The 57,671-nt window shown below is 54.4% G+C and carries 49 protein-coding genes (2 of these 49 cut by a window edge); 20 read left to right on the forward strand and 29 right to left on the reverse strand.

Translation table 11 applies throughout. The annotated features are described in order from the left end of the window. The 4 genes from G491_RS0119195 to G491_RS34225 form a co-directional block, all read right to left on the reverse strand. A protein-coding gene (locus G491_RS0119195) for a BON domain-containing protein (RefSeq protein WP_028315726.1) crosses the window boundary here: on the reverse strand, positions 1 to 423 show its 5' portion. Its footprint begins 135 nt before the window's first position; only the first 423 of its 558 coding nucleotides appear in the window; it begins with the start codon at positions 421 to 423; the stop codon falls past the left edge of the window. 45 nt (positions 424 to 468) lie between these two features. Next, positions 469 to 3,006, reverse strand: a complete 2,538-nt coding sequence (locus G491_RS31565; protein ID WP_084511598.1) for a PAS domain S-box protein — start codon at positions 3,004 to 3,006, stop codon at positions 469 to 471. A gap of 99 nt (positions 3,007 to 3,105) precedes the next feature. Further along, positions 3,106 to 5,076, reverse strand: a complete 1,971-nt coding sequence (locus G491_RS34220) for a PAS domain-containing sensor histidine kinase (protein ID WP_015946920.1) — start codon at positions 5,074 to 5,076, stop codon at positions 3,106 to 3,108. Positions 5,077 to 5,226: 150 nt separating this feature from the next. After that, a complete protein-coding gene (locus G491_RS34225; RefSeq protein WP_168161176.1) occupies positions 5,227 to 5,865 on the reverse strand; it encodes a TetR/AcrR family transcriptional regulator in 639 nt (212 codons plus the stop codon). Between the two features lie 450 nt (positions 5,866 to 6,315). Between G491_RS34225 and G491_RS0119220 the strand changes: the two genes are divergently transcribed. Continuing rightward, positions 6,316 to 7,176 (forward strand): crotonase/enoyl-CoA hydratase family protein, encoded by an 861-nt coding sequence (locus G491_RS0119220; RefSeq protein WP_028315727.1) that lies wholly within the window; start codon positions 6,316 to 6,318, stop codon positions 7,174 to 7,176. 105 nt (positions 7,177 to 7,281) lie between these two features. On the opposite strand, the gene G491_RS0119225 is transcribed toward G491_RS0119220, so the two are convergent. The 4 genes from G491_RS0119225 to G491_RS0119245 form a co-directional block, all read right to left on the reverse strand. Then, the gene (locus G491_RS0119225) at positions 7,282 to 7,857 is read right to left on the reverse strand and encodes a TetR/AcrR family transcriptional regulator (RefSeq protein WP_028315728.1); all 576 of its coding nucleotides are present in this window, start codon (positions 7,855 to 7,857) and stop codon (positions 7,282 to 7,284) included. Between the two features lie 233 nt (positions 7,858 to 8,090). Beyond that, a complete protein-coding gene (locus G491_RS34230) occupies positions 8,091 to 8,924 on the reverse strand; it encodes an N-acyl homoserine lactonase family protein (RefSeq protein ID WP_084511599.1) in 834 nt (277 codons plus the stop codon). Positions 8,925 to 8,967: 43 nt separating this feature from the next. Further along, on the reverse strand, positions 8,968 to 9,405 hold the full coding sequence (locus G491_RS34235; protein WP_051327386.1) for a cupin domain-containing protein: 438 nt from the start codon (positions 9,403 to 9,405) through the stop codon (positions 8,968 to 8,970). A 264-nt stretch (positions 9,406 to 9,669) separates the two neighbouring features. Continuing rightward, the gene (locus tag G491_RS0119245; RefSeq protein ID WP_028315730.1) at positions 9,670 to 10,434 is read right to left on the reverse strand and encodes a PDC sensor domain-containing protein; all 765 of its coding nucleotides are present in this window, start codon (positions 10,432 to 10,434) and stop codon (positions 9,670 to 9,672) included. A gap of 355 nt (positions 10,435 to 10,789) precedes the next feature. On the opposite strand from G491_RS0119245, the gene G491_RS0119255 reads away from it, so the two are divergent. From G491_RS0119255 to G491_RS0119280, 6 genes are all read left to right on the forward strand, one after another. After that, positions 10,790 to 12,472, forward strand: coding sequence for a choice-of-anchor U domain-containing protein (locus G491_RS0119255; protein WP_028315731.1), 1,683 nt, complete (start codon positions 10,790 to 10,792; stop codon positions 12,470 to 12,472). A gap of 200 nt (positions 12,473 to 12,672) precedes the next feature. Beyond that, positions 12,673 to 14,154 (forward strand): B12-binding domain-containing radical SAM protein, encoded by a 1,482-nt coding sequence (locus tag G491_RS0119260; RefSeq protein ID WP_028315732.1) that lies wholly within the window; start codon positions 12,673 to 12,675, stop codon positions 14,152 to 14,154. A gap of 9 nt (positions 14,155 to 14,163) precedes the next feature. After that, on the forward strand, positions 14,164 to 15,669 hold the full coding sequence (locus G491_RS0119265; protein WP_028315733.1) for a B12-binding domain-containing radical SAM protein: 1,506 nt from the start codon (positions 14,164 to 14,166) through the stop codon (positions 15,667 to 15,669). Further along, positions 15,666 to 16,649, forward strand: a complete 984-nt coding sequence (locus G491_RS0119270; RefSeq protein WP_028315734.1) for a lysylphosphatidylglycerol synthase domain-containing protein — start codon at positions 15,666 to 15,668, stop codon at positions 16,647 to 16,649. Before G491_RS0119265 ends, G491_RS0119270 begins: the two co-directional genes overlap by 4 nt. Next, complete coding sequence (locus G491_RS0119275; protein ID WP_028315735.1) at positions 16,646 to 18,052, forward strand: B12-binding domain-containing radical SAM protein; 1,407 nt, start codon at positions 16,646 to 16,648, stop codon at positions 18,050 to 18,052. Before G491_RS0119270 ends, G491_RS0119275 begins: the two co-directional genes overlap by 4 nt. Positions 18,053 to 18,075: 23 nt before the next feature. After that, complete coding sequence (locus tag G491_RS0119280) at positions 18,076 to 18,336, forward strand: type II toxin-antitoxin system Phd/YefM family antitoxin (protein WP_028315736.1); 261 nt, start codon at positions 18,076 to 18,078, stop codon at positions 18,334 to 18,336. On the opposite strand, the gene G491_RS0119285 is transcribed toward G491_RS0119280, so the two are convergent. The 3 genes from G491_RS0119285 to G491_RS0119295 all read right to left on the reverse strand — a co-directional run bounded on the left by G491_RS0119285 (position 18,331) and on the right by G491_RS0119295 (position 22,137). Next, entirely contained in the window at positions 18,331 to 18,945 is a 615-nt protein-coding gene (locus tag G491_RS0119285; RefSeq protein ID WP_028315737.1) for a hypothetical protein, read from the reverse strand. The two genes, G491_RS0119280 and G491_RS0119285, sit on opposite strands and share 6 nt — an antisense overlap. Positions 18,946 to 19,201: 256 nt before the next feature. Further along, positions 19,202 to 20,206, reverse strand: a complete 1,005-nt coding sequence (locus G491_RS0119290) for an SGNH/GDSL hydrolase family protein (RefSeq protein WP_028315738.1) — start codon at positions 20,204 to 20,206, stop codon at positions 19,202 to 19,204. Next, a complete protein-coding gene (locus tag G491_RS0119295) occupies positions 20,206 to 22,137 on the reverse strand; it encodes a tetratricopeptide repeat protein (protein ID WP_028315739.1) in 1,932 nt (643 codons plus the stop codon). The genes G491_RS0119290 and G491_RS0119295 overlap by 1 nt, the downstream gene beginning before the upstream one ends. A 424-nt stretch (positions 22,138 to 22,561) precedes the next feature. On the opposite strand from G491_RS0119295, the gene G491_RS0119300 reads away from it, so the two are divergent. Genes G491_RS0119300 through G491_RS0119310 form a run of 3 tightly spaced genes read left to right on the forward strand, consistent with a single transcriptional unit; the run spans position 22,562 to position 26,172 of the window. Then, the gene (locus G491_RS0119300; RefSeq protein WP_035219526.1) at positions 22,562 to 24,508 is read left to right on the forward strand and encodes a sensor histidine kinase; all 1,947 of its coding nucleotides are present in this window, start codon (positions 22,562 to 22,564) and stop codon (positions 24,506 to 24,508) included. 15 nt (positions 24,509 to 24,523) lie between these two features. Next, positions 24,524 to 24,871 (forward strand): response regulator, encoded by a 348-nt coding sequence (locus tag G491_RS0119305; protein ID WP_028315741.1) that lies wholly within the window; start codon positions 24,524 to 24,526, stop codon positions 24,869 to 24,871. A 47-nt stretch (positions 24,872 to 24,918) separates the two neighbouring features. Beyond that, positions 24,919 to 26,172, forward strand: a complete 1,254-nt coding sequence (locus G491_RS0119310) for a formate/nitrite family transporter (protein WP_051327387.1) — start codon at positions 24,919 to 24,921, stop codon at positions 26,170 to 26,172. A gap of 7 nt (positions 26,173 to 26,179) precedes the next feature. On the opposite strand, the gene G491_RS0119315 is transcribed toward G491_RS0119310, so the two are convergent. From G491_RS0119315 to G491_RS0119325, 3 genes are read right to left on the reverse strand one after another with little or no spacing between them, the layout of a single operon-like run. Beyond that, positions 26,180 to 28,099 (reverse strand): tetratricopeptide repeat protein, encoded by a 1,920-nt coding sequence (locus G491_RS0119315; RefSeq protein WP_028315743.1) that lies wholly within the window; start codon positions 28,097 to 28,099, stop codon positions 26,180 to 26,182. Continuing rightward, positions 28,099 to 30,495, reverse strand: coding sequence for a tetratricopeptide repeat protein (locus G491_RS0119320; protein WP_028315744.1), 2,397 nt, complete (start codon positions 30,493 to 30,495; stop codon positions 28,099 to 28,101). Before G491_RS0119320 ends, G491_RS0119315 begins: the two co-directional genes overlap by 1 nt. Further along, positions 30,492 to 32,393 (reverse strand): tetratricopeptide repeat protein, encoded by a 1,902-nt coding sequence (locus tag G491_RS0119325; RefSeq protein WP_028315745.1) that lies wholly within the window; start codon positions 32,391 to 32,393, stop codon positions 30,492 to 30,494. The genes G491_RS0119320 and G491_RS0119325 overlap by 4 nt, the downstream gene beginning before the upstream one ends. Before the next feature lie 912 nt (positions 32,394 to 33,305). Between G491_RS0119325 and G491_RS0119330 the strand changes: the two genes are divergently transcribed. The 9 genes from G491_RS0119330 (at position 33,306) to G491_RS0119370 (ending at position 41,213) form a co-directional block, all read left to right on the forward strand. Then, the gene (locus G491_RS0119330; RefSeq protein ID WP_028315746.1) at positions 33,306 to 33,764 is read left to right on the forward strand and encodes a DUF6160 family protein; all 459 of its coding nucleotides are present in this window, start codon (positions 33,306 to 33,308) and stop codon (positions 33,762 to 33,764) included. A gap of 30 nt (positions 33,765 to 33,794) precedes the next feature. Beyond that, positions 33,795 to 34,256, forward strand: a complete 462-nt coding sequence (locus G491_RS0119335) for a DUF6160 family protein (protein ID WP_028315747.1) — start codon at positions 33,795 to 33,797, stop codon at positions 34,254 to 34,256. A gap of 47 nt (positions 34,257 to 34,303) precedes the next feature. Then, entirely contained in the window at positions 34,304 to 34,762 is a 459-nt protein-coding gene (locus tag G491_RS0119340; protein WP_157468406.1) for a DUF6160 family protein, read from the forward strand. Between the two features lie 125 nt (positions 34,763 to 34,887). Then, on the forward strand, positions 34,888 to 35,373 hold the full coding sequence (locus tag G491_RS0119345) for a hypothetical protein (RefSeq protein ID WP_028315749.1): 486 nt from the start codon (positions 34,888 to 34,890) through the stop codon (positions 35,371 to 35,373). Positions 35,374 to 35,469: 96 nt separating this feature from the next. Then, the gene (locus tag G491_RS0119350) at positions 35,470 to 35,964 is read left to right on the forward strand and encodes a DUF6160 family protein (protein WP_028315750.1); all 495 of its coding nucleotides are present in this window, start codon (positions 35,470 to 35,472) and stop codon (positions 35,962 to 35,964) included. A gap of 27 nt (positions 35,965 to 35,991) precedes the next feature. Then, positions 35,992 to 36,558, forward strand: a complete 567-nt coding sequence (locus tag G491_RS31590; RefSeq protein ID WP_035219530.1) for a hypothetical protein — start codon at positions 35,992 to 35,994, stop codon at positions 36,556 to 36,558. Positions 36,559 to 36,748: 190 nt separating this feature from the next. Next, positions 36,749 to 38,278, forward strand: a complete 1,530-nt coding sequence (locus tag G491_RS34240) for a C39 family peptidase (RefSeq protein ID WP_051327388.1) — start codon at positions 36,749 to 36,751, stop codon at positions 38,276 to 38,278. A gap of 86 nt (positions 38,279 to 38,364) precedes the next feature. After that, positions 38,365 to 39,501 carry a transporter family protein gene (locus G491_RS0119365; RefSeq protein WP_015946946.1) on the forward strand — a complete coding sequence of 379 codons (1,137 nt, stop codon included), beginning with the start codon at positions 38,365 to 38,367 and terminating at the stop codon, positions 39,499 to 39,501. Positions 39,502 to 39,638: 137 nt separating this feature from the next. Further along, positions 39,639 to 41,213: an OmpP1/FadL family transporter gene (locus G491_RS0119370; protein WP_169829479.1), complete on the forward strand. Its 1,575-nt coding sequence runs from the start codon at positions 39,639 to 39,641 to the stop codon at positions 41,211 to 41,213. Positions 41,214 to 41,634: 421 nt separating this feature from the next. Here the strand turns inward: G491_RS0119370 and G491_RS0119375 are convergent, their stop codons facing one another. From G491_RS0119375 to G491_RS34245, 9 genes are all read right to left on the reverse strand, one after another. Further along, positions 41,635 to 42,807 carry a hypothetical protein gene (locus G491_RS0119375; RefSeq protein ID WP_028315752.1) on the reverse strand — a complete coding sequence of 391 codons (1,173 nt, stop codon included), beginning with the start codon at positions 42,805 to 42,807 and terminating at the stop codon, positions 41,635 to 41,637. 41 nt (positions 42,808 to 42,848) lie between these two features. Further along, complete coding sequence (locus tag G491_RS0119380; protein ID WP_028315753.1) at positions 42,849 to 43,796, reverse strand: hypothetical protein; 948 nt, start codon at positions 43,794 to 43,796, stop codon at positions 42,849 to 42,851. Positions 43,797 to 44,090: 294 nt separating this feature from the next. Continuing rightward, positions 44,091 to 45,152: a hypothetical protein gene (locus G491_RS0119385; RefSeq protein ID WP_028315754.1), complete on the reverse strand. Its 1,062-nt coding sequence runs from the start codon at positions 45,150 to 45,152 to the stop codon at positions 44,091 to 44,093. Next, positions 45,149 to 46,018: a UbiA family prenyltransferase gene (locus G491_RS0119390; RefSeq protein ID WP_028315755.1), complete on the reverse strand. Its 870-nt coding sequence runs from the start codon at positions 46,016 to 46,018 to the stop codon at positions 45,149 to 45,151. The genes G491_RS0119385 and G491_RS0119390 overlap by 4 nt, the downstream gene beginning before the upstream one ends. Positions 46,019 to 46,035: 17 nt before the next feature. Next, positions 46,036 to 47,049 (reverse strand): hypothetical protein, encoded by a 1,014-nt coding sequence (locus tag G491_RS0119395; RefSeq protein ID WP_028315756.1) that lies wholly within the window; start codon positions 47,047 to 47,049, stop codon positions 46,036 to 46,038. Positions 47,050 to 47,336: 287 nt separating this feature from the next. Beyond that, on the reverse strand, positions 47,337 to 47,906 hold the full coding sequence (locus G491_RS31600; RefSeq protein ID WP_051327389.1) for a DUF4125 family protein: 570 nt from the start codon (positions 47,904 to 47,906) through the stop codon (positions 47,337 to 47,339). A 182-nt stretch (positions 47,907 to 48,088) separates the two neighbouring features. Then, positions 48,089 to 48,988 (reverse strand): TRAP transporter TatT component family protein, encoded by a 900-nt coding sequence (locus G491_RS0119405; protein WP_015946955.1) that lies wholly within the window; start codon positions 48,986 to 48,988, stop codon positions 48,089 to 48,091. A gap of 47 nt (positions 48,989 to 49,035) precedes the next feature. Next, positions 49,036 to 50,343 carry a TRAP transporter large permease gene (locus G491_RS0119410; protein WP_015946956.1) on the reverse strand — a complete coding sequence of 436 codons (1,308 nt, stop codon included), beginning with the start codon at positions 50,341 to 50,343 and terminating at the stop codon, positions 49,036 to 49,038. Positions 50,344 to 50,432: 89 nt separating this feature from the next. Continuing rightward, positions 50,433 to 51,917: a TRAP transporter small permease subunit gene (locus G491_RS34245; protein WP_051327390.1), complete on the reverse strand. Its 1,485-nt coding sequence runs from the start codon at positions 51,915 to 51,917 to the stop codon at positions 50,433 to 50,435. On the opposite strand from G491_RS34245, the gene G491_RS0119420 reads away from it, so the two are divergent. Next, complete coding sequence (locus G491_RS0119420) at positions 51,916 to 52,389, forward strand: hypothetical protein (protein ID WP_028315757.1); 474 nt, start codon at positions 51,916 to 51,918, stop codon at positions 52,387 to 52,389. The two genes, G491_RS34245 and G491_RS0119420, sit on opposite strands and share 2 nt — an antisense overlap. Positions 52,390 to 52,701: 312 nt before the next feature. Here the strand turns inward: G491_RS0119420 and G491_RS0119425 are convergent, their stop codons facing one another. The 6 genes in view from G491_RS0119425 to G491_RS0119450 are tightly spaced (at most 32 nt apart) and all read right to left on the reverse strand, a layout consistent with a single transcriptional unit that may run on beyond the window. After that, positions 52,702 to 53,655, reverse strand: a complete 954-nt coding sequence (locus G491_RS0119425) for an NAD(P)H-dependent flavin oxidoreductase (protein WP_015946958.1) — start codon at positions 53,653 to 53,655, stop codon at positions 52,702 to 52,704. Positions 53,656 to 53,672: 17 nt separating this feature from the next. Then, positions 53,673 to 54,470, reverse strand: coding sequence for an enoyl-CoA hydratase/isomerase family protein (locus tag G491_RS0119430; protein ID WP_028315759.1), 798 nt, complete (start codon positions 54,468 to 54,470; stop codon positions 53,673 to 53,675). 32 nt (positions 54,471 to 54,502) lie between these two features. Further along, positions 54,503 to 54,976 carry an FKBP-type peptidyl-prolyl cis-trans isomerase gene (locus tag G491_RS0119435; RefSeq protein WP_028315760.1) on the reverse strand — a complete coding sequence of 158 codons (474 nt, stop codon included), beginning with the start codon at positions 54,974 to 54,976 and terminating at the stop codon, positions 54,503 to 54,505. Between the two features lie 3 nt (positions 54,977 to 54,979). Then, entirely contained in the window at positions 54,980 to 55,390 is a 411-nt protein-coding gene (locus G491_RS0119440; protein ID WP_015946961.1) for a hypothetical protein, read from the reverse strand. A gap of 27 nt (positions 55,391 to 55,417) precedes the next feature. Continuing rightward, the gene (locus tag G491_RS0119445; RefSeq protein ID WP_028315762.1) at positions 55,418 to 57,145 is read right to left on the reverse strand and encodes a vWA domain-containing protein; all 1,728 of its coding nucleotides are present in this window, start codon (positions 57,143 to 57,145) and stop codon (positions 55,418 to 55,420) included. After that, positions 57,120 to 57,671, reverse strand: partial view of an AAA family ATPase gene (locus G491_RS0119450; RefSeq protein WP_028315763.1) — the 3' portion only. The gene runs 297 nt beyond the window's last position; 552 of the gene's 849 nt are visible here — the last part of the coding sequence; its start codon lies beyond the right edge, outside the window; it ends in the stop codon at positions 57,120 to 57,122. Before G491_RS0119450 ends, G491_RS0119445 begins: the two co-directional genes overlap by 26 nt.

The raw sequence follows: 57,671 nt of genomic DNA on the forward strand, positions 1-57,671 counted from the left end.
GACCTGGGTGGATTCAAAATCTTTGGCCTTGATCAGCTGGGTGCGGATTTTGGCGGCAAGGGCCGTGTCGTCCACGGATTCGCCCAAGGTTTTGTCATTAACGTTCAGCAGATAGGTTTTGACGGACCTAACGCCCTCTTCCGCCTTGGCATGGGCTACGGCGACATCCTTTTGCAGGTCTTTTTCTACAATGCCGATGAGGTAGGCCGTGCCGTTATATACGGACACGGAGATGTCCAGGCCTTTGACGGAATCGTCGGCCAGGAGCGCGTATTTGATGTTCGTCGCCCGTTTGGCGTCGTCCATTTGGGTTCCCAGGCTGCGTTCGTCCCTGGCGGCCCTGTAGGCGGAATAACAGCCGGACAGCATGACTGCGCAAAGCAAGAGCGCCGCAAGGGCAAGCCAACGTGATTTCTTCTGCATGACATCCTCCTTGAAATACGCAAAAGCGGCTTGCCGGGCCTCGCCCTATTCCGAGCAATCGTTTTTACCCAGAACCTCCCTGATTTTATGGGAAAGCTGTTCCAGGTTAAAGGGCTTCTGAATGAACCCGTTGCACCCCTTTTGCATGATCTCCACAGCCTGTCCGTTCAGGCTGTAGCCGCTGGATAAAAGAACTCTGACCGCGGGATCGATGAGCTTCAACTGATCGTAAACCTCCTCGCCCGTCATATCAGGCATTATCATATCCAGGATGACCATGTCGATTTCCCGGTGGCTTTCCTTGAAGATTTCCAGGGCGGTTCTGGCGTTGCCGGCCAGGTGGACCTGATAGCCCAGGGCCTTGAGAATTTCTCCGCCCGTCTTGATGATAACGTCCTCGTCGTCCACCAACAGCAGGGTTTCGCTGCCGTACAGGATTCCCAGGGAGGCTTTTTCCTCCATCGCAACCTCGGTTTTGGCTGCGGCGGGCAGGTAGATATTGAAGGTGGCGCCCTTGCCCGGGGCGCTGTATACGGTGAGCATGCCCTGGTGATTCTTGATGATTCCGTAGGCTGAGGAAAGCCCCAGGCCTGTGCCCCGGCTTACGTCCTTGGTGGTGAAAAAGGGATCGAAAACCTTTTGCTGGGTGGCTTCGTCCATGCCGTGGCCCGTATCGGTGACGGATACCTTGATGTATTTTCCCGGCTCCAGGGAGTAGGGCTTCACGAATATTTCGTCCAACTGGATGTTTTGAGTCTGGATATACAGGTCGCCCCCGTCCGGCATGGCCTGCCCGGCGTTGACGAATAAATTCAAGAGCACCTGCTCCAACTGTCCGGAGTCGGCGTCCACGGCCCAGGAGCCCTGGAAGTCCCGGTGAATGGTGACCTCCTTGGCGGCCCGGCCGAACATATGGAGGGTTTTGTCCACCAGCTTGTTCATGTCCAGGGTCCTGACCTCGTATTTCCCCCCCCGGGCGAAGCCCAGGAGCTGGCGGGTCAGGCCGGTGGCGGCGGCGATGTACGCCTCCATGTCCTGGATGCGGCCGTAATGGGGATGGACGGGCTCCAGATCCTGCAGCATGAGGCTGACGTTTCCCTGCAGCCCGGTGAGGAGGTTGTTGAAGTCATGAGCCACGCCGCCGGCCAGAGTGCCGATGGCCTCCAGCTTTTGAGCCTGCGTGAGCTTCTTTTCCAGCCTGTCCTTTTCCTTTTGGGCTTCCAGAATGTGGGAGATGTCCCGGCAGATGCACCGGAACCCGGCCGGCTTGCCGTCCACGGTCTTTAAGGAGGCGGACATCTGGATCTGCACCGGAGTTCCGTCCAGCTTGACCACCTGATACTGAACCACCCGGGCGGGCTCGCCTGTCCGGTAGATGCGGTTAAACATCTCAAACAGCTGGCTTGCGGTTTCGGAGCGGGTGTACTGGCGGTAGCCCAGGCCCAGCATTTCCTCCCGGGACAGGCCGTAGATGCGGCATAAGGCGTCGTTGACGAAAATCAGATTGCCTTCAAGGTCCAGCTCAAAAAAGCCTTCCTGCAGGCTGTCCAGCATGGTCTGGTATTTCAGCTCGGACTCCACCAGAGCTTTGAGAGCGGCCTTCCTCCGGGTTATGTCCGTGGCGATCATGGTCAGGTCGGGAGGCTTTCCCTCCATTTCAATGGGTGTGATCCTGACTTCATACCACGACTTGATGGACTGGTTGGGTCCCGCGGCCTTGACTTCCAGGTCTCCCGCCCGGCCCGTCTCCAGCACCTGGCGTATGGCTTTGTCCAGGTTGGTTCTGAATTTGGAGGAGATATAAGTCAAAACGCTGGAGCCCAGGACCATTTCCACAGGAGTTCCGTCCAGGGTGCGGTTGAGAGCCAGGATACGCCCTTCGGAGTCCAGGCGCATCACGATTTCAGGCAGGCTGCGCACCAGGGAGCGATAGCTTTCCTTGGCCGCCGCCAGCTTTTCAAGGGCGCCGTTTTTTTCTTTCAGGGATGCATCCCGGCTGTACAGACTGGCCACGGTTTGGGCCAGAAATCGAAGGTGGTCCAACAGTTTGTGCATGCTCATGCGGGGAATCCGGGTCAAAGCGTCCAGATAGCTTTCCTGGTTGTAGCCGTATTCCCGGCAGATTTCCGCGAACTTCTTGGGATCAGGATCCTCTTGGGTGAGTGCCTGGCCCGCAATGAGGGTGAACACCTGTTTGCCGTCATGAAAAATGGGAAGGGCTGCATCGGTGAGCCCAAAGCCGCAAATCCTGGCTGCTGGGTTGTCCCCTCCATCCATGGATGCCAGAAGGCTGAGGCAGTTGTCGCGGCAAACTCGCCCGGACCGGGCGTCGGAAAGGTGAAAGCCCTTGCACAAAGACTGCCAACCGGCCTGGGCCGCCGTCCGGCCTTCAGGATAGGTCAGAAGGCTGACGCTGACGCCCGTGGCCCGAAAAAACCCCGCCAAAACGGAATCCATCTCCTCCAAGGCCGGAGGCGTTCCGTGGGCGTTGTCAGCCAGGTTGTGTATGGGATGCCGCCCTGCTTTGTTCGACGTGTTTTCAGATAGTTGCGACTCTACGGAACTACGTTTAGAATCCTCCATGGCTCCCCCCAGGTGAAGTTAATCAGCCTGCCCATAGCATTCTTAAGTATGTTTACTTTAGTTTATTACACATAAAGTGCGAGATATTCAAGAGATTTGTTATTGGCCGTCGTCTAATAGCGTCCGAATGCTTCGCGCTATCTTTTTAATGTCAAGGGGTTTTACAATGATGTCGATTTTCTTCCCGTCCCCCGGAATGCCCTGAAGCCGTCCTTCAGTCTGGTTTGCAACCAGAGAAGCGGGCATGCCTGGTTTGGTCCGGCGAACGGCGTTGATCAGGTTTTGACCGGTCATGTCATCCAAGGCCTCGTCGGTCAAAAGCAGATCAAATCCGGACGGATTCGCATTAAGGATTTCCAAGGCTTCTTTGCCCGAACCGGCCGAGGCTGCAGTGTAGCCCAATTGAGCGAGCATTTTTGCGGATATGTCCCGGACCTGTTTTTCTCCGCCTACAAGGAGCAGGCTTTCGCATCCTTTTGGCAGCGGGATGGAAGCGCTTTCCGGGGCGCTTCCGGGATTCTTTGCGGCCACCGGCAACAGGATGGTAAAAACGCTGCCTTTGCCAAGTTCGCTTTCCACGGTAATGGCGCCGTTGTATTTGGCCACAATGCCGTGGACCACGGCAAGGCCCATGCCGGAGCCTTTTTCCGGCCCCTTGGTGGTGAAATACGGCTCAAAAATCCGGTCCTTGACGGCGTCGTCCATGCCCCCGCCGCTATCGCTGATGCACAGGCGCACATAGTCTCCGGGCTTCAATCGGGTATGGAGGTTCAGATCCTCCCAGCCGATGGAGCACTGTTTCAGGGATACGCCCAGCACGCCGCCGCGGCCTCGCATGGACTGGTAGGCGTTGGTGCAAAGGTTCATCACAACCTGATGAATCTGGGTTTGGTCCGCCAAAACCACGCCGCCGTCTTCGTTGATATCCGTATGAAGCTGCACATTGTGCGGCAGGGAGGACCGGATCAGGCTCAGGGCGTCCTTCACCACCGGCTGGATGCGCATGGGCAATAGCTTCTCCTTTTTGCGGCGGCTGAAGGCCAGGATTTGATCCACCAGTTTTTGAGCCCGTTCCGCCGCCGACAGCACTTCCTTGAGGTTGCCCTGGGCGAACGGGTTGTCGCCCACCTCGGACAGGGTCATCTCCACATAGCCGATGATGGGATACAAAATATTGTTAAAATCGTGAGCCACGCCGCCGGCCAAGGCGCCCAGGGCCTCCATTTTATGCGTCTGGCTGAGTTGCTGCTCCAGCCGGATTTTTTCCTCCCGGGCGATTTTACTGGCTGTGACGTCTTCGATGAAATTTTGAAAATACGCCACGGATTTGTTTCCGTATTCATCGGATTCATACATGGAATGGGGAATAAGGCGCAGCCAGACAACTTCTTTTGCGGCGTTGAATATGCGGATTTCATAAGGGTCCACAGGCTCCAGGGTGGCGATGGCCCGGGTGCGGTTTTCCAGGATTACGCCGTAATCATCAGGGTGAACCATATCTATGTAGCTGCGCCCTTGCCATGCGCTTCGCTCATACCCGGTTATTTCCGCCATCTTTTCATTGGCGTAAATAATGCAACCGTTGGTGTCGGAGATCATCATGCCGATGGGCGCGGACTCGATGAAATTTCTGTACCGCTCCTCGCTTTTTCGCAAAGCCTGCTCGGCCCAATGCTGGTGGGTCAGATTCCTGGAAACTCCCCTGACGCCGGTTATACGGCCGTCTTCGTCCAGGATGGGCAGGCCGCTGACCGCCAGGATCACTTCTCCGCCGTCCTTGCGAAGGACGGGAATCTCAACGTCCCTGAATGGCTCGCCCGAGTCCAGAACCCGCCGGATGCAAGGCTCCAGCAGGGCCTCCCCGTCTTGGGGGGTTATGATTCGGGACAAATTTTCGCCGATCAGTGCTTCAGGAGGGCGTCCAATCATAAAACGGACGGACGGGCTGCTGAATATACAGTTTCCTTCGGGACAGACTTCCCACATCCAATCGCCGGTAATATCCAGCAGGGAATCAAACCGATCCTTGGCCAGGGCCGATTCCCCGCATTGGGAAGTCGCTTTTTCCATGAATGCTCCGGATTCAAGATAATAGCGGCTATCTTCCACCAAGCCATTTACAAAAACAGCCTTCCTGGCCGTCAAACTCCTCCGCGATGCATGATGCAGGACGCGGGGGAAATGTACTGACAATGAATTGCACGACGCCGGATCAGCGGGCTACTTGGCCGCTTCCCTTCCGGCCCGGTATATGCTTCTTAGCATTGGGCTGAAGATCATGACCATGCTCTTCTTGACCCAGTCCTTGTACTCACTGCTTTTGGGGGGCAACCCCAATACCATGGCCTGGCAATAGCTGGCGCCCAGATAATGCATCACCAACGCATTGAACGCGTCCTGGAAGCGCAACGTCAGGTCCGGAGGGGTCGTGGGGGGGAAATTCTTTTTAACGTTCTCAAGGGTTCCCTGCAGCATGCCTATAATATACTCATACCCGGGAATGGGCTCCTCGCCGCTGTCCTGGGGGAGATTCAGGGCGATAATCTTCAGGGATTCGGGCCTTTCATCATAAAAAACGAATAGCTCTTCCAGATAAAACTCCAGGCCGGCCTCAGCCCGCATGTCCGCGGTTTGGGAAAGCCAGGCCGCACTGGCATCTTCAATATCCTGGCAAATTTCCTTAAGGATGGTCTCAAACAGGATGGCTTTGCTGGGAAAATGATAACGAATTATGCCGTGTTCAAACTCTCCCTCCGACGCTATCATCCGGATGCTGGCGGAATGGTACGGCTGCCTGGAAAACACGGTCCTTGCCGCTTCGACAATTCTTTCCCGGGTGGCCTGCCCTCGGCTTAACACGGCCCTATTCTCCTGCGTTGTTTTTGTTTTGGCGCTCATAGGTTAGCCTTGTGGATGGATTGGGATCTGACAGTGGTATCCATAACCAATAGCAGAAGTGTAGACCGGGAATATGGGTCTGTCAACTTGCGTCATGACGATAATCGGCTTGACACAGGGCGTGTTTTTGGGCCACATTAGTTTTACGACCGTGAAACACCTTGTTATTCGGGACCCTACGGCTTTCAGGCCCCACTAGTCAAACCATTGGATAGATGAATTTTTTTTGGAATTTTCAGCGGTTTTTCCGGGATTTTTCCCTTTTCATCGAATTTTTTCGGCCGCAGGTCCTTTTGGGGCCTTGGCCTGGATAAGTTATTTGAGAAGTCATCCGGCAAACGTTTTAACCCTCACGTCTGACAAAATGCGGGAAAAAATCGAGCCTGCACGCCAGTTCCTTAAGGAGGAAAAATGAGTTACCAGGACATTCTGTATGATGTGGAAGACGGCATATTGACCATCACTCTCAATCGGCCGGACCGGTTGAACGCCTTTACCATCACCATGAAAAGCGAAATCATTGACGCCCTGGATCGGGCCGACAATGACGATGACGTCCGGGCCATCATATTTACGGGAGCTGGCCGGGCTTTTTGCGCTGGCATGGAGCTGGGCGCAGAAGGCAACATTTTCGGGTACGAAATCCCCCAAAAGGAGCCCTATAACATAGAGGAAATCAGGGATTCGGGCGGCGAGGTGAGCCTGCGGATTTACGACTGCAAAAAGCCGGTCATCGCGGCCATCAACGGGCCGGCCGTGGGCGTGGGCATTACCATGACGCTTGGCATGGACTTCCGGCTGGCGTCTGAAAAAGCCAAGCTGGGTTTTGTGTTCTCCCAAAGGGGGCTTTGCATCGAGGCCTGCTCCAGCTGGTTTTTGCCCCGGATCGTGGGCGTTTCCCAGGCTTTGGAATGGGCCTATTCCGGGGAGGTCTTCCCGGCCCAGGAAGGCAAGGACGGCGGCCTGATCCGCTCGCTCCACGCGCCCGAGGATCTCTTGCCCGCAGCCAAAGCCCTGGCCAAGAAATTTACGGAAAAAACCGCGCCCATTTCCATCGCGCTCAACCGCCAGCTTATGTACAAAATGATGGGCGCTTCCCATCCCATGGACGCCCACAACATGGACTCCCGGTCGATTTACTATGCCAGCGAAACGGACGGCAAGGAAGGCGTCATGTCCTTCCTGGAAAAACGGGCGCCGGAATTTAAGGTCAAGGTGTCCGACGGCATGCCCTATTTCTACCCCTGGTGGACTCCCCGCAAGCCGGAGTAAAAGAACGATCCCACAAAGCATTGATTCACAAATGCCGGAGCGCGGCGAAAGCGCTCCGGCCTTTTCCAATTCCGGCAATTATTTCGGCGGACATTTATGAATCCGTTATGGGCGAATGAGCAGGCCATTGGTCAGGAATTCGAATAACAGAGCCAGCTCGCGCTCTCTGTCTTGATCCGGATCAATGGTGCGCGCATAGGTGAAAGCCTGAGAAATCTTGAAAAGGGCGTATCCAATAAGCCGTTCATCCGTGTCGCGGAAAAGGCCCTTTTCACCCCCGTCCCGGAGGATGTCGGCGATGATGTCCACCATGCCTTGTTCCACCACGGCCTGAAACCGCTTGTTTAAAAATGGAGAGTAAAGCCCCTCGTTGTTTTGCAGCACACGCACCATAAAATTGTCCTGGGAAAAATAGTCAAAGGCGATTTCCAGGATGCGCCTCAGCTTGACCAGCGGGTCTTCTACGGAGCCTAATTTTCTAAAGATTTCCTTTCTTGCAGCCAGGGCCTCGCTGATAAACAGCCCGACAAACAGATCCTCTTTGCTTTTAAAATGCTGGTACAAAGTTTTTTTAGACATCTGCACATCCTTGCAGATTTCGTCCATGGTGGTTTTTTTAAAGCCGAATCTGTCAAACCGCCGCCGGGCCGCATCAAATATTTTCCGTTCCGTCTCGTTCATTAGTCTTTTCCCTGGCAGGCTCTCTCGCCCGCAAGGCCCTGTCCACAATTATAAAAATAGAAAACTGATTCGTTCTCTTTGTAACCGTGCAATGGATATCTATGCAAGAATATTTTCGAGGCCGGAGGACAGAGCGGCCGGAGCACAGCAAATCCGGGCAACATGCAATAAGCCGGGAGGCGTCCTTTGGAATGCGCGCCCGTCCCGGCTTATTGATGGATAAATATTGTGCGTTAAACTCCGTTCACAAGCAAAGACGGTTCGTGTCCCGGAATCAGATATCCTGGTTCGTCCTTGGGAACCATGGCTCGAATTTGGGACATGGCGTCGTAAAAGCCGAAAGAATCGTAAATGACCGTGTGGGGAATAGCGGGGCCGTATATCGAAGAGCCCTGGGGAATGGCGTGCTTGGCGCCGTGCATGTCCGTCACCTCAGTGGATTGGGGAAAGGCCAGAAAGTTGAACAAGGCGATATCCCCAAGCAATACCACGTTTCCCTTGGCTGTGTTTACGCACACAACCTGGCTGCCCTGACTGTGCCCGCCGGGCATTTTGTACAGGCGCACCCCTTCATCCACGTCCAGGATTCCGTCCGCAAACGAAATCTTGAAATTTCTTAACTCCTCGATAATTCCTTCATCGTAATCGTTCCGGATTTTCTGATGGGGGTAAGGGCTTAATAGATTATGCCACTCATCCTTTTGAAAAATAAAACGGGCTTTTGGGAACAACCCGCAATTACCCGCATGGTCGTTGTGGAGATGGGTCAGGATGACCGTCTCGATATCCTCCCTGGAAAGCCCGTTCTCCTTCAAAGCCGCTTCCACGAAAGGGGCGCCGCCTTCGGCCGGCAGCATTCCCCACGCCTTGCCGTCCACAATGAACTTTTCATTGATGCCCGTGTCCACCAGAATGACCCTATCCCTGCTCTTTAAAAGAAATCCCAGATAGGGGGCGGCCATGGAAAAGTCCTCTTCCAGGGGAGGACTCATGGGCGGCCAGACCAATGATAAAGACGCCTCGATTTTCCCGAAATACAATACCTTGATTTCCCACTCTTTCATCATTTTTCTCCTTTGCCGGGGGTTCCCGCCGGCGGGTCTGAGAGTATCAACCGCAGGCGGATTTTTTCATCTCAATGCCTTGGGGAAGCTCAGGGACGCAGTCCACGCCGTCGCCGGGACAGTCGATAATGCAAAGCAGCTCCACGGGCTCGTCGCCCTTGACCACGCCCTTGTGCGGCTCGTTTTCGTAAAAGTAAACCGTGTCTCCGGGGCCAGCCTCCACCACTTCTCCGTCGCCGTTTTCAAACACCATGGTTCCGGAAAGAATATGGGGCGACTGGATGTACTTGTGCTCGTGCAGGGGCATGGCCTCCAAGGGAAGCCCGGGCTGCAAGGTGTATTTTCTCACCGCGTAACTATGCCGGTATTTGTCGTCCCCGACCTGATTACTGATAATCCATTGGATTTGATAAAATTTTTCAGGCAATCCAAAAGCCTTGCCCACGTCGATAAAATCCACGTCTTCCAGTTTGCGTAAAATCATTGGTTTTCTCCTTTGTTTGGGTTTGGGGTTTTGCTCAAGGTCCGCCGATTATTGATGAGGCGGGCGGCGGGGCTTGCGTTGCCATGAGAACTTGGGGCCGCGATAACAAATAAACTATTTTGGTTTTTCAGTTTCCACAAGATCAAAAAACAGGCCGCGCCGCCAGCCGGACACATAAAACTAAATTAGTTTTATAGTTTCCTACAGGAACAACAATCCCTTGTCAATAAAAATCCATAGCTGCTTATTGAGCCGACGCCCTCATCAAGGCTGGACGATCACCATGCAGCATATCCAGCCGGTTATTGGGGACCGTTGAAAAATCAGGGTCCTGGGAACGCCTTTCCAGGAGTATTCCACCTGGCCTTTCGCCTCTTTGCGGACGGTTTTCATGGCCGCGGCCATGGTGGGTTCATTTTGCTTTTCCGGGTTTGCAAAAATTTTCTGGGGCATATAGTGAATCACGGTGTTCAATTCCGGGGTCATGGCGAAAAAATGCATGCCTTTAGGCAGGTCAAAGCTCTTTTTGATAATCTCGGAAAGATCCTCCAGAAAGATGGAAACTCCCACCGCGCCCACGACGCGGTCTTCATCCAAGACAGGCGCGCCGCAAAAGACGGCCTTTTTTCCGGTGCTTCTGCTCACCAGGGGATGGGCGAATATTTTTTCCCCATTCATGAGCGGCTGAAAGTAATCCCGATCCTTGAGGTTTTTATCCACGAGGCCCTTTTCAGGGGTCCAATACTCGCCGTCCGGTTTGATAAACACAACCACCAGATGGGGGTGGGCTTCCTGATAGGCAGTAATGAGCGGACGCATGGACTCCCACTCGCCGGACCGCACCTGATTGGTTTGCGCCAGCATGTCCAGGTCAGCCGTAATGCTGGAAATATGCAGGTCCAGCAGGTTGGTAAAGGCGTTCAACAGGCTGTTTTCCAGGGGACGGGTTTGGGCGCTGTCCTCGGAAGCCCAGGCAAAGGGGCAGGCCAGGAGTCCAAAAAGCAATACGGCGATCACGACTTTTTTCATGGGTAACCTCCTGGGCGAGAGTTGCGTTAGTGGGTTGTTTGCTGCACGGCGGTGGTATAGCTTGAAATTGTATCAAAAAGGGATGGTTGGAATCAAAATAGTTTTTTTCATAGGGCGCCAACTGCAAGAAGGAATTCTGCCATTCCATCTATATCGAGCTATGGGCAGATGAAAATATGATAAAATCGGACCAAGTGTGATGTATTTCATTGACAAAGGATGAGCACTCTCTCAAATTGACCGCGGGTTGGTAATCCTTATTATAATTTTCTTAATAGAAATAACTTATAACACTGCTGGAAGAGGGCGACTTTTCCGCTGAAAAGGCGGTGAAGAGCGCCGGACAGGAGGAGTCATGGCCGCTATTAGAAAATCCTTGATACAACACAATTACTTGATATTAATAACCTTTTTATTGTTTATCGTCATTTTTTCGGGATGCCCTTTTGACGATGATGACGATTATCCTTTGCCGCAGGATCAAAAAAACGCGGCCGGCGTCAACAAAATTCCCGTTATTGTGGAATTAGATGGAACCGGGCAAGTGGCCACAGTCACCCAGGGGGACAAGGTGTACATCATAGACATCACCGGCGCCACGGGAACCCTGGACCCGGATTCCATAGACATCCTCAGCATTGAGGAGGTGAACGTCAGCTCCTACCCGCCCGGCGTGGCCTTCCCGGACGGATTCATCAAGTTCAAGGTCATTGGGCTGACCCTGGGCGAGACCATTACCGCGACCATCACGTTTCCCACGGCCTTTCCCGCCGGGTCTGAATATTACAAGGTGACCGAAGACGGATTTGTGAAATACAATAACGCGGTCGTCAACGGCGCCGTGACCACTCTTACCCTCACCGACGGCCTGGACGGAGACCTGGACAAGCTGAAAAACGGGGAAATTCTGGATCCCGGAGCGCCCAGTTGGGATTGGATATCAGAGGGTGAAGGCAAACTAGCCAAACTTGTTGCGAGAGGCCCCAATTTGATTGGCGCTATGGTTCGCATATTCGTCCCGTGCGCAGGCAACAATAATTCCAGGCTGATAAAAGGGAGCAACCCGGAAGCTAACACTCAGGTCTTTTTCATAAACACCTACGCTGCCGACACGGCCTGGACCGTTCTCACGGACAGCCTGCCTAATTGGGTGACCGTCACTCCCACAAGCGGGACGGGCTCCGGAAAGATTACGGTGAAATTCTATTACTATCTGATGCCGGACGGGACCAGCACTGTGAGCGTATTCTTACAGGATGACGCCGGTGAGGCCCAGGAGATAAGATACACGGTGGAAAAGGCCGATGCATCCGTCATGAAGGCGCCGGCGGGGTCCGTGGAGGAGCCAACGAATAACTCCACGGTGTCCGGCGTGGTTCCCATTTTCGGCTGGGCTGTGGACGACGGCGGCATTGAAAGCGTTTGGATCAGGAATGCGGACGACGATACTTTTTACGGCTACGGATTTTTGCTGGAATCGCCCACGCCGGACATTGAAAAGCAATACCCCGATTATCCCGGGTCGGGCTATGCCAAATGGTATTTTGACTGGTCCACGCTGAATCTTGCGGACGGCGCCTATAATCTTGAAGTGATAGCCTGGGACTGGAATTACAATCAAACAACCATAGGAACCCTGGCCCTGACCGTGGACAACGCCAATGCAACCGCGCCCTTTGGGAGGATTGAAACGCCCATTCCCATGATGGCGTCCATGCCCGACCCTAACACGGGCGCTTCGTTCGATCATGAGGGGTGGGCGCTCACGCCCCTGCCCAATACCATCCCCACGGACGGCTCCACCATCAACGTGTATCTGGACGGGCTGTACATCGGGCATTTGGATGAATACAATCAATACAATTCCACTCCAGCCATAGCCTTTCCCGCGCTGAACAACCGCAATGGCGCAGGAGGCGGATGCACTTTGGACTTGACCGGGCTGCGCAACGGCGTCCATTCCCTGGAATGGATCATTTACGACGATGCCGGAAACGCAGGAAGCACGGGCAAACGCTATTTTGTGGTGGAAAATTAGGAATGATTTCATAATCGCAACTGAAGGGCGCCTGTTACCTTGGGCGCCCTTTCTTTTTCCTGCAATTCCAAACGCAACCTTGATTGCATACCCGGCAAGGCTGTGCTAATGTCCGGGCATCAGGTTGGAGTGCAACCGGAATTCTGGCCTTTCCGTGGGGGACGGAGGGCCGTTGAACCTTCAAGCCACGACGGACGTCCATGCGCCTTGCATTTGTCTTCAATCCCTTTTCCTACAAGTTGCACGAAGAAAATCTTCGCATAGTGCAGCGTTATTTCGGACTGTTTCCGCCCTTGTCCATGGCGTGGGTTGCGGGCATCGCGGAGCGCGCAGGCCATGAGGTGACCTTTATCGACGCCCGGACCCTGCGGCTGACGCCCGACGAAGTGGTCGCCCGGCTAAAGGCGTTCCGCCCGGACATGGTGGGGTTTATGATGACCACCTACATGTTCCGGGAGACCCTCCAGTGGATTCGGCACGTCAAGGAAAACCTGCCCAGGGTGCGGGTCATTGTGGGCGGCTACAATCTGCGGGTGTATCCTGAGGAATCGGTCATGCCCCCGGAAATCGATTACGGGTGCTTTAACTCCGCCTACTATACGGTCCCCGGCCTTTTGGAAGCCCTGGAAAATAACCATGACCTGTCCGACGTCCCCGGCCTGATTTACAAGCAGGGAACCAAGGTGATCCAAACCGAATACGGCCCGGAGCCCCATTTTAACGATTATCCCAACCCGGCCAGGCACTTGCTGCCCAACGAGTTGTACGCGGAATTTCCCACGGAGCGGAAAAATTTTACGGTCATGGTCACCAGCAAGGGCTGCCCCATGAACTGCCTGTTCTGCGAGGCCAGAAGCACGCCGTACAATCCCCGGAGCATCCAGACCGTGGTGGACGAAATCCAGGAATGCTATGACGTTCACGGCGTGCGCGAGATCGACATTTTCGACTACGAATTTTTGGTGGACCGCAAACGGGCCATGGGCATTTGCGAGGAGATCATCCGCCGGGACTTGGATATATTGTGGGCCTGCCGGGCGCGCATCGACTCTTTGGACGAGGATTTGCTGGCCCGTATGAAGGAATCCGGCTGCGGCCGGGTGTATTTGGGCATCGAGTCGGGCCTGCAGGAAATGCTGGACCGGGTGAACAAGGGCATCACCATCGAACAGGTTCGCCGGTCCGTGGACATGACCAAGGCCCACGGCATCAAGACCCTGGGATTTTTCATGACCGGCCTGCCCGGCGAGACCAGGCAGACCGTCAAGGAAACGCTCAAATTCGCCACCAGCCTGGGCCTGGATTACGTCCAGTTTTCCAAAACCACGGCCAAGCCTTTAACCAGCATGTGGCACGACATGGTCAAGGAATCGGGCTACGATTACTGGAAGGAATACATTTTGGGAAACGCCGAGGAGGCCCCTTTGCCAAGGCCCTGGACCGAGCTTTCCAACGACGAGATAGACCGGCTGACCAAAAAGGCGTACCAAAAGTTTCATTCACGGCCTTTTTTCCTGCTCAAGCACGCCCTGGCCGTGCGCTCCTTTGACGAGTTCAAGCGCAAGTTCCTGGCATGGCTGGAAATGCAGTTTCGGCAGGAGGCGGTTTCTCGGCCGGACGAGCATTTTGTCGCATACGAGGAAAACCGGCGAAAACGGAAAAAACTTCGAAAACAATCCTGACGGACGGCCATGAACATTGTCTTGGTTTATAAGGGAAGGTACGTGATCCGCCAGGCCCTGGACCTGGAAACCCTGGCCGCCGTCCTGAAGGCGGGCGGGCGCCGGGTAAGTCTGGTTCACGACCCGGATCCTTTCGGCGTCACCGACAACGTGTTTCAAATCCCCGCCCTGGCCAAGCGTTTTTCATCTTCCGAGAAAATCGCCCAAAAAATCCTGAAAGCCAAACCGGACGCAGCGGTCTTTTCCGCCCTGCCGAACACCCTGGACTTCTGCCTGAAAACCGCCGGATTGGTAAAGCAGAGGTCAACGGCGCCTGTAATTTTCTTAGGCCTGCACCCGACCTTGTCGCCTGAGTACGTCCTCGGGCGGGACGTCGTGGACTATGTGATTGAGGGGGAGGCGGAAGAATCGCTGCCAGCCCTGCTGGACGCCCTGGAAAAGGGAGAAAGCCCGGAAAATATCGCGGGGCTTTGGCGGAAGGATGGCGGGGCCATCATAAATAGTCCGCCCGGACCTCCGGTGAACCTGGACGCCCTGCCCCTGCCGGACAAGGATCTGTTCGCCCCCCGGGAAAAGCACGATTACAGCTACGCCGCCATGGTCAGCCGAGGCTGCCCGTTTTCGTGCACCTATTGCGAGGAAACCTGCATCAAGCAAAAATGCGGGCCCAAGTATTTCCGACGAAAAAGCGTAGAATCGGTCATGGCCGAGTTGACGGCGGCCAGGGCGAAATACGGGTTCCGTGAGGTCATCTTCAAGGACTCCTATCTTTCGGGCGACGAGGACTGGCTGGCCCGGCTCATGGCGGAATACAAAAGCCGCATAAGACTGCCGTTCAAATGCTTTTGCACCATTTCAGGCTTTACGGAAAACACGGCCATGCTGCTGAAGCAGGGCGGATGCTACGGCATTGAGTTCGGCCTCCAGACCTGGAACGAAGCCATCCGGCGGGACGTTTTAAACCGCAAGGAAACCAACGCCCAGGCCCGGGAGGTCTTTGGGCTGTGCGACGCCTGGCGGCTTCGCTACGACGTGGACCACATGTTCAACCTGCCCGGCGAAAGCGCAAACGACCACGTGTTGGGAGCGAGGGAGTATAAAAAGCTGAAGTATCTCAACCGCATCAAAGTGCATTATCTGGTGTACCTGCCCGGCGCGCCCATTGTGGACGCCGGCGTGCAAGCGGGATTGTTGACGCAAAAAGACGCTTCGGCCTTGCATCGAGGCGTGGGCAGCGATTTTTACGATCAGCAATTCGGCGATCCCGGAAACAAGGAACTGGCGGCGGGCTTCGGCGCCCTGTACAAGATGCTGCCTTTCATCCCGGCGCCCATGCTGGAACGGGTTCTGGAAGGGAATAAAATCCCCTTGCTGGGAAAAATCCCCGCGCCGGTCATGGCCGGCGTGCAGGCGGCCAGGGCCTTGCAAACGCGGGATTTGCGGTTTGCATTGTATCTGAGGAAATATCCGGCCCAACTATTTTGGGAAGCCATGAAGCGGATGGGCGAATCATGAGCAAGGGCGCGCGTCCATTCCGAGCGCAATGGATGTCCGTGGGCGCGGCGGTTTTGGCTTCGGCCCTTTTGTATTGGATCTTGCTCCGAACCAGCGACCTGGATTTCGCCGGATTATGGAAGGCGTGGCGCAACGCCAATCTGCCTTTGGTCTGCGGGGTCCTGATTTTTTCCCTGTTTGTGCACATTGTTCTTGGGGCGGATAAATTATGGCGGGTGCTTAAAGCCATGGGGTTTGACCTGCCTTGGACTTTGGTTTTGAAAATCCGGCTGGGCGCAGGGCCGTTGCGGGCCTTAATGCCCGTGGACATGGGCGAGGTGTTGAACATCGCCTTTTTTAGGCAATACAGCAAAATCCCCCTGGGCGACGCCTCGGGCGCGTGTTTGTTCGACCGGGGGCTGAATTTTATGGGCTCCGCGTTCTGGCTCACGGCCGGACTGATTATGCTGCCCATGGAAAGCCAGAGCGCGGCCGCTCAAGCCCTGGGCATAGCTGCGGCGGGGGCGCTCTACGGCGTTTTCGTGTTTGCAACGTCCATACACGGGGCCGTCGTAGGGCTGGCGGTAAAGCTGCATCCCAAAGTAGGGCGGTTCGCGCAAGGAGTGTTGTCGCCGTTTAAAGACTGCCCGGCTGGGCGCAAGCTGTTTTTAATGGGCTACGGCATTGTATTCCAGGCGCGGCCCTTGATCGTGTGCTATTTTTTGTTCGTCGCCCTGGGCGTGCAGCCGCCCCTGGACGTATTCATCGCCTTCGCCTCGTTGGCCGTGTTTGCCGGGCACATCCCCACGGCAGCGGGGATCGGCCCCCGGGAGGCGGCTTTGATGGTTTTATTTCAAGGCCTGGCCCCGGCCGGGACGATTTTCGCCGTGGGCGCGGCCATGAGCCTTTTCGTCCACGTCATCCCCATGATCGCGGGCCTGCCCTGGCTGCCCTGGTTTTTGCGCGGCCTGTCTGGCGCTGAAAGCGGACAAAATCCATGAAAGTTTTGCTGATAAATCCCCGGGCCACCTATTGCGGAGAGATTTCCCAAAAATGCTATCCGCCGGTGAGCCTGTTATACTTGGCGGCGTCCCTGCGTCAGGCCGGGCATGAGCCCCACGTGCTGGACGCCAACGCCTTCGGCCTCAGCGACGAGACGGTTTTCGCCGAGATTCAAGAGATATCGCCGGATCTGACGGGGATCTCGGTATATTCCGAAATACTGCCCCAGGTTTACGGCCTGGCCGATCTGGCGAAAAAAGCCGCGCCCCAATGCAAGTTGATCCTGGGCGGACCTCACGCCACGGCGATTCCCAGGGAATGCCTGGACCAGTTCCCCCAGGCGGATTTCATCCTCACAGGCGAGGCGGAAGATTCCCTGCCCATGCTGTGCCAAGCAATAGAAACCGGGGACAGGCTGGAAGCCATTCCCGGCTTGTATTTCCGTAAGGAAGGCGCCATCGTCCAGGGGCCGAAGCACGTATTCCCGGACGTCCACGCCATCCCCTGGCCGGCCAAGGATCTGGCCGCCCGAGCCTACGAAAAAAAGCGCTACCACTCCCTGCTGGTGCGCAAACGCCCGGTGGACACTCTGTTCACCAGCCGGGGCTGTCCGTTCTCGTGCGGGTTCTGCTACAACTTCCGCAAGCATTACCGGGCCAGAAAGCCCGAAGATGTGGTGCAGGAACTGGCCGCCATAAGGGACCGGGGCATCCGGGACGTGGAAATCTGCGACGACACCTTTACGGTCAACGAAGACCGGGCTTTGGCCATTTTCGACCTGATCGTCAAGGAGCGGCTGGACATCTCCTTTCGCATCAAAAGCCGGGTGGACGTATTTACGGAAAAACTGGCCAAGGCCGGCAAAAAGGCCGGGGTGTATCTGGTTGCTTTCGGCATGGAGTCGGGCTCCCAGAGAATTCTGGACGCCATGAACAAAAAAATCACCCTGGAACAAAGCGCGGAAGCCTGCCGACTCACCAAAAAATACGGCATCGCCGCCCACTCAAGCTGGGTGATCGGGTATCCGGGCGAGACGCCCGGCGACGTGGAAGACACGGTTCAGTTCATCCTGAAAAACAAGCCCGCCACCGCCAACCTGGCCGTGCTGCGGCCTTACCCCAACACGCCTGCTTATGAAATCGCCAAAGCCTCCGGCGACCTCATGGGCCAGTGGAGCCCCCACGCGCCGGACATGCCCTGGGTGCGCCTGCCTTGGGCCCAAGACAAGAAGATCCTGGACGACTTGTGCACCCGATCCATCAAACGCATCTACTTCACGCCCTATTACACAGCCGCCTTCGCCCGCCGCATGATCGCCGGCGCCAACTGGACTTTGTTCGCCTACGCGGTCCAGGAAGCCCAAAAGGTTTTGGGGTTGAAAAGGAAAGAAAATAAGGAGTAGAGTAAGTTTAAAGGAGGCGCCTTATGAAAGCCGTAACATTCACAGACGCCAAAAGGACTCTGAGCAGAATAATGGAAGAAGTCTGCGAGGACCATGATCCCACGATCATTACTAGAGCCGGAGGAGAAGCGGTGGTTCTCATATCCCTGGAAGAATACTCTTCTATAGAGGAAACCATGTACCTGCTTCAATCCTCCAACAACGCCAAGCGATTGATGGAATCCATAGCCCAACTGGAAAACGGAAAAGGCATAGAAAAACAGCTGGTTGACTTCGATCTATAAGTCGGTCCATTCATTCACATCCACCTGAAACTCGTCTTGAACCCAATATTTGCCCGTTTCAATGGTAGTTTCGTAACTATCAAGGTCTTTGGGCAACAAGTCGTCATTCTCGATTTTGTGCTCATAATAAAACCTCAAAAAATGAATAGGCGCGGGAGAGTATTGCACGATTTCAATGGATTGAGGCTTTTCCATCAGATCGGTCCCTCCGATTAAAACCTTTTTTCCCGCGGGATTATGGCGCCCTTTTAATTCAACCCTGGACTTGACGACGGGAACCAATTTTTTGTACTCGTTCACAAAAAAGAAAAACAAGTCCAGGGGCTTTTCATCCTCCCCCGCTGACTGCTCGATATCGTACGCCCATCCGACGCAGGATCCGTAACCTGTCCTGTACATCAGCCAATGCCAAAAATGCGTGTCCATTGAGGGGACGTTTTCTATAATCCCATGGGCGCGCAACGCGGCGTAATAGCCATGGATATATTGTTCCAACTCGTAAATGGACTCGTTCCTGACGAATGTCATGGGCCGCCTTTCAGCCCTTTCCAGCAACGTGAAGATGTTCTCTTTCGGTTGAGATTCGGATTGATGTGGATTGTTCGCCATGCTCCCCTCCCTTGGTTTGTCTGCTTGAGCCCCCCATGACTGTGGGATAGTTTAGCATACACTCCCACGAACATCCTGCAAAATTCAAGCAATTCGGTTTGATGAAACATTGTTGGTGCACTGCTTGGTGCGCTTTTGCACGCGCAAAGCGCGTTTTGGCAGGCGCCGGGGGTCTGCAAACACACGGCAAACAGGATCGCATCAGGCGGTATGCGGGCAGGGCAAGCCCTGCGCACCCGCTGGTCAAATTCAGCCTTTACCTGGGAGGCAGGTTTTCCTGGTTCAGAAAGCGGAAGATCTCCCGGGCGGCGATGGCGTGGGCCAGTTCATTGGGATGGTGATCCGTGGGGTTCACCCACAAATCATGGGCCTTATGTTGGGAAAACGCGGGAAGCAGATCAAGAACCGGAATGCCTTTGTTTGCTGCAAAGTCGCGCAGGAGAGCGTGGCATTTTTCAAACCGGTAGTTGTCAAAATCGTAGAGCAAAGGAAAAATCACCAAAACCATGCGGCCGCCCCGCCCCTCGACCTCTTTCGCCATGCTTTCCAAAATCTCCAGGCGCGGCCCTGCGTAATCCGGTTCATAGGCGTCCAGATAGGCCTGGGTGGTTTGCGTGTTCAGCCGGATTTTTTCAACCAAAGAGGCGGCCAGATTGACGCAAGCCAGGCGCTTCCTCCAGGGATTGTATTGGTTTTCGCCGTTATTCTGGTCGATAAAATCGCTGCCTGTGATGGATTCCCGCCCGGGCAGGCCCAGGTCGTTCAACACAAAGCCGTATATGACCAGGGGATAAGGCTGGAGGCTAAGCTCGTGAGCGCATATACTTGAAATAAAGCCCAGGTTCACGCCGGGCACGGAGCAATTTTTAATTTTCAGGTCGCGGCCCGCATCCTTAAACATTTTTTCCAAACGGCGGAAGCAGACATCTTCATATTTGACTCCGGCGCCGGTCATGAAGGAATCGCCCAGGCCCAGGGCGTCAAACCGCTTGCCGTCCAGGTAATTCTTGGGAGCGCCCGGAGGCAGGCGATACTTTTCCCGGGCGAAGTTGTAATCCAGGCCGTAAACGGGAGTTTCTCCGTCCATCCGGACAATGTGGTGGTATCCCCTTGGATTGGTGTAGTATTCATTGGATCGGTTGTTGAACCGATAATACTCCGGTCCGATCAGCCTGGCCGCCGTCTCCAAAACGATGAAGGAAAGGACCAGACCCAGAAAAACGGCCAGGAGGCGAAATGTTATTTTCCGGGTGTGAGGCATTAATCTTCTTTTGAGGGGGCTGCCTGGCGGATTTTGCCCGCGAGCCTGTTTGCAGCCTTTCGGGCTTCCAGGTTCTTGGGATCCTGTGCCGCCATCAAGTAATACTCCAGAGCCTCCTCGTTCTTTTCGAGCCGCTCCAGGGTTCGGGCCAGATCATAGGAATATTTAGCATTGAACGGATTCAGTTTATGGGCTTCCCGGAACTGTCTCTCGGCTTTTTCCAATTCCCCCATTCCCAAATATTGCAGGCCAAGATTGTGGCGAGGCGCCTCGGCTGCAGGGTCCAGTTCCACAGCCTTCTTAAATTGCTGGACGGCTTTTTGGTCTTTGCCCTGGAATGAAAGGATCACCCCGTAATAATTGCGGCGATACGCATTGTTCGGATCTTTTCTGACCGCGGTTTCCCCCAGGTTCTCGCCGTACTTCAACTTTCCACTCATGATGACCGTCTTGAACACCTTATCCCACAAATAATTTTTGTCCGGCGCCAAATCCAGGGCTTTGGCGTAATGCTTAAGCGCATCCTTGAACAAGCCCTGACGGACTTGCTCCTGCCCCAGGTACTCGTAAACAAGGTAGTAGTCCGGGTTGTTGCTTTTGGCGTAATAATGAAAGGCCATGGGGTTGGCGAAAGCCGGAAGGTACACCACCGTCTGGGCGCCCAGAGCCACTATAAGTGATAGGAACACGACGCCGCTTTTATTTTCGCCCAGACGGTCGAACAACCAGCCCGCAAGCCAGCCGGCGGACAGGGCCAATCCCCCCAGAGGCAGGTACAAAAACCGGTCCGCTCTCCATGCAAAGGTGGGGAATATCTGGGAGGTCATAAGAATGATCGCCAAATACCAAACCAGGCCAAGCCGCCAGATTTCTTTACGTCTTGTCAAAAGGAACGCGACGCCCAGACAAAAAACAAAGCCCAAACCGGTCAGTACGCACCAATCCATAAGCGATGCCGGAATGCGAGGCGGAAAAAAAACAGGCAGGGAAAAGGGAAAGAGCCCGTGCACAACATTTTCGCCGAACACGCTGAGAATGACGGATATACGCTGCACAAGCCCCTGCCCCGCCTCCACGGAAGGCGTAAATTGGGACCATAAATCCCCCAAATGAAGAATAGCCGTGGGAACATGGGGAATTTTGGACGCCATGGTTTGCGAGTTCCAGGCCAGTTCGGCCGCGATCTTCATGAACACGGCGCCCGCGCCTATGATCCACAACAACCATGTACGGCTGAGTATGGTTCGGAGTTTCTTATCCTCCTGAGAATAAAGGATATACCAGGCAGCCAAAAAAGGAAGGGCCGCGCCCATGACATTGGACAGGCACGCCAGTAAACACGCTCCTGCGGACAGGGCCAGATACAAGGAGGTTTTTTTTCCCTTTGCGGCTTCCATTTGCATGAGCAGACACCAAAGGCCGAAAAAGAATAAAAGCAATTCCTCCCGGCCCGGTATCCAGGCCACCGATCCCGCGGCGATGGGATGCAAGCCGAAAAAGGCTCCGGCGCCAAAGGCGCTCCATATATTCTTTTTGTTGGGTTCTCCCGCAAGGTTGAGAAACAGCAAAAAAACCAGCGCCGTATTGAATACATGAAGCAAAAGGTTTGTGACATGATGCCCAAAGGGATCATCCCCCCAAATCCTGTAATCCACGGCGTAGGAAAGCAAACGCACCGGGTAATAGCTTTTAGGCATGAAGTGGGTGAACATGGTCTTGACGCCCGTCGGCGACAAGTCCTGAATCATGTAGTTGTTTTTCAGGAGGGTTATGTCGTCGTAATTCACGTAATCGGCGGACAGTGTCGCCCAGTAAGCGGCCAATACCATGACCGCAAGGAATATCAGGGCCTTTCTCGGCCCTGTGAAGACGTCGAACCGGCTGGTTTTTTCACTTTGTGCGGCGGTTTGGTTCGTTGGCGTTTCCGGCATGATCCTGTTTCCTTTAGCGGCTCAATTTTTCGGGAGAGAAAGCCATGCGTTGAGCTTGAATTATAACCATTTGAAATCAGAACAGAAACACATTGCAAAATATGCCTTTCGATGCAAGGCGGCAGGCATAAATTCACAATAATATCAAGCAGAAAGACTTCGGGATGAACCATATCAAATACAGATTCAGGAAGCAAGAAATCCTTAACAAGAAGGCTTGATTATTGCATGGACTTTCGCTTACAGGCCTATTGGCCTGATGCAACAGGGTCGGATGATCGGGCATGGCGGGCATAGAGCCCACCCCAGGCTTTTTTTGCGCCGGCGTGTCAACAGTATGGGTTGCCTTGACATTATTTAACAAGTTAAATCATCATAAAAGTCAATATGTTTAACCACGCAAAGCACTTGAGGCGACAAGTCCATGGGACTCCCATTTTTTGAAATTCATTCCTTGCGGTTCAAGCTGATTGCCAGCATGATTGCAATCACCCTCTTTATCGGCGCCATCTCCCTGATGATCGGGGTGAATCTATTGTACCGGTCTGTGGTGAACGAGGCTGGCGCCAGAGTGGGCCAGGACTTGAATGTGGCCCGCGTCATCTATGACCGGCAGATCGAATGCGTTCGTCTGGCTCTGGAGTTGTCCGCATCCACGCCCAGCCTTGCCGACGCGCTATCTTCCGGCAATAAGCCGGAGGCGGCCAGGGCGCTAAATGCGGTGGCCCTGAAACTCAATCCGGACATCCTGGGAATATCCGACTCCCGAGGCAGGATTATTTACCGGCGCGAAGCGGAAATCCAGGGGGACGCCCTAAATACGGCGCCCAATCCTTTGGTCGTAAAAGCCTTGGAGAGCAAGGCAACCGTGGCAGGCTCCCTTGTCATGGATAATCAGGAACTGGCCCTGGAAAACCCGGAACTGGCCCATTTTGCACCCATCAGGGTCAGGAAAAACCCGGAGGACGCGGAAGCCCTGCCCCATGAAATGACCAAGGCGCTCATGGTGGGGGCCGCTGCGCCCGTCTTTTCCGGCGACCGTCTTGCCGGCGTAATATACGGCGGCTTCCTTTTGAATAAAGACACGCAGATCGTGGATAAAATCGGGGAAACGGTTTTTAAGAACGAAAAGTACAAGGGACGGAGCGTCGGGACCGCCACCATTTTTTATCAAAATCTCCGGGTGGCCACCAGCGTAAAGGATACCGAGGGAAATCGGGCGATTGGGACATTCGCTTCTGAAGAAGTCAACAGCCGGGTTTTGGGCAAAGGGGAAAAATGGACCGATCGGGCCAAGGTGCTTGATGAATGGTATATCACCGCGTACGAGCCTCTGACGGACATTATGGGGCGCCGGGTGGGCATGCTCTACGTGGGGGTTCTCGAGGCCAAATACAATGACATCCGGACGAAGGCCATCAGCGTGTTTGTCAAAATCATTCTGGCGAGCGCCGCTATCGCCATTATTCTTGGGTGGCTGATCACCAGAAGAATCATGGCGCCGGTGAGTCATTTGATTCAGGCGAGTGCGGAGATCTCCCGGGGCAATTTCACCCCGGATATCGGCCCGATTTCCAGAGACGACATAGGCCAGTTGCAGAGAAAATTCCTCAAAATGACCACGGCTTTGAAGGAACGGGAGGAAAGCCAAAAAGCCCAGAGCGAAATCCGCCTGATTCAATCGGAAAAGCAGGCCAGCGTTGGAAAACTGGCCGCCGGGGTGGCCCACGAGATCAACAATCCGCTGACCGCGGTCCTGACCTTTACCCATATGATTCTCCGCAGAACCGATCTGCCCGGCGAAGTGCGCTCGGACCTGGAAACCGTAGCGTCCCAGACGGAGCGCGTGAGGAAAATCGTGAAAAGCCTTCTGGACTTTTCGCGCCAGTCAGCCCTGACGCCCGAGAGTCTGGACGTCAATGGCCTTATACAGGAAAGCGTCAAGCTCCTTGAAAACCAAGCGCTTATCAAAGGAGTGAGCCTGAGCTTCAGGGGCGACGACGATCTTCCCCTTTTCACCCTGGACCACAATCAGTGCCAGAGCGTGCTCATCAATATGATCATCAACGCCCTGGACGCCACGCCCTCGGGAGGAAAAATCTCTATACAAACCAAAAGGGCGAGTCTGGAGAACGCCAACGGCGTGGAGATAAAAATCTCCGATACTGGAACAGGAATTGCACCGGAGCATATGGACAAGTTGTTCGATCCCTTTTTCACCACCAAAGAGGTGGGCAAGGGAACGGGGCTGGGCCTGGCCGTTTCTGCAGGCATCATCCAGAGGCATGGAGGTTCGATCTCCGTCAATTCCACGCTCGGGGAAGGAACCGCCTTCACCATCTGGCTGCCCATGGCGGACAACCCGGAATAAACCAAAAGGACTGTTATGAAGATACTGATTGTCGATGACGACCCCATTATCATCCTGAGCTGCCGCAGAATTTTGGAAGCGGAAAAGCACGAACTCCGCGTTGCAAATACGGTTGACGAGGGGGAGTCCATTCTAAGCGAAGAATCTTTCGACCTGATGATCACGGACATCAAAATGCCTGGCGCCGACGGCTTTGAAATGATCCGGCGCGCCAGGAAAGCGAGGCCGGAAATGCCTATCCTCGTCATGACGGGCTACCTGATGCAGGAGACCATTGATGAAGGGTCGAGCCTGGGCGTGACCGATTATATTGCCAAACCGTTCACTCCCGATGAGCTGCTAAGGGCCATTGAGGGGGTATAAAAAACAACTTTAATGAATGTAAACCAAATATTAAAGGAAAACGACAAATGGCGCAAACAATGTTGATCATTGACGACGACCCGGCGGTGCTGGCCTCCTGTCAGCGCATATTCACGGAAGAAGGGTTCCAGGTGACCACAACCACCAATCCGCTGGAAGGGCTTGAACTGGCGGCCGCCAAGCCTTACACGGTGATCCTTTGCGATTGGCAAATGCCGGAACTGGACGGCCTGGACGTGGTGGCGAGGCTGGAAAACGAGGCGCCCGAATCCGCGGTGGTGATGATCAGCGGGTTCCCATCCGTGGACAGGGCCACGGAAGCCATGAAGCGGGGCGCCATGGATTACCAGGCCAAACCCTTCACGCCGGAGGAAATCGCCTCCACCGTGCACAAAGCCATCGCCAACAAACTGGGCCGGGAGAAAAAGGCCCTCGGCCGGTTTGAAAGCATCCTGAAAGACTTTCCCACCCAGATGCTGGACGACAAGGGGCCGAAGAACATCGCCGAAACCGTGGCTCACACCGTGGGCGTGGCAAAGGCCACCTCCGCCTGGAAATCCTTGTTTGTTTTGGGCATGATGGCTGGGGCTTACATTGGTTTTGGAGGACTTTTAGCCACCACCGTTTCGTTTGACATGAATCCGTCCATGGGCATCGGCCTGAAAAAACTGGTCACGGGCTCGGCTTTCAGCCTGGGCCTTATGCTGGTGGTCATTGCTGGCGGCGAATTGTTCACAGGCAACAACTTGATGGTTTCCAGCGTCATGAGCGGAAAGGTGACGTGGCGCAAGGTCCTGGCCAAGTGGGGCATAGTCTATTTGGCGAATTTCGCGGGCTCCATCCTGCTGGTCATGCTGTTTCTTTTTTCCGGACTGTGGAAGACGGGCGGAAGCGCCCTTGGGGCTGCGGCGGTGAGTACAGCCGCCGCCAAGGTCAGCCTGGATTTCGGAGAGGCCATCGTTCGGGCCATCGGGTGCAACTGGCTGGTTTGCCTGGCCGTTTGGATGGCTTTGTCCGCGCGTCAGACCATCGGAAAAATTTTCGCCATTTTCTTTCCCATCATGGGATTCGTGGCCATAGGATTCGAGCACTGCATCGCCAATATGTATTTCATCCCCGCAGGCATCCTGCTTAGCGACTGGTACGGGATTGCGCCCAAGGGAGTTGACCTGAACACGCTGACCTGGGCCGCCTTTGTTTTTAAAAACCTGATTCCGGTGACCATCGGCAACGTGATTGGCGGCGTGGTGTTTGTGGGTCTTGGCTATTGGGGCGCTTACTTGCGCCCTGCCGGCCGCTGATAAGGATTTAGTTTGAGCGGCTGGTTTTGTCGAGCAGGCGCTTTATTTGAAAGTCCACGCCCACAAAGGTGGGGTTGTACCGCTTTGCTTCCTTGTAATGATGGATCGCGCGGGAAACGTCTCCCAGTTTTTCCAGCTCAATGGCCAGCCTTAGATGCAGTATGGCGGTGCGCGGGCTGATTCTCAGGGCTTCCCGCAGGTGATGGACGGCTTTCTCGGGCTGATTCCTCCGGGCGTATTCGTCCGCCGCATTTTCCCGCATGATAGTGCTGTGAGGATCCAAAGCCACGGCTTTTTCGAATTCCGCCAGGGATTGGTCTGCTTTGTCGCGGGCCGAGAGGATGATTGCGAGATTGTTGTGGGCCTGGGCGTCCTGGGGAAAGTCCTTGACGGCTTTTTGGGCGATGGCCTCCGCCTCGTCCAGCCTGCCCATGTCGATCAGCACTTCATAATAAGGATGCCAGATGTATTTTTCTCCGGGCCTTAGATTAATGGCTATGGCGTGATGCAACAGGGCCTCTTCGTAAAAGCCTTTTCTCTTCAATTCCTGTGCATAAAAAAAGTGGGCCTGAAAATTGTTGGGATAGGATTTCACGGCGTGCTGATACAAAGCCATGCCGTCCTCCCACACGGGAAGATGCAGCCCGCCCCTCACGGCCAAAAACAGCACAAACACCATCAATGCCATCCTGGCCAGTTTGACGTCACGCTTATTGTCCCAGGCCATGGCCAGGTAGGACAAGGCCAGGGCGAATCCGAACAAAGGCAGATACAAAAACCGATCCGCCCTTGGGATGTGGTGCTGCAGGATTTGTGAACTGGGCAGCAAGGCGATCAAAAACCATCCTGCACCGAACATAAACATCCTGTTTTTCCGCAAAAGAAACATGGCCGCGCCCGTGGCCGTCACGGCGGCCAGACCGCCTAATACATGTCGGCTGAAAAAGCTCTTTGGGATGTCGTCCGGGTACAGGCAGGGCATCTTCAGGGGCAAAAAGACATGTCCCAGATTGCCTCCGTACACGGACAGGACGGCCCGGATTTTTTCAGCCAGGGAGACGGGGTCTTTGTAGGTGATTTGCGGCGCGGCCAGAATTTCGTGAAAATACCTTAAGGCCGAGGGCAGATGCGGCAGAAGCATGGTCCGGCTGGATTCGTCCCAGGCCAGCAGGGACAGAGCCTTGATAAAGATCGCCCCCCCTCCGATGATCCACAAAAACCAGGTTGTTTTTAAAACCTTTTTCCAACCGCCGCTCCGGTCCAGGGTCAGGATGTACAAGGCTACCAGGGCGGGAGTCACGGCGCCCACCACGTTGGACAAACAGGAAAACGCGCAGGCATAGGCTGTCAGGACGCGGATTAAAAAGGGGCGTTGGGAGTGATCCGCATGGATGTGCAAACGCAGGCAAAGCAGGCAGAAAAAGAACATAAGCAGTTCCTCTCTGCCGGGAATCCACGCCACGGTGTCGGCCGCAGCAGCGTGCAGTCCGAAAAGCATGGCCGTGAAAACGCCCAGAAAGCGGGAGGCCCGCCCGTCCCAGCCCCTTTGCTCGGCGATGATCCGCGCCAGGCCGAAAGCCATGAGGATGTTCGCCATATGGACTAGCACGTTGGTCAGGTGATAGCCCATGGGGTTTGCGCCCCAGACGGCCCGGTCAACGGCTATGGAAAGCAGGCGGATGGGATAGTAGCTTTCCAGGGAAAAAAAGGTGAAAATGCGTTTGAGGCTTTCCAGGCTCAAGTCTTTGATCAGCGGATTATTGGCTGTTAAAGCAAGGTCGTCGTAATTGGCGAAGTCGAAAAAAATGCATTGCCAATACATGGCCGCGGCCAAGGCGCACAGCGCCAATGGATAAAGGAGCCGCCCTGTGTTCAGAGCGGCGTCGTTTTTCCAGGGGCTGTCCAAAAAGGCCTTTGGTTGAGTCATTAACCCATGTCCGTTGCGCTGGTCCCGCCTGCCTGTTGACGCATCAAGTCCTTAACAAATTTGGTGTCTCGAATATTAGCCATGTCCGGATCGGTCTGCAGTAATTCCCACGAACCAAAGCCCTTGTCAACCGCCGCCTTCAGGTATTTGACGGCCTCCTGCTTTTTGTTCTGCCGTGCGTACATGCAAGCCAGGTTGTACAAGGAGGGGATGTTTTCCCCCAAAACCCGGGCCGTTTCCAAAAGCAGCTTTTCCGCCTCGCCGTACCGCCCCTGATCCATCCTGACTTTAGCCAATTGATTAAGGCCGTTTGGGTCGGAAGGCGCCTTTTCCAGGCCCTGCAGGCACAATTGCTCGGCCCGGTCCGTTTTATTGTAACGCCCCAACAGTTTGGCGAGAGCAAAATAGTTGGCAGGCTGGTTCGGCTGGGTTTGTATGGCGTCTTCCAGGCGCTCGATCTCGTTTAATATTCGCAACGCCAGCAAAAGATCGTTTTGGGTTTCCTGATCCTGATGATCGATTGCCAGGGCGGCGGCGAATTGGTCTACGCCTTGCTGAAACTCGCCCAGGTTGATCAGCAGCTTCCCCATGCTGGCATGCACCCGGAAGGAATCGGTGTCCACGGACAAAGCCTGTGTGTAAAATCCTTTGGCCTTTTCCAGGTTTCCCAGCGCGACCTGAGCGTCCCCCATGTTGGCCATGGTTTCCGCGCTTTGGGGGTTGGCGGCCAGGGACTTTTCATAATACTCCACCGCCTCCTGGAGCTTGCCGTTTTTCGCCATGATGAGTCCCAGGTTGTTTAAGGCAAGGTCGGAGTCCGGTTTATATGTAAGCGCCCTGTAGTACCCCTGGACGGCCTCCTCAATATTTCCCATCTCGTATAAAATAGCGGAATAAGCCGTATAGGAGACTCCCACTCGGTGTTGGACCAGCTTTACCCGTAAAGGCTTTCCGTCTGAATGAGAATCCAGCCACCTTTTGTCAAGCTGCAAACCCTTTTTATAGCTTTCGGCTGCGGCTGGCAGATCTCCCGTTATGAGCTGGGTGTGGCCAAGATTATAATAGGGCCGAGCGTCATAGAACTTTGCTGCACAGTCCTGCATCAGAGCCACGCCATCGCCCCATAACGTATTTCGCTCATAGGCCGACCAACCAAAGGCCGCTGTTAGGCATAAGATTATAAGGGCCGCAGCCATAGGCGTTGCAATAACCCGGAAGGCCAGAGCAACCAAAGCCGCCGCCAGCATCATGGAAGGGACGTAGAGCCTGTGCTCGAAAACCAATTCAAGCCCAATGACGGATGATTCTATGGCAAGGGTTATGAAAAACCACAAGATGGCAAATGAAATCAGGCGCTCCTTTTTCGCCAGCGCAATAGCCAGGACGATAAGGGCGATTATAATTCCCAGTGCAGGCAATGTCTGCCAAGGGGAAAACAAGGAATGGGAGATGGGAAAATCGTGCAGCAAAGTCATGCGGGAAGGCAAAGGCGCCGCCAGCAGGCTTATATACCACACCACCACCCGCCATTCGGTCATCACCCTTTCCCACATGGAAAACTCCCGGCTGGCGTAGGTTTCGCTCAACATTCCCACGGCGTCTTCGCCCACGGCCATCCACGCCAGGGCTCCGAAGGCCGCCAGACCCAGGATGATCTTCCACCAATTTCCCGTCAGCCAGTTCTTGGACAAGTCACGAAAGAAAAACCATTCCATGAGTAGAATGATCACCGGCAGTACCAAGGTGTTTTCTTTGGAGGCTAACGCACAAAATGCAGAGAGTACGCACAGCCCGAACAAAATATACGCCCGCCGCTTATCCGTGCTTGTCCTGGCGTATAAATAAAGCAGCAGGGTAAGGATGAAAAACATGCCGGCCATGGCGTTCATGCGTTGGACGATGTATGCAACGCTTTGGGTCTGGACCGGATGCGCCATCCACAGCAAAGCGGCCAGGGCCGCAGGGAGGGTCGCATTTTTCATTTTAACGCCGGAAAAAGGCAGCATGAACATTTGCCGGAAAAACAAAAACAAAAAGGCCCCGGTTAGGAAGTGAATGCAAATATTGACCAGGTGGTAGCCTTTTGTATTCAGCCCGTGAAAAAAATGATTCAAGCCAAAGGACGCCATAGGCAGCGGGCGGAAAAAATCGGGGTTGGAAAAGGCGGCCTGCATCAGGGCCTCTGAACTAACGGAGTTGATTTGTACGTCCTGGTTATATTGAATATTGTGCATATCATCAAAAATAAAAGGCCCTGTGAGTGTGGGCCAATACAACCAAAAACAGACGGCGAGTAAAACGGCCAGCCAAATCATCTCGTTTGCGCCGAGAAGATCTTTGCCTAAGCCGGCGTCTCCCGCGGAACCGGACATGTTGCGTTCATTCAGCGTATTCATATGCGGCCCTCCAATGCTTTTAGTTCAGCGCGGGCCTGAGAGACGTTGTTATCCATCCCCTGCTTTTGCGCAAACTCCAAAGCCAGCCAAAGGTGGCGTTTGGCCCCCTCATAGTCGCCCATTTTCTTCAGCAGCATGGCGTAATTATGATGTCCGCGAGGATCGGTGGGCGCTAATTCAATGGATCGTTTGATGCATTGCAGGGCTTTTTGCTGGTCGCCAAGAACTTGATAGGCCAGGCCCTGGTTGTGGACCGCAGGGGCGTATCTGGGCTCCAACTCCACGGACTTGTTAAAGTAAGTGAGGGCTTCCTCCGGCTTGTTGGCCCGCATGAGCAACATTCCCATTTGGTAAAGCCCCTTGTAATTATCGGGCTCCAGTGTCAGGCCGCGTTGAATATATTTAGCCCCCTGATGAAGCATGCCCAGACGCGCCATCAAGGCCCCTAAAAATATGTTGCATTTGGCGTTGTCCGGGTCTTGCCTCAAAGCCCGCTGGTAATAAACAACCGCCTCCCCGTATCTGCCCACCTTGTCGTCGCTCAACTCCACGGCGTAATTTTGCAGCACCCTGCTCTTGTTGGGGCTCTTCTTCAAGCAATCGGCCATGAGGACCAGGTTGTCGGCCCAGACGCGGTTTCTGTACACCGTGCCTATGGAAAGCAAGAGAGCCGCACAGACGCACGCCGCGACCGCGCTCCTCGGACTTGACAGAGCCTGAAAGAGAAGCAACGTCAAGGCCAGGATGACCATTATGGACGGCAGGTAGGTCCTGTGTTCAAAGACCAGTTCAATGGGAATGAATGAGGACTCCAAAGCAAGGGTTGCAAAATACCAAAGAATGGCGAAGCTCACGATTCTGTGCTTTTTGGCCAAGGCGGCGGCCGCGCCCAGCAGCCCCAGGATGATGAGCAAGGAAATGAATGTGCTTATGGGGTCAAACAGGGAATGGGACAGGGGAAAGTCATGCTCCAGGTTCATCCGGCCGGGAAGAGGCAGGATAATCAGGGTCAGATACATCAGGACCACCCGAAACTGGGTCAGGATCCGTTCCATGGGGGTGAAATCCCGAATTCCGTAATAGTTCATGACTCCCTGAACAGGATGGAAGTCAAAATAGACGAACCCGGCAAGGGCGCCTAGCAGGACGGCCCCGCCCAACCAGGGAAGGCCGCGCTTCAGCCATGCGGGATCCAGATCCTGAAAAAAATACCATTCGTAGATTACGATGATCACGGGCAGAACCAGGCCGATCTCCTTGGATCCGAGGGACAAGGCGAAAAACAGCCCGCACAAAAGAAAATAAATCCTGCGGTTTTGCATTCGCCCGCGGATGTACGATAGCAGCGCCGCTGCAAAAAACAGGGTGGAAAGCCCGTTCATCCTCTGGACGATGTAGGATGTGGTCTGGGTTCCCAAGGGATGGACCAGCCATAGAAGCGCCGCTAAAAAAGCTATCAGATTCGCCCTGTTTTCATGGAAGTTTTCACCCGTCCCTGAGAGCAGCAACGTCACCCGGAGCAGGAAAAAAACCAAAATGCCCGTTACAGCGTGGACGCCCAGATTCACAAGGTGGTAGCCATAGGGATCCAGCAAGCCAAACCTATAGTTAATCATTAAGGTAAAGTTGGCTGCAAAACGGCCCGCCAGGCGGGATTCCTTCAGGCCTTCCAGGATGTTTCTCAGATCAAGACTCTGTTGCTGCAAAGGGAAGTTATTCTTAATCTGGGCCAGGTCATCGAAGATCATGGGGCCGTGCAATACGCCATGGTAGAGCACCAGGGTCAGCAGCGGGAATAGGATGAAGGCTGCAATCCCCCAGTATAGGCCTTTGCCTCCGGGAGCGGCCTTGGAAGCCTCGCCTCCGGGAGCGGCGTCTGGGACGGGTTTGGTTTTCATTTTCCCCTCCAAAAAATGCGTGGATAGTGGTGCGGTAAACGAATCAAGGCGCTTCGTTTGAAGGCTTCAAACTTAGCACATCCGGCCGGATTGGGACAGCCCTTTGTTGGGGGTTTGTTGGGGTTAAAATTTTGAAAACTATTTAGACTCCCAAGCGCCTTTTTCTATAGATAAGGTATGGGAATTTTTTCCCCATACTTCGGCATTTAGGCAATTATTCATAAAACCCCCGCCCATGTTTAATTGGCCGGCCCTGTTAAACCCTCCCTTGAGGGCTCGATTGACCGCATAAACCTGCATGCAACAAAATATAGAATTGATTTTTAAAACTAATATATACATAAAAACCACAAACAAAACCCAATTTGATTCGCAGGCGCCATGCTCCCGGAAACAATTCTGTACACATGAAGAAAAAAAATGCGATAACATCTTGACTTGGAGAAAAAAGCGGGATATAAACCTCTCTAAGGGTGAAGAATGCCTAACTAAAGGGGGGGCGTATTCGCCGGCAAGGGGGATTTTTCAGTTCGGCGAACATTCTATCACACACATGGAAGTGACGCAACCAGGGGGAAGGGCCTCCCGGCATTAAAAAGGCCCTGATCAGCACCCGCCCCACCGCAATCTTTGGCTAAACAAAGCCTCATATTCAGTTTTTACAATAGAAAACGGTTTTTTCGACATTAAAGTTGGTTAAGAATTCCATTTGGGCGCAAACGGCGAGCACTCGTTGTTGTTCAAGGTTTTTTCGACCAAGCCGGAATATACTCCGGGCGTATTTTTCTACGCACGGGATAGAACGATGTTATACCTGAAAATCCGCACTTGCTGAAAACAGGCATAGGGCCTGATTCTTGATAACCTTTTACCCTTAAACCACAACACTTTATTTTACCAAGGAGGTATGGCATGAAGAAATTAGTTATTTTGGCGGCAATCCTGATGCTCGTTCCCGGAATGGCTCTGGCGGACATGGGTCTGTTGAACGAAAGCTCCCTGAACGACGTCACTGGTCAGGTAGGCATCACCATCGACCAAACCCTGAAGGCAACCATCGGAGCGGTGGAATGGACCGACGCCGACGGTTACCACACCACTACGCCCGCCACCGGAACCTTAGGCGCCCTGGAACTGAACACCATCACTATTGACGACGGCGGCGACGCTATCTCCATGACCGGCCTGACCATTGACGCTGATGACGCCTCTCTGGTCATCGGCCTGCCCGCCATGACGGGCGACATCTCCGTTGGCAACATCTATCTCACCGACGGATCCACCGCCGCCACCACGAGCAACAGCCTGGGCTCCCTGACCATTTCCGACCTGAACATGAGCGGCAGCACCGTCACCATCATGCCTCACTAGGATGCATTGCAGCCTGAACGGAGGATTTGCATGAAAACGCTGGCGATTATAGTGGTGGTTTTATTAATGGCGCCGATTGCCGCCCAGGCCCGCATGGAAAGCATGTCGGAGGACTCCATGGGAGTCATCCACGGGCAGGTGGGAATCACCATTAATTTTGAAACCCACCTGAGCGACAGCTACGTTGCAATCACGGATTCAGACGGCGACGATGACGCCTACCCCAACCAGGGCGCCCTGACCCTATACGGTCTGGACATAACCGGAACCGGGACAGGCGGCAATATGGTGGTGACCGGATTGACTCTGGACGTAGGCACCGACGGCGGCGGGAGCCCGGCCTTGTGCATCGGGCTTCCGGAAATCGTAGGCGACGTGCAGATAGATGAGGTGCGCATAGGCGGCTCGGCCACGGCAGGAGATTCCCTTGGCGCAATCACCTGGGGCAACATCAACTACGCCCCCACCACCTGTACGGTGTACCCGCACTAGCGGCGCCGTGCACGCTGTTTGAATTTGCATTGCAGGAAGTGGAGTGAATGACTCGATTCGCTGTCATAGTCATGTTGATGCTGACTTTGCCGATGACCGTCTTCGCCCGCATGGACTCCCTCACGGAGGAAGCCATGGGCGAAGTGACAGGCCAGACCGGCATCACTATCGACTTGACGTGGCAGTTGCTGGACTCGTATCTGGCATGGACCGATAATGACGGTTTCGGCACAACGGTTTCCCAGAACCCGGGTTCCCTCACCTTGTACGGGATTACCATAGATGATGGCGGCGCGCCCATCACCATCTCGGGCATAACCCTGGATGTGGGAACCAATGGAAGCGGGGACTCCTATCTGATGATGGGGCTGCCGACCATCGAGGGCCAACTGGGCATTCAGGAGATCTACATAGGCTCCCAGGTTGCCTCCGGCGGGTCCTTGGGCCGGGTTTTCATCGGGGACCTGAATATGGAGAACAGCACGATTCGAGTCACGCCTCACTGACAAGGCGTTCTCCGGAAAAATCAAAACTGTGGGGAGGGCTTCGGCCCTCCCCCACAGCCATTTTCGGACGCCGTCTTGGTAGAGCCGCAGTCTTTAAAGAGGAGAGCAAGAGGGAAGCCAAAACCATGAAATACCGCTTTTTCATTATCGCCCTTTGCGTCCTGCTATTTCCAGCCCTGGCTTTCGCCGGGCATTCTGCGTTTGACAACATGGTGGAGCTTGACGAGGAACTGGGCGGCCTTTCCGGCCAGGTGGGGATAGCCGTTGACGGATCCATCAAGTTGGTGGACGGCTACACCGCCTGGATCGACCAGGACGGGCTCAACGGGGACGCAAGCAATAACGGCGTCCTTCTTTTTGACGACCTCAGGCTTAATGGGGGAGGCGGCAACGGCCCCTTGATGATTCAGGGGCTGACCATCGATGCAGACACCAACGCTGCGGGAAAAACCGTGTTGATAATCAATCTCCCCAAAATATCGGGCGAGTTCACCGTAGGAAACATCTCCATAGGAAAAGACATCGAAGACGCCAGGGAAAACAGCCTGGGCAGTATATCAATCAGGGACGTTGATTTATCCAAGGATACAATATTGCTATCGCCCCATTGATTTTTCAGTCGAAATTTAGGAACATTATTTTAACAATTTATTATGGTTTGAAGTAAATAACTATAAATGCCTGACGAAAGAGCCCGGGAGGCTTCCATGGCAAAAACAATATATGCATTCATAGTAGCCTTTGCCTGTATGGCGTTATTTTCGCCATTGGGTTTTTGCGGCATGTCGGCCCTTGAGGATGAAGATCTGTCCGAAGTCACGGGACAAGTGGGAATCACCATTGACGTGGCTTTCGAAGCGACTTCCGGCTACCTGTCTCTAATGGACTATGACGGCTTCCCCGACGACACCGGGGGCTACAATGACCGTGCGTGCATCACTCTGGGCGATTTTTGGGCCAACGGCGGTTCGGCCGGAACTCCGGTCACCGGAGACGGGTGGACCATAGACGTGGGAAGCGACGGCACAAGCTCCTATCTGATCCTGGGCATCGGCACGCTTACGGAAGACGATGACTCCGGATGGGGATTTAACTCCTTTAAAATCGGCAAGGACCCGGACGTTGGATTTAACATCGGAAGCATTGCCATGACAGGTATTCAAATGGGCGGAAGCACCATACGCATCGAGCCGATTCCTTAGGCCATGGCGTTTTTAGGAGACGCACTCATGAAAAAAAGCATCCTCGCAGCCTGTTGCGCAATTCTCCTGGCTTTGCCCGGCGCCATGGCCCAAAGCCCGGAGCAGGACATCCGCGGCGACTATTCTGACGCCGTTGAAGCCCCCGTGCGCGACCCCGGCCTTGAGAGCTTTTTTGCATTGGAAAATAATCTGGAGGAATTGGATCAGTCCGACCTTGCCTCTCACACAGGGCAAATAGGCATAAGGATAGACATCAGCCTGGAAGTCACGGACGGCTATCTTTGTTGGAAGGACAAAGACGGCTACGCAGAAGACGGCGTACCCGGAGACCCAGGATACCTGACTTTCTCCGGAATGAAAATGAATGACGGCAATGACCCCGCCGGGCCGATGATCATAAACAATCTGGTTATTGACACAGGCTACGGCAACGAGTTCAGCTACATGGCCATCAGCCTGCCTGACATCATTGGCAGGGTTTCGTTTGACGCCATCAAACTGGGCGACGGGCAGGACATGGGGTCTTCGCTTGGCGGTTGGGTTTTTGGAGACATGTACATAGAACACAGCAGTTTTTTTATCCGGACCAGGTGAGACGCCGTCCGCGCCGGTTTTATTGAGCGCTTCAGCAGGCAAATCCATTTTTGCAACTGCATTTCCGGCCTTGGAAATATAGAATAAATCAGCGAATCCAGCAAATTTGCGGAAATCGCAAGGGCCAGGGCCCCAACTATAATCAAACGGCGGATTCCTTCAAGGAGTCGGCCGGGGATGCGATTAAATCATGCACGTTCTGGCAGGCTTTTTAATCGGCGTAGCTATGCTGACCGGATTTTATGAACCTCAGCCTCTTCCTCAGGGGACTTACATGGTTCAGACCGGCCTGCAGCAGCCTATTGCTCCCCGGACGTCTTTGCCCGCCTTGTCGGAACACCGATACCACAACATTGTGCGCCAGATGTACGACTACAGCTGCGGCTCCGCAGCCCTGACCACTCTGCTCAACTACTACCTGGGCGAAAATCTCACCGAACCCCACATTATCAACGGACTGCTGACTTACGGAGACGTGGAGCGCATATCTCAGAGCCGGGCTTTTTCCTTGCTGGACATGAAGAGCCTGGTGGAAATCCTCGGGTATGAAGCCCATGGATACAAAGCTGAAATAGACGACGCAAAAAAACTCAAAATTCCATATATCGTATCCATCGACCTATTCGGCTATCTGCATTTCGTGGTTGTCAAAGGCATTTATAACGGACACGTAATGATTGCGGATCCATCCATGGGCAACATCAGTTTCCCTCTGGCTACCTTTGAACGATTATGGTATAAGAACGTCATCTTTGTCGTATTGCCTAAAACCTCCAATTCCTATCGAACTCCAGGCGGAAGAAAGGCCGCCGTATACGCCGCTGCACCAGGTTCGGGCAACGGATACGGCAATGGAAACGGATACGGAAACGGTAACGGCTATGGCAACGGTAACGGCTATGGCAACGGAAACGGCTATGGCAACGGAAACGGCTATGGCAACGGAAACGGCTATGGCAACGGAAACGGATACGGAAACGGCTATGGCAACGGCTATGGCAACGGATACGGAAACGGATACGGCAACGGGGCGGGTTCCGGCCCTGCAAACAACCGATCAAAAATTCCATCCTCGCCGGAGGAAATCAACGCATTAGGCCTTTACTATGGAGGCATTCAGGGAAATAGTCTGGATGGAGCCTTGGAACCCAATTCCCATGGTAACGGAAACGGCTTTGGAAACGGCGACGGATTTGGAAATGGAAACGGTTTGGGAAACAGCGACCCATTAGGGAATAAAAACGGGTACAGCAACAGCGAGGGGTTTGGTAACGGGGATGGGTTCGGAAACGGAAACGGCTTTGGAAACGGCAATGGCTATGGCAATGGTAACGGCTATGGCAATGGAAACGGCTACGGCAATGGAGAAGACGGCGCCAACGGCGGTCTTTATGTAGACGGCGTTGGAAACGCCGGCAATCGCCGCTTCCATGCATTGGAATTAACCGAAAACGACCTCCGTTTTATAGACAATGAGATGGCTCGCCAAATTATGGCGTTTACTACCCCACAACCCTCCATTCTTGCTTCGCAATTCGAGGCGGATTACGTGACAGGCATGGCGATCAACAAGATCACTTACCGGGTTGCTCCCGGCCATGTGCTATTTTCCTCCCCGGATGCGTCCACCAGCTCCTCCGCAAGTACGCGTTTTGAAATACGGGTTTCCAACGAAAGTTCTAATTCAGACAGCGGTACGGCGACAGTGGTGACCAACTAGCTGACTTCCGGCTTGTTGCAACCAAATTAGTGGCGGCCCCTCCAGGGCGGTAGTGCGCCTTATATCATTTGGAAAGGAGATTTTTCTTGCCACGCCATCTTATTTTAATCACGGTTATTTTGGGAATGGTTCTGAGCCTTGGCGCCCTTCCTGTTTTGGCGGCTGACTCAGAAGGCCAAGCCGCGGGTTCGCAGGTGGAAGCGTTCAGGACCTTGCAGGAGCGTCTTGACAGCCTGGAAGATGAACTGGACCTCTATAAACGGGAAGCCAACGCCAGAAAAGCGCTGATGCCCACCAAGGAGGAGGCCTCGGAACGCAGAAAAACCGAAGAGGTTTTGAGAGCGACGGAAGAGGACACGGCTGAATTTGTGCTTTTGAAAAGCCGCACCATTGAAATGCGGTACAGCCTGGCCTACAGTCATTCATCCTACGACCGCGTCGCCACGGAGACCGCGGACGGCCTGGCCTATCAGTACGTGGATATTGAGCGGGAAAGCTATTACAGCCTGATCAACTCCATCGGCGTGGGCTACGGCCTTATGGATAAGGTTTCCCTGAGCGCGTCCATTCCTTTTATTTATAAATATCAGGTATCGGGCGAGGATCAAAGCATTTCCGATTTGGGGGACATGTCTTTTGGGCTTTCGTACCAGGCGAAGCAAGAGACGGCCAAGTGGCCCGCCATCCTGATGTCTTTCGGTTATGTGGCGCCTACGGGCAGAAGCCCCTACAAAATTGATCCTGACAACGAAATGTCCACAGGCGACGGGGCTCATTCATTCAGCGTGGGCGCCAGCTTCAGCAAACTCCTGGACCCTGTCATTGTTTTCGGCGCCGTTACCGGGGGCTATTCCGCCCGGGTTACGGGACTGGATCAGAAGCGCTCGGACGGCTACACGACGGTAATGGTACTGGAAGAAGTCCGGCCAGGCCATACAATCAGCTACGCCTTCGGGATTGGCTTTTCCTTATCCTACACGACGTCGCTTACGTTCAGGTTTAACGCCAGCCATACATCCAGCGCCGAGTTCCGGCTTCGGTCTTTGTACGGCTATGATGCCAGAGTCTACGAGGGTGACGACTCTAGCACTGCTTCATTCAGCATTTCCACCGGCTGGAGATTGTCTCCCAAGACGACTCTTTCCGTGGGCCTTGGCTACGGGTTGATCGGTATAGAAAGCTACTCCATCAACGCAAGTATACCATTTGAATTTTCACTGTAGACTTTTAAAAGACGCGTTACTTTAAATTTGTCTGCTAAAGTCAATTTGTTTGATCCGGTGAGGAAATGACAATATTTTTGCGGCCTGCATCTATTAAATCCTGCAAATTAATAAAGCTCCAGGCTTTATTGGCTATCATGACGGGATGGCTTTTACTTGTTTTATCAGCCCCGCCGGCCTTTGCCTCCGTGGCCGAGCAATTCGCCATCTGCACCAGGGGCATTTCCTTGGGAAACGCAGTCACTGCCAGCCCTCCGGGAGTGTTTTCCATCCATTACAACCCGGCGGGCTTGATTAAGCTTCGGGGTAAAGAACTTGAGTTGGGCGCCATGCTTCCCAACTTTAATGTCTCACAGCAATGGAGCAAGCCTGACTCCTACACCGCTTTTTTCGGACAAGGCGACGACCCGGTGGCCGGAAGCAGCAGCACCTCGGAAGGCATGGTCATCAGCCTTCCCCTTAACGGGCCTGTGTCCAACGTCAGCTTCGCCCCCTACACCGGAATGGGCTATCACCCTGTAGGTAAAAAATGGGCGGTGGGGGTGGCCATGTATGCGCCCATGGCCGTCGGTATGGAAAACCCGGCCGGCCCCGCCACCTACGGCGCCCAAATGATGCATTTATCCCGGGTGGTCATCGGCCCGGGCATTGCGTACCAGGTCAATGACACGCTTGCTTTGGGCGCATCCATCGGCCTTGGGTTTTCTTCCATGGGGATCAGGATGCAAATGCGCGCCCCCAACGACATGGTGGCCCTGACAGGCACCCTGGGCGAGCTTACGGCAGACATAGATGAGTCCCTGTTTCTGGGCCTGATACCGCTTCCGCTTTTCGGCGGCGGCATGTACGCCTTTGACGATATGGGCGCCATGCACGCCGAACGCCTGGAAGACAACTTCTCCCCGGGTTTCAACGTAGGCATGCTATGGGAGCCTAAAGACTGGTTCTCGTTCGGCTTGTGCTATCAGAGCGAGGTCAAACAGGAGCTTTCCGGACATTTCACCCTGGAATACTCCCAAAAATTTCAAAACATGATGGACTGGCTGGTTGCCAACGATCTGATCCGCATCTTCACCGAGTCCCTGGGATTGCCCACGGAAGGCGGACTGGCTTATCAATCGGGTCGCGGTTCGGTGGAAATGATCCAGCCACGCCATATTCAGGGCGGCATCATGATCAGGCCTTTCAAAAGGCTCAAGCTCACCGCCGATCTCCAGTGGACCCAGTGGTCCACCATGGAAAGCAACGTCTTTGAATTCGACTACGACCTCCAGGTTTTAAAGCTGGCGCAGCTTTTGGGCTATCAGTACGGAAGCCGCACCATTGTGTTTGAACGCCACATGATAGACACCCTTCACGCCTGCTTCGGCCTGGAATTCGCAGCCACCCCGTGGCTGGATCTTCGCCTGGGTTACGAGGATCGCCCCACTTCCGTCAGGGAGGAATACAGGGACGCCATGATGGTCCTTCCCGACATGAAAATTCTGTCGGGAGGATTCGGCCTGAAAATCACCCGAAACGCCACTCTCGATATGGGCATAGGCCTTATTATGGCGGAAGACATTGAAATGGACTACGATAACGGGGGCATTAGCCGAAACCTGAACACCCGTGAATTGACCGCTTTGATTTATAACCCCTACGCGAACTTGAATTATTACCAGCAGACCACGGGTATGTTCATCTCCATGGGATTGCGCTACAACTGGTAATCCGCAGCCGCGAAAACAGTCAACGTAAAATAAATACACAGGCCCTTTGTCACGGACAAAGGGCCTGTTCTGTTCCATCTTCCCAAACAGGTGGTTTGGGACGCGCCGGCGCCGGCTGGGATGGCAGGCATTGGAGGTGAGCGGCGGCGCCAAGGCCGAAAGAGATTTCCGGGGGCATGAAACCATCTCCCCGGCAGTCCAATATCTCATGGAACAAAACCGTTGCGATACGGATGTCCCCTATCTCTGCATTCCCGGAAACGGGGCCCAGGGGCATTGTGAAATAATTGCAGGGAGAGGATTACAAGAAAGAGCAAATTACTCGAATGTCCGGCGTGGAGTTACCCCGTGAAAAGCATAGGGGCAAAACAAGTTGGCTTATGGCTTAAAATATTATGGGAATGGCCTAGTGGGAAAGAACTTAGTAGTTCCACCAGCCGCCGTCGTAGGCGTCCGGGTTTTCCTGTTGAGGAAAGTCAATGGTGATGGTGCCGCGCAGATGGTTTACTTCCAAAGCGCCCAGGTTCAGGTATCCGCTGGCGTCCACCGTGCCGTTGCTACGGGTGTAGCTGAGGTCTCTGAATGCAAAATTATCCCAGGTTAAAGAACCTTCAAAAGGGAACCAGATGCGCATGTTGTTCATGGTGATGGTTCCGGTGGAATCGCGGAAGTTGGAGGTCTGGTCCCATACCAAGGGGTCGCCTCCGGTCTCATTTCCCAGGATCATGTAGTTATCAGTGGTTCCGCCGGTGGAAACGGGCAGCCGGCTGAAAGTCAGGTTGTCTATGACCGCGGCGCCGTCCAGATAGGTCTGCCCCCATTGGATGGTGACTCTTTCCACAGTCCCGAAAAACCTGCCGTACCCCTGAATCTGGGAGGATGAGGTCTGGCCATCGTTGAAAATGTCGATGTAGGTCTGCCACAAATGAATGGTGGTGAGATACAGGCCGCCGATGTCTATCCAGCCGGCTTCCGTATGATTTCCCGCTGAATAGTTGTTGTGCCCCCCCGCGTAGACCCCTTCCTTCAAATCGGTCAGAGGGTTTGAGGCGGCCCAGTTGTAATTCCAAAATTGGCCCGAGGGATTATCCCGCTGGCAGTCCTCAAAAGTGCCGTTTCCATCGGAGTCCAGGTAATAGGGCTCTCCGCTGTAGCTGCTCCAGTCTTCATCCTGCCACATCTGGATATTCTTAAAGACCCAGGTGGGAGCGTCGTTATTCACACGGGCGTCCAGGCCGATGCGAAGCACTGCTCTTTTTCCCGCCGTAGCGTTCCTATAGCCTACATTGATGGAAAAAGGCCCCCATTGGCTGAAGGAAATGGAGCCGTCGGTGGTGCTTGCGGGATCCGCCGTGGAAGTGGTGGCGTTGTTGAGGCGCCAGCCGCCCAGTTTCAGTCCGCCCGCCGTACTGGCGATAATCAGGTTGCCGGCGGTGGCTTTTAGGGAGCCGTACAGATTGATGCCCGTTTGCGCAGTGATCTCGGCAAGATCCTCATCCCCCACGGGCGCCATGCCCGCGTCAGCCGGTTCCTGGCTGATCAGGACGATTACCATGAGCATTGCAACGATGCTTGCGCCCAGCCATTTGATCATCTGTGGTCACCCTTTGCAGGTTTTGCTTTTTTGGAAAATTGCTACCAAGTGCTGGTATCAACTTCCGCACTGACAAAGCCCCTCTGGAAGTGCATCCAGAGCCCCCTTCCGGGAATGGAATTCCTGGCCATATTCCACGGCCCCAAAGCCCGGCCGTCGTTGGTAATGACCGCTGTGCCGCGTACTGCCGTGATTGTGTCGGCGATGGAAATATAAAAGTCCGTAGGGCCGGAGCTGCCGTTTTCATTGCCGAAGTCCATGTAGTTAACCGCAGACAGCGCCTGCTTCCCAAGCCCCGTCTCAAAGGGCAGACTGGCGGCCAGGGTCTGGCGATGGTAGTTCATCCGCATGTAGGGCTCCGTATCGTTATCCGGCCAGCTGAGCGTTGACTCCAGGTTGTTGTCCAGGATGCCGTCAAAGCTGATATACCTCATGTGATTTTGTACGTTAAAGCGGCCGGTTTGATCGTCCGTGCCGAACCGGAAAAACAAAAAGCGCCGGTCCACGCTGTCTATATCGTCGTATGCCAGCTCCACCCGAATTCCGTTCATGATCATTATGCCGTCATCGCCGACACCCGTCGTATCGCCGAAAGTATGGGCGTCGACATAGAAATCCCATCCGTCGGAAACCCCCCAGAATCCCGTGTAGTTAAAGGCGGCGATGCGGTCGCCTTCAATGTCCTGCAGGGCCACCCTGGCGTTGATCTTCAAAACGGCCACGTCGTAATTCAGGCTGTAGGCCCTGTTGGTCATGCTTTCGTTCCACCCGAAGGACGAAACGTAGGTGACCGCCAGGTTGCGGTGGTCTATCTCCATCTCCGCAACCGCCTGAGCGCGGATGTCCGCCAACTCATCGTCCGTGGCCACCATAATGCGGCCTATGGCGATGAGGGGAAAAACAATCAGAAAAACGGCCAAGAGGGACCAGGCGACCTTTCCGGCGCTGCCTTCCTGTTCCTGGTCTGTTGGTTGTCTTTCCGTCTGCACGTCATTTCCTCCACTGGCGGTAAATTTTTCAAAATACGCGAATATCGAAGGAACCGGGCATCAATGGCCGGGTTCTGATCCGTTTTATACCGGATGATTATTGTTCGGCGATATGCGCGCCCTATGATTTCAAACTGGAAAAGTCAATAATGACGGGTTGTTCAGCCCCCCCCACTGAGCCTGAGTGCAGGCATGGGTAATTATTTCCCTTATATCAGGATGACTTGACAATGTCAAACCTAATCCTGCCAATTAAAGGTAAAAATGGGATATTTTTTCCCATGAATCCCATTCTTAAGCATCAGGTAAGACCGCCTCAAGCCTCTTTGCCTTATTTTGCAGCTCTCCATGGGTAATCAGGCCCTCCTCCGCACGAATCAGCAATGGCCCCATCACAGCAGCCTGGACAAAAAACAGCCCTATCAGTACAGCCAAAGCAAGGCGGGAGATGTTATTTTTCAACCCTTTATAAAGGGCGGTCAATATGACAACGTCCGTAAAAACGATCAGGCCCGAGGCTGCTATATCAAAAGGAAGCACGAACCATTGCGTTATTTTCATGATCAGGGAGAAAGCTATCCAGGCAGCCGCCCCCGCCATAAAAGCCGCCGTCCAAGCCTTTTTCGCATTTTGAAATAACCCCGCCCGCCATATGGTTATTACAACCAGAAATGAGAACACATGAAGCAAAACCACGGCGATAAGGCAATTGGAAACCATCCAGGTGTTGATGGAAAACACTGCGTATTTGTGGGGCGTCTTGCCCACCCAATGCACCGCCCACAGCATCAGGACGGAATACGAGGCGACGCTGGTCAACAAAGCCTTTCCCGGCCTTCTGGCTACCAGCCAGGCCAGGCCGGTTATCCCGACGAAAATAAATACAAGCTCAATGCTTAAAGCCCGATCCGCCTCCCAGGTCCAGACAAAGGAGAGGGCGTGCTTCAGGATTTCCCAAAATCCGCCCCGCAAGTAAGTCAAGGCGACTTTTTGTCCGGTCAAGAGCAAATATAATACGGGGATGAATACCAAAACCGAGCCGTAGCATAGGATGAACAAATCCTTGATGGGCGTTTTGATGATGAAATGAATCACCAGCATCAAACTTAAAAAGGTCCCAGCGAACCAAAGCATATGGTGGCACAGGGTGTAGTACGAAAAGTAGGGGGACGGCGCCAACAATTCGGTTTCAATATATATTCTTGCGCCCACAACCAGCACGAAAAAGATCGGCGCGAAAGCATTGATTGCAATCAGGTTTTTCAACCGCCAGGCATTGAATCGCCCAATTATGGACAAGCCTTCCGCCGTCTTCCGCCCAGACGCAGGAGCAGTTCCATTGCTGTGGGGGGTCATGGGAGGCCTCCCATTAAACTCAGGCTGATGACGCCTTGGTTGTATAACACCTGCCAGCCCAAAAACAAGGCTCCTCCCGCCTCTACAATATGGATGTTTCTCCGGTATAAAAAGCCCATCTGGTCCGGCCGCGCCAGGTGCCACCGGATCATCAGCCCTGTAAGAAGAAACAGCAGAAGCAGCCCGGCCTTCAAAAGAGGCGGCGCCGGCAAGGCCAACAGGAGCGCTGCGTCGATCAACAGGCCGGCCAGGGCGTAATAAGGCAGCCGGGCGCCGTATTTGGCGTACAGGTTCCAGTCTCCGTCGCCGCGCTCGTCTTCAATATCCTTGAGGGGAATAATGGCCAGGCAATAAACGAAAAGGGCCAGGAAAAAGGCCCGGAGGTCGGGAGCGGCGCCTTGCACATTGGAGTAATAGCCCACAATGATAGGAATGACTAGCCCGCCGCTCACGGCGAACACGGAGGCAGGAGGCCTTAACTTAAGGGAGAATGGCTTGCCGGAGTATGACACTCCAAGCAAGGGCAGCAGCAGATAGGCGCCCAATATCCAGCCGGGCCTCACCAGAAAAAAAGGATACACCAGCGACGCAGCCAGCAGAAACATGCTGTAATTCAACGCCTGCCTGGGCGTCAGCTTACCCGAAGGAATGGGCCTGTGGGGCTTGTTGACGGCGTCCGTTTCCCAGTCGGCCCAGGAGTTAAAACTATAGCAAAAATTGGTGGAAAATCCCGTGATCAAAAAGGCGGCCGCCACATCCATCAGGTCCAGACCGTTGGCCAGCACCGCCCCCACCAGATAGGTGGCGAACGAAATAAGCGCGGCGTCGGGCCGGAACAATTGAAGATACGCTTTGACTGGCGGCATAGTTGATCCCTAAAAGCTCACCCGGTTACGGGCGCAATAATCCACTGGACGGCGCCGGGGCCGGTCAGGCTTTCCTGCACCCCCAGATACATGGGCCCCATTACCAAAACTTGAAAAAACAAAAACAGCGTGAGCAGGCATATGGAAACGATGTTCGCCCTGGTTTTCCATCCTTCCTGCTGCAGCCGCACGATAATTGCCGCGGATAAAAACAGGGGCAGCCCGGCGGCTATGGAGTCAAATAGGAACTGGCGCCATCCAGCAGCAAGAATGGTAGCCGAGCCTATAACCCATGCGGCGGCGCCCCAACCGAAAGACCGCTTCCAGGCCTGGGAATCCTGCTGAAAAAGGCCCTGCTTATACGCTGCGTACAGGGCCGCTCCCATGGCGCCCATGGAGTAAACCACGGCCTGAAATGGATGGATGCTCAGCTCCGTATGCACCTTGATCAACGCCTCGGGCCGGGAGGAAAGGCCGATCCAGTGGACTGCGGTTAACGTTCCCGTCAGGTAAGACGCAAAAAAAGCCCCCAGCCCCTTGAGCTTGCTGCCGGTGATCAACCAGCAGAGCGCCCCGATGCCTGCCGTGAGCAATAACATCTCCAGGCTCAAAGGGCGATTTTTCGGATTGTACAAGCAGCATGTGGCTATGTCGCGCAATATGGTTTTAACTCCGCCCTGTAGATAAGTGAGCTCCAGGGGAGCGCCGGAGGCCAAAGAATGCAGCAGGGGCAAGGTCATGAAAGTCACGCCGAAAAGCATGCCCATGAGCTTTCTCGGCTCAGTGCGGGTGAAGGCCTGCAAAGTCATGATCAAAACAAGGGCCGCCGTGGCGTTCCATAAGACGTGATGCAGCCCGCGGTAATAGGAGAACATGGGATAGTTTCCCATCAAGGCGATTTCCACATAGCTTCTTAACAGGGAAAACAGGACGAAATACACAGGCGCGGCCAGAGCGATGATCAAAAAGGCCTTATGATCGCCCTGCCCCATGACGCATCGGAACCTTTCCAGCTTGTTCGCGGTTTCCATGTTTCGCCTCACTCCGCCGGGATGCATTTTTTGCTTCACGTTGCCAGGAAATTAAAGGAACGAAAAGACGCCTAATTTCTTATTTACGTTGGGTTTGAAGTCCAGTTGCATTATTGCCAGCTTGAAGCGCCATGGCCGGACTTCGTAACCCAACCTACGGCTCTGCTTGCCGCGATGTAGGTTGGGTAGAGCTTGCGAAACCCAACAAAAAAGCACCCTTTTTTTTCTCTTGTGACGCAGGTCCCGCCAATTTTCAAACGGCAAACGTAAATCCGCCCCCAATATATTTATCGGGCGAGGGCTTCGGCTTCGTCCAGGGAAGCGTATCCCAGGTCCGAAACCATTTTCTCGTACACGATCCTGGACATATTCGTCTTTGCTTCAAAATGCCTTAAAACATCCTGCCCCAGCAAGTCCAAGGTGCGGTCCGAATAGGTTTCCAGCTCAGATGTAGCATACACTAAAAAAGAGCCGCCTCCCAACTTCTCATCCCCGTCTTCCAGGGACCGGCCCCGGCCTACGGTTTTGGGATATTCCTCAGCCAGCATGCGCTGCCATAGCAGTTGGGCCTCTGCAATGCCGGACACGGCCGGATTGAGGTTTAGCCGGGGGATCAGGTTATCCATGCGCGCGTATTTCAGGGTAAACAGATTTTTGCCCGCCCGGACGGCGTCCTTCAAATCCTGCAGGTAGGATTCCAGGGTTTCTTTTGACCAGGGCCAAAACTGGGCTTTGCGCATATCTTTGAATCGCTCCGGGTTATCCTGGCACGCAGCCGGCTCCTTGGCATTTACGGCCAGAAACATTTCCAGTTCCAGGGCGATGATGTCATTGATGATTGATTCGTTGGATTGCATACACTCACCCGTTGCGATTATTGAAGGTTGGACCTATTCGATGCAAATCAAAAAAGGCCTGATCCTTGGGAAAGAGGCCTTTTTTGAAAACATTTCTGAATGCCGAGCGGTGCGCATGGCCATTTGCCTGGTTCAGACCATGCGCACCGGGTTGGTTCGGATTTACGGCGTAAGGATATCCATTAAAACAGACTATCCTCAATGGAGAGGTAGTACTTGGCTTTGACCTTGGCCAGGTCGTTCAAGCCCTCTCCGCCGGATAGAGCGGAGGAATCGGCTTCCAGTACGCTGTTCAGCAGGCTTTCAAAGCGATCCCGGTCGTCCACGTAAGTGGAAAGGAACCTGGCTTCGAACACGTCCACCAACAGGAACTTGCCGCCGGAAATTGCCCTGGCTTCCTCGAACATGGCCGCGGAAGCGTCAGGCCCGCCGCCCAGGCCCAGGAACTCGGGCAGCATGGCGTAGTAGCCGCCCATAAAGGCTTTGCCCACGCCGAACATATATTTCTCGTCCAGTTCCATGGACCTTTGCACCATGGCGACGCAGTCGGGCATATCCATGAGCGCCATGGGATCGTCCATGTTCTGCATGAGATACAGGCCGTAGGCCAGACCGGTCCAGCACAGGGCTTCCATGTATTTTTTGCCGAGAAGAGGCGTCAATTCAGGAATTTTTTTGCCTTCCTCCAGCCCCTTGGCGAACTTTTTGTCGGTCATAAGGGAGCGCATGCCATATTCCTTGGCGATGGAGTAAAGCTCGACAGCGTAAGCGGGATCCTCGTCCTCCACCATCATGCCGTAAGAGGTATAAAGAAAACAGGTCTTGGAGAGAAGGCCCTGATTTTCCGGGTCCATTTCGGCCAGGGCCGTAACCAGCAGCACGTTGCTGGCCATGCCGTCTTTGAGGAGCGTGGAGCTGGGGGAGTCCAAAAGCGATTCCATCATCAAGTCCATGACAGGCACGGCGGACAGGTGCACTCCGGTTTTAACGGCGGTTTTGACGCATCCGGAGCCGGTCATCATGGCCAGCGCCAGAACGATGGTCAACAAAAGTTTGAACCCTTTAAGCCTTGTGATTTTCATGCCTATATTCTCCTCTTTAAAAAGTCCCTATTGTGATCCAAGCAATATTAAATTGTCAGCATTTCCGTCTTATGTCCCAACAAGTCGCCCAGGAAGAGGCTCAATTGCGGGAAGTAACTGATTGCGATGAGGGCAATCAACAATACTAGCAGGAAGGGCAATACCACCCTATACAGACGCATTACGGAAACGTCAAACCGTAATGAAGCAATGAACAGGTTAATTCCAACAGGCGGGGTCAGGTATCCCAACTCCAGGTTGGCCAGGAAGATGACGCCCAGATGGATGGGGTCGACGCCGAACTTGGCCGCCACCGGAGCGATGAGGGGCACGACGACCACGATGGCGGAAAAGATGTCCATGACGCATCCCACCACCAGCAGGAAGGCGTTCAAGGCCACCAGAAAGGCGATCTTGCTGTGGATGATCACCTGCACCCATTGCATGATCCTTTGGGGCACTTCCTGGTCCACCAAAAAGTTGGTGAAACCCAACGCCGTGCCCAACACGGCCAGCAGGGCGCCTACGGTGATCATGGAGTCTACGGCGATTTTCAACAGATGCTTCCAGGAAATCTCGCGGTAGATAATCACCTCGGAAAACAGGGCGCAAACCACCGCTGCCGAGGCGGCCTCGCCCGGTGTGATAAACCCGCCGTAAATGCCGCCGATCACCACAAAGGGCAGAGGAATTTCCCACTTGGTCTCCCATACGCTTTCCAGAATCTTTTTAAAGGAAAACCTGGTGGTGGGAATGTTCTTCCTGGCGCCGTACATAATGCCGTAGCCGGCCAGGAAAAAGACGATGAGCAGGCCGGGAATGGCGGTGGCGATGAACAATTCCGTGATGTCCACCTGGGCGATCATGCCGTAAATGATGATGGGAAGGCTGGGGGCGAAAAGCACGCCTGAGCTTCCCGAAGCCGTTACGATGCCCAGGGAGAAATCCCGGTCAAAGCCGTCCTTGATCAAAGCGGGCAACAGGATGCCGCCGCAGGCGATGATGGTGATGCCCGAGGCGCCGGTGAGAGCCGTAAACACCGAGGACACGATAACCGTCACCGCAGCCAGACCGCCGGGCACCCATCCCATAAGGGCGTTGGACATGCGGATAAGCCGGTTGGAGGCCTTGCTTTCCGCAAACATATACCCGGCGAAAATAAACAATGGAATGGCTATGATGCCTGGGGCGTTGGCAAGGCGGCCCATTTCAATGATAATGGCCGCCGTGCTTTCGTGGGCCACCAGCATGAACAAAACCACCGCAGCGCCGCCGATGATGGTGAACAAAGGCGCCCCGACAAGAATGGCTGCGATAAAAACCACGACTAAAAAGATGGTTAGAATTTGTACCATAATTCCCCGCTTATCAGATTCAATGTATCCATTTCAAACGTGCTCATGATTGCGTTCAACCGCTCCTCAGCTTCCCTATGCCCCTTTAATCAGGGTTCAATGGTTCTGGTATAGCCGCCCAGGATAATACGCCGAATATTGATAATGCACCGGACGCTCATTACCAGGAAGAAATAGGGAATGACCAAGCGAAAGAAATGGTCGGGAACTTTCAGGAAGTCCGTGTCCACCAGGGTGAAGGCGGGATATTTGGCTTCCGATTCTATATAAGTCACTGCGGCGTTGAACAACAATGCGCAGGCGATCAGGGCGAAAACCTGTGCGAAAACGTCCAGGGTTTTGCTGGCCTTGCTGTCCCCCAAGAGATGGGAAAGCACGTCAATCTTGATATGCCTGTTATATTCCGCGGCAAGGCCCGCCCCCAGAAAGGCCACCCAAAGCACCTCCACCCGCAGCACCTCATCCACCCACATGATGCCGGTCTGGAAGATGTTTCTGGCTATAACCTGTCCGAACTGCATGAAGATCATGGTGAACAAAAGAATGATCAGGGCGATCTTTTCCACGTAGATCATGCTTTTATGGATGTTGGCCATGCACTCCACGGACGCTTCTTTGTTGATGATGTACCAGACGGCGAAAAACAGAAACACGGCCAGCACAACGCCCGCCAGGAGAATGTCCCTGCGGGTGCCCTGGGCTCTTTCATACAAATCGTCGGAGTTTTGCTCCACAACCAGCTTCCAGCCCCAGTCTCCCACGGTGTGAAAGGCTGCAGCCATGGGGGCCTCATTAGCCGCAAAAGCCGTGAGGCCGTTTCTGTCCGCTAAAAAAAGGGAGCCGTAGCCCAGGTCATTGACATTGACTTCCAGGATTGCGTCTTTTTCTGTGGAGCCGATCACCAGGCCCGTGGAGTTGATCATATAGGCCTGCCCCTCCTCGCCGGAGCGTAAGCCCTTGATAAAGCGTTTGACCAGCTTGTTCATATCCACGGTGACGGCCAGAACGCCCACGGTGTTTTCCGGGGTTTGATCCACCTTGCCCCGCTTGTCCCTCTCTTTATACACGGGCTGCATGAGGTAAAAAACCGGGTAGCGTCCGCTCTGGAAAACGTTGGATACCACCGGCTTGCCTTCCAACGCTTTTTGAAAATCCTGGTCGCCGGCCAGATTGACGGTCATGTCCGTTTTGTCATCCCCGGCGGCTACGATTTCCCCGGCCTTGTTCAGCAACATGGCCGCCCGGTACTCTTTGATATCCTTGGTGACCGCCTGCAGCGAGTTGGAGACTTCCTGGACCGCCTGCTCGTTTGGATCGCCGCCCTCGGAAAGCGCGATAAAGGTTTGGTCGGCCGCCACAAGCCCTAGCTCGCCCAGGTGTCCTTCTATCCAGTCCGAAATTCTTTCCGCAGCATTTTGAACGGCGAAATTGAGCCCCGTCTCCGCCTGCCTGACTTGCATGCTGCAGATGGAATAAACCAGCACAGCCGTCATCACCGCGACTCCAAAAATGATCAGGAGCCCGGCCGGCAGGATTTCATTGAACCTGGGAGCCCATTTATTAGACCACTCCATGTTGTCCTTCTCCTTTATATTTGCTGAACGAAATACAACCGGCGGCCGATTGCCCGCCTTGTCGCAATGCTTTATGGTGATCGCCCCGAACTGGGCCAGTTATTGCGATTTCTCGCCTGATGAAAAAAAAACCGGTTTGCAGGCGAAAAAACCCCGCACCGGCGCCTTTAAGCCGGATGGAAAACCGCCCCAAAAGCCGGCTTGCAGGCATAGAGATTCGGTTGAGCTTCTTTTTACAAGACCAGTGATATTGAGAATGGTAAAAGGCCAGTCCACTCTTGCTCCACCCGCTGTTGATGCAAAAACCAAGTCCGAACGCACAAACCCAAGGCCGGTCCGAACGCATGGGACGCTTGCTGAAATTATTCGGGAATTCAATAAAAGGAAGGGCTGCCTTACAACCGCGCTTTTTTCAATAGCAATACTATCAGGGCCCGAAAAAAACCAAACCGCGCAGTTGGTTGATCTTTGAATGATCGGCTCTTTGTGATGAAGTCGCTAACATCCCCATGTAGCCCCCCCTGTTTATACTCCATCAGAAGGCTTTTGAACAAATCCTGATTAAGAACTGCGGGGTTTCGCCGCTTTGGTTGACCCTTGATTCAACGCCGGCTGCCTATGGATTTGCCTGAAGCCGTACCCGGTATAACATAGTTTAAAAATCAGGACAAGACTCAACAAGTGTACAATTTTTATTTTTTCGAGAAAAACCGCCCCCGATTGGAAAGCATATTTATGCCATTTAAAACCGGGCTTTCCCCAAATTCCCCCTACCTATCCCAGGCTAAAGAAAAAAATCGTCCTCCATTTTTCCGGCGATTCGCCGAATTCCCTCTGTAATATCCTCAATGATCTCCCCAACGCTTTTTTCCCCGCTGATTAGCCCGGCTGTCTGGCCGCACGGCATGACGGCGGTGTGAGCGTCCCCTCCGCTCATCACGTAAATAGGCTGGTCGGGCTTCGCTCCCGACGGGTCTTCCTCTTGATTTTCCGCGCCCACAATCCGGTTAGTCGCCGCGTTTTTCAACACCCTGATGGGCATGGCTTTCTTGCCCATGATCTGGGTGGCTTCGCAGTCCGCACCGGCCAGGCTTTCTTTGTAAAACAACGGGGCCTCGCTTTCGGTGCAGGCTGCAAACCGGGTGCCCATTTCCACGCCCAAAGCGCCCAGGGCGAAAGCTGCGGCCGCGCCTCTGGCGTCCGCAATGCCGCCCGCTGCGATGACCGGAATATTCAGGTGATCCACAAGCTGAGGAACCAGGCACAGGGTGGTCACGTGCTCCCGGCCCACGTGGCCTCCGGCCTCAAAGCCCATGGCGGTGACGGCGTCCACTCCGGCGTCCTGAGCCTTCAGGGCCATGGTCAGGGAGGATACCTTGTGCACGATCTTAAGCCCGTTATCTTTCACCACCCTGATGATCTTGGCAGGATTTCCGCCCGATGTGTTGATGGTTTTTACGCCCATTTCCGCCGCCGCTTCGATAAGCTCCGGCGCATTGGGCCTGTAAATAGGCACGTTGATGCCAAGGGGCTTGTCCGTCAGGGTTTGGGCCGCGCCCAGCACGTTGCACAGGGTTTCCACGTCCATACCGGACGCAGCGATCAGGCCGAAGCCTCCGGCGTTGGAAACCGCGGCCGCCAGTTTGGCGTGGGTGATCAATCGCATGGCGCCCAACATAATGGGGTACCGGGTTCCCAGAATTGCGGAAACAGGATTTTTTTTGGGGGGATGGGACATATATCTCCTATATCAAATTATCTTCCTTTGAACACGGGCTTGCGCTTTTCCAGGAACGCCGCCTGCCCTTCCTTCAAGTCCTCGCTGGCGAAGCCTTCGGCCTGAAGCTGTTCGGCCAGGGCCTTTTCCTCGGAAGTCAAAACAACACCGCCGGCAAGCATGTTTAAAACAGCCTTATTGTTTTTTAAGGCAATGGGTGCGTTGCCTGCAATGGATTGGGCCAGCTTTGCAACTTCGCCATGAAATATCTCCCGGGGATATAAGCGGCTGACCACGCCCATCTCCTTGGCCTCCAGGGCCCTGTACGTCGCGGCGGTCATGAACAACTCTCTGGTGACGCTCATGCCCAGGGCTTCCACAAACTGCTGCAGGCCTTCCGCATGATAGACCACGCCCAACTTGGCCGGAGGCATGCCGAACTTCGTATCGTCCACAGACACCCGCATGTCGCAGCACACGGAAAGGTTGAGGGCCGCGCCGAAGCAGTATCCGTTCCAGGCCGCCAGGGTGGGATAGGGAAAGTTCTTAATCGTCCGAAACGCCAGCTCCACGGGATTGTTTTCCTTAAGCAGGGACTCCTCTTCCTTGGAGACGCTGGTGGGAATGGCGGAGATGTCGTATCCGGAGCAAAAGGATTTGCCCTGGCCTCCGGTAAATAGCACGCATCGCACGTCCGAGCCTTTAGCCCATTCCTCCAAGGTCGTGTGCACGCGAATGAGCATTTCCGGGGTGAGGGAGTTGCCCTTTTCCGGGCGGTTGAAGGTCAGGACGCCCACGTGGTCCTTGACTTCCGCCAGCAGGTTTTCCTGGGGCATGAACTTGTCTTCCTTTCCGGGGGATAATGGGGTTACTGCCGTAAGGGGGTGACCTTGTCCTCCTTTTCCGGGACCGGCGCCACGGCCATGATGCGGACCGTGTAATACAAATCCTTGCCCGCCCAGGGATGGTTCTGGTCCAGGTACACCCAGTCGCCGATAAATCCCGTGACCGTATAGGGTTTGGAGGCTTTGCCGGTTTCCGATAGTTTCCTGACCAAATTGCCCACGGCCACGGAGCCTTTGGGCAATTCGTCAGACCGGATCCTTTCCACCAGGGACTTATCGCGTTCGCCAAAGGCGCTTTTGGCCGGAACCGTAAACATGCGGGTCTGGCCCGGCGCCATGCCTTTCACCCCTTTTTCCAAGCCGGGGTACAGGTCTTTGGAGGCCTCGCCGAATGCAAACCGGTACGGCGTGTATTCATAGATATCATTCAAAACTTCGCCGTTCTGGTCCTTGATGGAAAACTGGAGGGTGACCTCGGTGTTTTCGCCAATCTCCATGGATCAGACGCCCTGTCCGAAATCCACGATGGGCCGGGTTTCCGTAACTTCAAATTTGATCAAATGCTTGAGCATCTCGGCTGCATCGCCGATGCGCTTTTTAATTTCACTTTTTACTCCATCAAATTCCGGACCTTCGTCCTCCATGTCCAGCACCTTTAAGTACAGGCGGCAGCCTTCCATTTGCATGCCCGTCTTGCCGTGCATGGATATGAAAAGGGCGGCCGAAGGGTTCTGGCATAAATTGTCGTAGGTCCGGTTATCCCCCAGCATCATGCGTATCTTGTTGCCGTCCACCAGCATGGGGGAGCCGAAAGTGGCGGCATTAACCTTGCCTTTGGCGTTGGCGGTGGCAAGCACGTTGGTCCTGTCGGGTGATTCCAGAATTTTTTTTACGGTTTCACTTACCAGCATGGCTGTCCTCCTTAAATTTCAGGGAAGTTAATCCGTTACGAAAAGCCTGCGTAAGCGGGCCTCCGCAGTGAGTTTTTTTCCGTCGCCATACAAAAAAGACCATTTTAACAGCTTTTCCATGGCCATGGGAAGCTGTCCGAAGTGACTCACAAACTGAATGGTCCTCCCGTACTGCTCCTCCATCTTAGCCCGATCCCTGACTCCGCATCCGATTGTAACCAAGTTGATGTTTTGCTGCATACAATAATCTATCCCGCACGATACATCCACCCCAAAATTGGATTGCCCGTCCGTTACGTGGACCAGGAGCTTGCGGCGCTTGTCCTTGGGCATGAAATAGGCCGCCGCAATGATGGCCTGCCCCGAGGCGGTCTGACCGCTGGGGGGTACGGATAACAGGTTGCGGCCGGAAATCAGCCGGGACATCATGCAGATGCCGCCAATTTCAAAATAGGCCCAGGCGCCCAGACGATTTTGAAAGCCGGCCAGGGCCTTGTGCATGGCGCCCACGGTGTTTTCCACCATGCGCCATTTGCCGCCCCGCATGCTGCCCGTGGCGTCCAGCAAAAGGGTGACGTTCCAATCCATGGAGGGGATGGAATCCGTCTGCCTGAAGCATCGGCCGTTAATGGGCGCGCGATACAGCTTGCGTCCATCCACGCGGCCTCCGGTCAGGCCCCGGCTCATGATTTTTTTTCGGTCTGCGTAATTGGCGAAGATGGCTTTGAGCCTGCCCACGGTTTTCCGATCGATCACCGGATGGGCGGCCATGTTGAAATCCCAGCGGGAGATGGGCGCCACGTCCAGGTTGTCCGGCCCCACGATGGACCGGATAATGGGGGTGATGTCCGCGGAGCTTTGGGCCAGGTTGGCCTCAACGTCGCGCAGGAGGGCGTTGTTCAGCCCTTTTCGCGGCGAAGGGTCCGGAAAATCCTCCTCCTTATCTCTATTCACGGAAACGGCCGAGTCAGGCAGCCAGATCAGGCGCTTATCCTGGATGAAAAGGCCTTGCACTTCCGCTTCCAGATTTTCCCAGGCGGTCTTGTACAGGTCCGCCCTGCCCTGGCAGCGTTTGATGATGCTCGTGGTTTCGTCCGGCAGGGATTCCAGGGAGGCTGTTAAATTTTGCAGAATTTTCAAGGCGGGCAGGTAACGGGCCTCAGCGCGCTCGAATATTTGAGGGGACCAGACCGAGGCCCACCACAAGTGAATCAGGTGCTCCAGAGTGGGCTTTTCGGCGCTCAGCCGGGTTTTCGCATCCTCTATGGCCCGGCTGCGGGTGCGGGCTGCGTAACGGCCCAGGATGGATCGGTCGGCCAGGCGGTCCACGTAAACGTCCTCGCCGGTATGGATGATTTTTTGAAAGGCGATCCTGGAAAGACCGGGCATGGCGGAGAAATCCGGGGCAAGGGTCTTCCACACTTTTTCCGACCATTCGATTTTGTGCAGGGCTTCATGAACCACCAGGCCCGTGAGGTAATCCACCTTATGGGGCGGCGCCGGATATTCGCCCATGACCAGTTCCGGATCGATGATGATGGACGCGGCGGATCCGTGGGACATGCCCGTGTATTCGATCCGGCCCACGTTGGGCCCCATATGCCCCGCCACCTTGCGGAGCGCCCGCAGGATGTTGGCCAGCTCCACGGCTTCCAGGCCGGAAACGTTTTTTCGCCAAAACGAGGAAAGGCCTTCATCCTCCGGGTTCAAGGCGGAATCCGCCGGGGAATTAATATTTTTCGTATCGGCTGCCATGGGACCTTTCCGTCATGTTCATTTCCAGATGCAGGGAAAGCAGGACGGATTCCAGGATATCCCGGCTCACCTGCAGGCTGTTGGCGAAAGCCTCGCGCACCGTGGCCCCCACAGCCGCCATTTCGGCGATCATCAGCGTATGGCGGGTGGACACGGTGACGGGCTCCTGGGTGTTTTTCCGCAACTGGCCGGCCACGTTGACGATGGTCTGGGCGTCGCCCTGATCGATGCCGGTTTTCAGGTGCAAAACGTCGGTTTCCACCTCGGGGGTCAAGTAATCCATGAGGGTGACGTAAAAGCGGTCCCGCAAGGCTGCGTCCAGCATTTCCGTGCCCACAAACTCCTCGCCTTCATTCAGGGTGGCGAAAAACACCACGCCGGGGGCGACCTTTATAAGCCCCAGCTCGTCGGTCCAGACCTGGCGATCCTGGGACAGCACGGAAAAAAGCATGTTCAAGGCTTTGGGATGCTCGGGCCGGTTGATCTCCTCCAGATGGATGACGCAGCCCGGGGTTTGGATGGCCTG

The sequence above is a fragment of the Desulfatibacillum aliphaticivorans DSM 15576 genome (assembly GCF_000429905.1).
Lineage (GTDB): Bacteria > Desulfobacterota > Desulfobacteria > Desulfobacterales > Desulfatibacillaceae > Desulfatibacillum > Desulfatibacillum aliphaticivorans.

Excerpts from the sequence above, each read along its gene's own strand:
- G491_RS31565 (WP_084511598.1), bottom strand. The coding sequence starts at position 3,006 with ATGGAGGATTCTAAACGTAGTTCCGTAGAGTCGCAACTATCTGAAAAC.
- G491_RS34220 (WP_015946920.1), bottom strand. The coding sequence starts at position 5,076 with ATGGAAAAAGCGACTTCCCAATGCGGGGAATCGGCCCTGGCCAAGGAT.
- G491_RS0119220 (WP_028315727.1), top strand. The coding sequence starts at position 6,316 with ATGAGTTACCAGGACATTCTGTATGATGTGGAAGACGGCATATTGACC.
- G491_RS0119225 (WP_028315728.1), bottom strand. The coding sequence starts at position 7,857 with ATGAACGAGACGGAACGGAAAATATTTGATGCGGCCCGGCGGCGGTTT.
- G491_RS34230 (WP_084511599.1), bottom strand. The coding sequence starts at position 8,924 with ATGATGAAAGAGTGGGAAATCAAGGTATTGTATTTCGGGAAAATCGAG.
- G491_RS34235 (WP_051327386.1), bottom strand. The coding sequence starts at position 9,405 with ATGATTTTACGCAAACTGGAAGACGTGGATTTTATCGACGTGGGCAAG.
- G491_RS0119245 (WP_028315730.1), bottom strand. The coding sequence starts at position 10,434 with ATGAAAAAAGTCGTGATCGCCGTATTGCTTTTTGGACTCCTGGCCTGC.
- G491_RS0119255 (WP_028315731.1), top strand. The coding sequence starts at position 10,790 with ATGGCCGCTATTAGAAAATCCTTGATACAACACAATTACTTGATATTA.
- G491_RS0119260 (WP_028315732.1), top strand. The coding sequence starts at position 12,673 with ATGCGCCTTGCATTTGTCTTCAATCCCTTTTCCTACAAGTTGCACGAA.
- G491_RS0119265 (WP_028315733.1), top strand. The coding sequence starts at position 14,164 with ATGAACATTGTCTTGGTTTATAAGGGAAGGTACGTGATCCGCCAGGCC.
- G491_RS0119270 (WP_028315734.1), top strand. The coding sequence starts at position 15,666 with ATGAGCAAGGGCGCGCGTCCATTCCGAGCGCAATGGATGTCCGTGGGC.
- G491_RS0119275 (WP_028315735.1), top strand. The coding sequence starts at position 16,646 with ATGAAAGTTTTGCTGATAAATCCCCGGGCCACCTATTGCGGAGAGATT.
- G491_RS0119280 (WP_028315736.1), top strand. The coding sequence starts at position 18,076 with ATGAAAGCCGTAACATTCACAGACGCCAAAAGGACTCTGAGCAGAATA.
- G491_RS0119285 (WP_028315737.1), bottom strand. The coding sequence starts at position 18,945 with ATGGCGAACAATCCACATCAATCCGAATCTCAACCGAAAGAGAACATC.
- G491_RS0119290 (WP_028315738.1), bottom strand. The coding sequence starts at position 20,206 with ATGCCTCACACCCGGAAAATAACATTTCGCCTCCTGGCCGTTTTTCTG.
- G491_RS0119295 (WP_028315739.1), bottom strand. The coding sequence starts at position 22,137 with ATGCCGGAAACGCCAACGAACCAAACCGCCGCACAAAGTGAAAAAACC.
- G491_RS0119300 (WP_035219526.1), top strand. The coding sequence starts at position 22,562 with ATGGGACTCCCATTTTTTGAAATTCATTCCTTGCGGTTCAAGCTGATT.
- G491_RS0119305 (WP_028315741.1), top strand. The coding sequence starts at position 24,524 with ATGAAGATACTGATTGTCGATGACGACCCCATTATCATCCTGAGCTGC.
- G491_RS0119310 (WP_051327387.1), top strand. The coding sequence starts at position 24,919 with ATGGCGCAAACAATGTTGATCATTGACGACGACCCGGCGGTGCTGGCC.
- G491_RS0119315 (WP_028315743.1), bottom strand. The coding sequence starts at position 28,099 with ATGACTCAACCAAAGGCCTTTTTGGACAGCCCCTGGAAAAACGACGCC.
- G491_RS0119320 (WP_028315744.1), bottom strand. The coding sequence starts at position 30,495 with ATGAATACGCTGAATGAACGCAACATGTCCGGTTCCGCGGGAGACGCC.
- G491_RS0119325 (WP_028315745.1), bottom strand. The coding sequence starts at position 32,393 with ATGAAAACCAAACCCGTCCCAGACGCCGCTCCCGGAGGCGAGGCTTCC.
- G491_RS0119330 (WP_028315746.1), top strand. The coding sequence starts at position 33,306 with ATGAAGAAATTAGTTATTTTGGCGGCAATCCTGATGCTCGTTCCCGGA.
- G491_RS0119335 (WP_028315747.1), top strand. The coding sequence starts at position 33,795 with ATGAAAACGCTGGCGATTATAGTGGTGGTTTTATTAATGGCGCCGATT.
- G491_RS0119340 (WP_157468406.1), top strand. The coding sequence starts at position 34,304 with ATGACTCGATTCGCTGTCATAGTCATGTTGATGCTGACTTTGCCGATG.
- G491_RS0119345 (WP_028315749.1), top strand. The coding sequence starts at position 34,888 with ATGAAATACCGCTTTTTCATTATCGCCCTTTGCGTCCTGCTATTTCCA.
- G491_RS0119350 (WP_028315750.1), top strand. The coding sequence starts at position 35,470 with ATGGCAAAAACAATATATGCATTCATAGTAGCCTTTGCCTGTATGGCG.
- G491_RS31590 (WP_035219530.1), top strand. The coding sequence starts at position 35,992 with ATGAAAAAAAGCATCCTCGCAGCCTGTTGCGCAATTCTCCTGGCTTTG.
- G491_RS34240 (WP_051327388.1), top strand. The coding sequence starts at position 36,749 with ATGCACGTTCTGGCAGGCTTTTTAATCGGCGTAGCTATGCTGACCGGA.
- G491_RS0119370 (WP_169829479.1), top strand. The coding sequence starts at position 39,639 with ATGACGGGATGGCTTTTACTTGTTTTATCAGCCCCGCCGGCCTTTGCC.
- G491_RS0119375 (WP_028315752.1), bottom strand. The coding sequence starts at position 42,807 with ATGATCAAATGGCTGGGCGCAAGCATCGTTGCAATGCTCATGGTAATC.
- G491_RS0119385 (WP_028315754.1), bottom strand. The coding sequence starts at position 45,152 with ATGACCCCCCACAGCAATGGAACTGCTCCTGCGTCTGGGCGGAAGACG.
- G491_RS0119390 (WP_028315755.1), bottom strand. The coding sequence starts at position 46,018 with ATGCCGCCAGTCAAAGCGTATCTTCAATTGTTCCGGCCCGACGCCGCG.
- G491_RS0119395 (WP_028315756.1), bottom strand. The coding sequence starts at position 47,049 with ATGGAAACCGCGAACAAGCTGGAAAGGTTCCGATGCGTCATGGGGCAG.
- G491_RS31600 (WP_051327389.1), bottom strand. The coding sequence starts at position 47,906 with ATGCAATCCAACGAATCAATCATCAATGACATCATCGCCCTGGAACTG.
- G491_RS0119405 (WP_015946955.1), bottom strand. The coding sequence starts at position 48,988 with ATGAAAATCACAAGGCTTAAAGGGTTCAAACTTTTGTTGACCATCGTT.
- G491_RS0119410 (WP_015946956.1), bottom strand. The coding sequence starts at position 50,343 with ATGGTACAAATTCTAACCATCTTTTTAGTCGTGGTTTTTATCGCAGCC.
- G491_RS0119420 (WP_028315757.1), top strand. The coding sequence starts at position 51,916 with ATGTTGTCCTTCTCCTTTATATTTGCTGAACGAAATACAACCGGCGGC.
- G491_RS34245 (WP_051327390.1), bottom strand. The coding sequence starts at position 51,917 with ATGGAGTGGTCTAATAAATGGGCTCCCAGGTTCAATGAAATCCTGCCG.
- G491_RS0119425 (WP_015946958.1), bottom strand. The coding sequence starts at position 53,655 with ATGTCCCATCCCCCCAAAAAAAATCCTGTTTCCGCAATTCTGGGAACC.
- G491_RS0119430 (WP_028315759.1), bottom strand. The coding sequence starts at position 54,470 with ATGCCCCAGGAAAACCTGCTGGCGGAAGTCAAGGACCACGTGGGCGTC.
- G491_RS0119435 (WP_028315760.1), bottom strand. The coding sequence starts at position 54,976 with ATGGAGATTGGCGAAAACACCGAGGTCACCCTCCAGTTTTCCATCAAG.
- G491_RS0119440 (WP_015946961.1), bottom strand. The coding sequence starts at position 55,390 with ATGCTGGTAAGTGAAACCGTAAAAAAAATTCTGGAATCACCCGACAGG.
- G491_RS0119445 (WP_028315762.1), bottom strand. The coding sequence starts at position 57,145 with ATGGCAGCCGATACGAAAAATATTAATTCCCCGGCGGATTCCGCCTTG.